56 protein-coding genes, 1 pseudogene and 1 riboswitch (2 of these 58 cut by a window edge) are annotated in these 54,726 nt (G+C 68.9%); of the genes and pseudogenes, 27 read left to right on the top strand and 30 right to left on the bottom strand.

The window, feature by feature from the left end; genetic code table 11:
• Window positions 1-732: the 5' portion of a hypothetical protein gene (locus tag EZ313_RS12000; RefSeq protein WP_135263367.1), read on the bottom strand. Its footprint begins 162 nt before the window's first position; only the first 732 of its 894 coding nucleotides appear in the window; its start codon is at window positions 730-732; the stop codon falls past the left edge of the window.
• A 231-nt stretch (window positions 733-963) separates the two neighbouring features.
• Between EZ313_RS12000 and EZ313_RS23760 the strand changes: the two genes are divergently transcribed.
• The 4 genes from EZ313_RS23760 to EZ313_RS11980 are packed head-to-tail and all read left to right on the top strand — an operon-like array spanning window position 964 to window position 6,711.
• Window positions 964-2,346 (top strand): ferritin-like domain-containing protein, encoded by a 1,383-nt coding sequence (locus EZ313_RS23760; RefSeq protein ID WP_420849293.1) that lies wholly within the window; start codon window positions 964-966, stop codon window positions 2,344-2,346.
• Window positions 2,347-2,393: 47 nt separating this feature from the next.
• On the top strand, window positions 2,394-5,009 hold the full coding sequence (gene ligD / locus EZ313_RS11990; protein WP_135263366.1) for a DNA ligase D: 2,616 nt from the start codon (window positions 2,394-2,396) through the stop codon (window positions 5,007-5,009).
• 15 nt (window positions 5,010-5,024) lie between these two features.
• Window positions 5,025-5,783 carry a histidine phosphatase family protein gene (locus EZ313_RS11985; RefSeq protein WP_135263365.1) on the top strand — a complete coding sequence of 253 codons (759 nt, stop codon included), beginning with the start codon at window positions 5,025-5,027 and terminating at the stop codon, window positions 5,781-5,783.
• Window position 5,784: 1 nt separating this feature from the next.
• Window positions 5,785-6,711 (top strand): NAD(P)H-hydrate dehydratase, encoded by a 927-nt coding sequence (locus EZ313_RS11980; RefSeq protein ID WP_135263364.1) that lies wholly within the window; start codon window positions 5,785-5,787, stop codon window positions 6,709-6,711.
• Here the strand turns inward: EZ313_RS11980 and EZ313_RS11975 are convergent.
• From EZ313_RS11975 to glmS, 4 genes are all read right to left on the bottom strand, one after another.
• Window positions 6,677-7,360 carry a hypothetical protein gene (locus tag EZ313_RS11975; RefSeq protein ID WP_135263363.1) on the bottom strand — a complete coding sequence of 228 codons (684 nt, stop codon included), beginning with the start codon at window positions 7,358-7,360 and terminating at the stop codon, window positions 6,677-6,679. The genes EZ313_RS11980 and EZ313_RS11975 overlap by 35 nt on opposite strands.
• Window positions 7,361-7,447: 87 nt before the next feature.
• Complete coding sequence (locus EZ313_RS11970; RefSeq protein ID WP_205960363.1) at window positions 7,448-8,761, bottom strand: TRAP transporter large permease; 1,314 nt, start codon at window positions 8,759-8,761, stop codon at window positions 7,448-7,450.
• Window positions 8,762-8,803: 42 nt separating this feature from the next.
• Window positions 8,804-9,337, bottom strand: coding sequence for a TRAP transporter small permease (locus EZ313_RS11965; protein ID WP_135263362.1), 534 nt, complete (start codon window positions 9,335-9,337; stop codon window positions 8,804-8,806).
• Window positions 9,338-9,484: 147 nt separating this feature from the next.
• A complete protein-coding gene (gene glmS, locus EZ313_RS11960) occupies window positions 9,485-11,335 on the bottom strand; it encodes a glutamine--fructose-6-phosphate transaminase (isomerizing) (protein ID WP_135263361.1) in 1,851 nt (616 codons plus the stop codon).
• A 132-nt stretch (window positions 11,336-11,467) separates the two neighbouring features.
• Between glmS and EZ313_RS11955 the strand changes: the two genes are divergently transcribed.
• The gene (locus tag EZ313_RS11955; RefSeq protein ID WP_135263360.1) at window positions 11,468-12,004 is read left to right on the top strand and encodes an Lrp/AsnC family transcriptional regulator; all 537 of its coding nucleotides are present in this window, start codon (window positions 11,468-11,470) and stop codon (window positions 12,002-12,004) included.
• Here the strand turns inward: EZ313_RS11955 and glmU are convergent.
• Window positions 11,967-13,352 carry a bifunctional UDP-N-acetylglucosamine diphosphorylase/glucosamine-1-phosphate N-acetyltransferase GlmU gene (glmU, locus tag EZ313_RS11950; RefSeq protein WP_135263359.1) on the bottom strand — a complete coding sequence of 462 codons (1,386 nt, stop codon included), beginning with the start codon at window positions 13,350-13,352 and terminating at the stop codon, window positions 11,967-11,969. The genes EZ313_RS11955 and glmU overlap by 38 nt on opposite strands.
• 55 nt (window positions 13,353-13,407) lie before the next feature.
• Here glmU and EZ313_RS11945 point away from each other — a divergent pair, with 55 nt between their 5' ends.
• Window positions 13,408-14,244 (top strand): DUF6279 family lipoprotein, encoded by an 837-nt coding sequence (locus EZ313_RS11945; RefSeq protein WP_240788595.1) that lies wholly within the window; start codon window positions 13,408-13,410, stop codon window positions 14,242-14,244.
• Window positions 14,241-15,383, top strand: coding sequence for an MFS transporter (locus EZ313_RS11940; protein ID WP_135263357.1), 1,143 nt, complete (start codon window positions 14,241-14,243; stop codon window positions 15,381-15,383). The genes EZ313_RS11945 and EZ313_RS11940 overlap by 4 nt, the downstream gene beginning before the upstream one ends.
• An 89-nt stretch (window positions 15,384-15,472) precedes the next feature.
• Here EZ313_RS11940 and EZ313_RS11935 read toward each other — a convergent pair whose 3' ends face one another.
• The 5 genes from EZ313_RS11935 to EZ313_RS11915 all read right to left on the bottom strand — a co-directional run bounded on the left by EZ313_RS11935 (window position 15,473) and on the right by EZ313_RS11915 (window position 20,246).
• The gene (locus tag EZ313_RS11935) at window positions 15,473-17,215 is read right to left on the bottom strand and encodes an NHL repeat-containing protein (protein ID WP_135263356.1); all 1,743 of its coding nucleotides are present in this window, start codon (window positions 17,213-17,215) and stop codon (window positions 15,473-15,475) included.
• A 504-nt stretch (window positions 17,216-17,719) separates the two neighbouring features.
• Window positions 17,720-18,043 (bottom strand): hypothetical protein, encoded by a 324-nt coding sequence (locus tag EZ313_RS11930; protein WP_135263355.1) that lies wholly within the window; start codon window positions 18,041-18,043, stop codon window positions 17,720-17,722.
• Between the two features lie 137 nt (window positions 18,044-18,180).
• Entirely contained in the window at window positions 18,181-19,170 is a 990-nt protein-coding gene (locus EZ313_RS11925) for an MBL fold metallo-hydrolase (protein WP_135263354.1), read from the bottom strand.
• 78 nt (window positions 19,171-19,248) lie between these two features.
• Entirely contained in the window at window positions 19,249-19,743 is a 495-nt protein-coding gene (locus EZ313_RS11920) for a gluconokinase (RefSeq protein WP_205960362.1), read from the bottom strand.
• 32 nt (window positions 19,744-19,775) lie between these two features.
• The gene (locus EZ313_RS11915; protein ID WP_135263353.1) at window positions 19,776-20,246 is read right to left on the bottom strand and encodes a DUF2917 domain-containing protein; all 471 of its coding nucleotides are present in this window, start codon (window positions 20,244-20,246) and stop codon (window positions 19,776-19,778) included.
• A gap of 129 nt (window positions 20,247-20,375) precedes the next feature.
• On the opposite strand from EZ313_RS11915, the gene EZ313_RS11910 reads away from it, so the two are divergent.
• Window positions 20,376-21,359 (top strand): LysR substrate-binding domain-containing protein, encoded by a 984-nt coding sequence (locus tag EZ313_RS11910; RefSeq protein ID WP_135263352.1) that lies wholly within the window; start codon window positions 20,376-20,378, stop codon window positions 21,357-21,359.
• Window positions 21,360-21,460: 101 nt separating this feature from the next.
• Here the strand turns inward: EZ313_RS11910 and EZ313_RS11905 are convergent, their stop codons facing one another.
• Window positions 21,461-22,051 (bottom strand): 5-formyltetrahydrofolate cyclo-ligase, encoded by a 591-nt coding sequence (locus tag EZ313_RS11905; protein WP_135263351.1) that lies wholly within the window; start codon window positions 22,049-22,051, stop codon window positions 21,461-21,463.
• Window positions 22,052-22,060: 9 nt separating this feature from the next.
• Here EZ313_RS11905 and EZ313_RS11900 point away from each other — a divergent pair, with 9 nt between their 5' ends.
• From EZ313_RS11900 to EZ313_RS11885, 4 genes are all read left to right on the top strand, one after another.
• On the top strand, window positions 22,061-24,052 hold the full coding sequence (locus EZ313_RS11900; RefSeq protein ID WP_135263350.1) for a lytic transglycosylase domain-containing protein: 1,992 nt from the start codon (window positions 22,061-22,063) through the stop codon (window positions 24,050-24,052).
• Between the two features lie 7 nt (window positions 24,053-24,059).
• Complete coding sequence (locus EZ313_RS11895; protein WP_135263349.1) at window positions 24,060-24,590, top strand: MgtC/SapB family protein; 531 nt, start codon at window positions 24,060-24,062, stop codon at window positions 24,588-24,590.
• A gap of 83 nt (window positions 24,591-24,673) precedes the next feature.
• Window positions 24,674-25,357: a glutathione S-transferase family protein gene (locus tag EZ313_RS11890; RefSeq protein ID WP_135263348.1), complete on the top strand. Its 684-nt coding sequence runs from the start codon at window positions 24,674-24,676 to the stop codon at window positions 25,355-25,357.
• Window positions 25,358-25,434: 77 nt separating this feature from the next.
• Window positions 25,435-26,685, top strand: a complete 1,251-nt coding sequence (locus EZ313_RS11885; RefSeq protein ID WP_135263347.1) for a multifunctional CCA addition/repair protein — start codon at window positions 25,435-25,437, stop codon at window positions 26,683-26,685.
• Window positions 26,686-26,783: 98 nt separating this feature from the next.
• Here EZ313_RS11885 and EZ313_RS11880 read toward each other — a convergent pair whose 3' ends face one another.
• The 3 genes from EZ313_RS11880 to EZ313_RS11870 are packed head-to-tail and all read right to left on the bottom strand — an operon-like array spanning window position 26,784 to window position 29,047.
• A complete protein-coding gene (locus tag EZ313_RS11880; protein WP_135263346.1) occupies window positions 26,784-27,707 on the bottom strand; it encodes an ROK family protein in 924 nt (307 codons plus the stop codon).
• Between the two features lie 10 nt (window positions 27,708-27,717).
• Entirely contained in the window at window positions 27,718-27,912 is a 195-nt protein-coding gene (locus EZ313_RS11875) for a DUF2905 domain-containing protein (RefSeq protein ID WP_135263345.1), read from the bottom strand.
• A gap of 40 nt (window positions 27,913-27,952) precedes the next feature.
• The gene (locus EZ313_RS11870) at window positions 27,953-29,047 is read right to left on the bottom strand and encodes a class I SAM-dependent methyltransferase (RefSeq protein WP_420849291.1); all 1,095 of its coding nucleotides are present in this window, start codon (window positions 29,045-29,047) and stop codon (window positions 27,953-27,955) included.
• A gap of 17 nt (window positions 29,048-29,064) precedes the next feature.
• On the opposite strand from EZ313_RS11870, the gene EZ313_RS11865 reads away from it, so the two are divergent.
• From EZ313_RS11865 to EZ313_RS11855, 3 genes are read left to right on the top strand one after another with little or no spacing between them, the layout of a single operon-like run.
• Complete coding sequence (locus tag EZ313_RS11865) at window positions 29,065-29,841, top strand: SDR family oxidoreductase (protein ID WP_135263344.1); 777 nt, start codon at window positions 29,065-29,067, stop codon at window positions 29,839-29,841.
• Window positions 29,842-29,861: 20 nt separating this feature from the next.
• On the top strand, window positions 29,862-30,233 hold the full coding sequence (locus EZ313_RS11860; RefSeq protein WP_135263343.1) for a dihydroneopterin aldolase: 372 nt from the start codon (window positions 29,862-29,864) through the stop codon (window positions 30,231-30,233).
• Window positions 30,227-30,637, top strand: a complete 411-nt coding sequence (locus EZ313_RS11855) for a GFA family protein (protein ID WP_135263342.1) — start codon at window positions 30,227-30,229, stop codon at window positions 30,635-30,637. Before EZ313_RS11860 ends, EZ313_RS11855 begins: the two co-directional genes overlap by 7 nt.
• Here EZ313_RS11855 and EZ313_RS11850 read toward each other — a convergent pair.
• Window positions 30,618-32,042, bottom strand: a complete 1,425-nt coding sequence (locus EZ313_RS11850; protein WP_240788594.1) for an MFS transporter — start codon at window positions 32,040-32,042, stop codon at window positions 30,618-30,620. The two genes, EZ313_RS11855 and EZ313_RS11850, sit on opposite strands and share 20 nt — an antisense overlap.
• A 65-nt stretch (window positions 32,043-32,107) precedes the next feature.
• Here EZ313_RS11850 and ttcA point away from each other — a divergent pair, with 65 nt between their 5' ends.
• From ttcA to EZ313_RS11825, 5 genes and pseudogenes are all read left to right on the top strand, one after another.
• A complete protein-coding gene (gene ttcA, locus EZ313_RS11845; protein WP_135263341.1) occupies window positions 32,108-33,025 on the top strand; it encodes a tRNA 2-thiocytidine(32) synthetase TtcA in 918 nt (305 codons plus the stop codon).
• A gap of 25 nt (window positions 33,026-33,050) precedes the next feature.
• Window positions 33,051-33,758, top strand: a complete 708-nt coding sequence (locus tag EZ313_RS11840) for a DUF4136 domain-containing protein (RefSeq protein ID WP_135263340.1) — start codon at window positions 33,051-33,053, stop codon at window positions 33,756-33,758.
• A gap of 56 nt (window positions 33,759-33,814) precedes the next feature.
• Window positions 33,815-34,462 (top strand): histidine phosphatase family protein, encoded by a 648-nt coding sequence (locus EZ313_RS11835; protein ID WP_135263339.1) that lies wholly within the window; start codon window positions 33,815-33,817, stop codon window positions 34,460-34,462.
• On the top strand, window positions 34,434-35,627 hold the full coding sequence (locus EZ313_RS11830) for a DSD1 family PLP-dependent enzyme (RefSeq protein ID WP_135263338.1): 1,194 nt from the start codon (window positions 34,434-34,436) through the stop codon (window positions 35,625-35,627). The genes EZ313_RS11835 and EZ313_RS11830 overlap by 29 nt, the downstream gene beginning before the upstream one ends.
• A 67-nt stretch (window positions 35,628-35,694) precedes the next feature.
• Window positions 35,695-36,825 (top strand): annotated as a pseudogene (locus EZ313_RS11825) (sterol desaturase family protein); the annotation flags it as partial.
• Between the two features lie 78 nt (window positions 36,826-36,903).
• Here the strand turns inward: EZ313_RS11825 and ruvB are convergent.
• Together ruvB and ruvA are read right to left on the bottom strand one after the other, a co-directional pair.
• Window positions 36,904-37,962 carry a Holliday junction branch migration DNA helicase RuvB gene (gene ruvB, locus EZ313_RS11820; RefSeq protein WP_135263336.1) on the bottom strand — a complete coding sequence of 353 codons (1,059 nt, stop codon included), beginning with the start codon at window positions 37,960-37,962 and terminating at the stop codon, window positions 36,904-36,906.
• Window positions 37,963-37,969: 7 nt separating this feature from the next.
• Window positions 37,970-38,551 carry a Holliday junction branch migration protein RuvA gene (gene ruvA / locus EZ313_RS11815; protein ID WP_135263335.1) on the bottom strand — a complete coding sequence of 194 codons (582 nt, stop codon included), beginning with the start codon at window positions 38,549-38,551 and terminating at the stop codon, window positions 37,970-37,972.
• Window positions 38,552-38,601: 50 nt separating this feature from the next.
• Between ruvA and EZ313_RS11810 the strand changes: the two genes are divergently transcribed.
• Window positions 38,602-39,549 carry a PhoH family protein gene (locus EZ313_RS11810; protein WP_135263334.1) on the top strand — a complete coding sequence of 316 codons (948 nt, stop codon included), beginning with the start codon at window positions 38,602-38,604 and terminating at the stop codon, window positions 39,547-39,549.
• On the top strand, window positions 39,536-39,988 hold the full coding sequence (ybeY, locus tag EZ313_RS11805; protein ID WP_135263333.1) for an rRNA maturation RNase YbeY: 453 nt from the start codon (window positions 39,536-39,538) through the stop codon (window positions 39,986-39,988). Before EZ313_RS11810 ends, ybeY begins: the two co-directional genes overlap by 14 nt.
• A gap of 11 nt (window positions 39,989-39,999) precedes the next feature.
• Here ybeY and dtd read toward each other — a convergent pair whose 3' ends face one another.
• The 3 genes from dtd to tyrS are packed head-to-tail and all read right to left on the bottom strand — an operon-like array spanning window position 40,000 to window position 42,575.
• Window positions 40,000-40,440, bottom strand: a complete 441-nt coding sequence (dtd, locus tag EZ313_RS11800; protein ID WP_135263332.1) for a D-aminoacyl-tRNA deacylase — start codon at window positions 40,438-40,440, stop codon at window positions 40,000-40,002.
• Window positions 40,437-41,354 carry a cation diffusion facilitator family transporter gene (locus EZ313_RS11795; RefSeq protein ID WP_135263331.1) on the bottom strand — a complete coding sequence of 306 codons (918 nt, stop codon included), beginning with the start codon at window positions 41,352-41,354 and terminating at the stop codon, window positions 40,437-40,439. The genes dtd and EZ313_RS11795 overlap by 4 nt, the downstream gene beginning before the upstream one ends.
• A 42-nt stretch (window positions 41,355-41,396) precedes the next feature.
• A complete protein-coding gene (gene tyrS / locus EZ313_RS11790; RefSeq protein ID WP_135263653.1) occupies window positions 41,397-42,575 on the bottom strand; it encodes a tyrosine--tRNA ligase in 1,179 nt (392 codons plus the stop codon).
• A gap of 215 nt (window positions 42,576-42,790) precedes the next feature.
• On the opposite strand from tyrS, the gene EZ313_RS11785 reads away from it, so the two are divergent.
• Window positions 42,791-44,149, top strand: coding sequence for a M23 family metallopeptidase (locus EZ313_RS11785; protein ID WP_240788593.1), 1,359 nt, complete (start codon window positions 42,791-42,793; stop codon window positions 44,147-44,149).
• Window positions 44,150-44,174: 25 nt separating this feature from the next.
• On the top strand, window positions 44,175-45,281 hold the full coding sequence (locus EZ313_RS11780) for an anhydro-N-acetylmuramic acid kinase (RefSeq protein ID WP_135263330.1): 1,107 nt from the start codon (window positions 44,175-44,177) through the stop codon (window positions 45,279-45,281).
• A 3-nt stretch (window positions 45,282-45,284) separates the two neighbouring features.
• Here EZ313_RS11780 and erpA read toward each other — a convergent pair whose 3' ends face one another.
• From erpA to rplM, 5 genes are all read right to left on the bottom strand, one after another.
• Window positions 45,285-45,650: an iron-sulfur cluster insertion protein ErpA gene (erpA, locus tag EZ313_RS11775; protein ID WP_135263329.1), complete on the bottom strand. Its 366-nt coding sequence runs from the start codon at window positions 45,648-45,650 to the stop codon at window positions 45,285-45,287.
• 58 nt (window positions 45,651-45,708) lie between these two features.
• Entirely contained in the window at window positions 45,709-46,101 is a 393-nt protein-coding gene (locus tag EZ313_RS11770; RefSeq protein ID WP_135263328.1) for a bactofilin family protein, read from the bottom strand.
• Window positions 46,102-46,129: 28 nt separating this feature from the next.
• Window positions 46,130-46,843: a DUF6776 family protein gene (locus EZ313_RS11765; RefSeq protein ID WP_135263327.1), complete on the bottom strand. Its 714-nt coding sequence runs from the start codon at window positions 46,841-46,843 to the stop codon at window positions 46,130-46,132.
• An 80-nt stretch (window positions 46,844-46,923) separates the two neighbouring features.
• Window positions 46,924-47,316, bottom strand: coding sequence for a 30S ribosomal protein S9 (gene rpsI / locus EZ313_RS11760; RefSeq protein ID WP_135263326.1), 393 nt, complete (start codon window positions 47,314-47,316; stop codon window positions 46,924-46,926).
• Between the two features lie 11 nt (window positions 47,317-47,327).
• On the bottom strand, window positions 47,328-47,756 hold the full coding sequence (rplM, locus tag EZ313_RS11755) for a 50S ribosomal protein L13 (RefSeq protein WP_135263325.1): 429 nt from the start codon (window positions 47,754-47,756) through the stop codon (window positions 47,328-47,330).
• A gap of 240 nt (window positions 47,757-47,996) precedes the next feature.
• On the opposite strand from rplM, the gene EZ313_RS11750 reads away from it, so the two are divergent.
• Window positions 47,997-48,908, top strand: a complete 912-nt coding sequence (locus EZ313_RS11750) for a 23S rRNA (adenine(2030)-N(6))-methyltransferase RlmJ (protein WP_135263324.1) — start codon at window positions 47,997-47,999, stop codon at window positions 48,906-48,908.
• 13 nt (window positions 48,909-48,921) lie between these two features.
• Here EZ313_RS11750 and EZ313_RS11745 read toward each other — a convergent pair whose 3' ends face one another.
• The 4 genes from EZ313_RS11745 to ahcY all read right to left on the bottom strand — a co-directional run bounded on the left by EZ313_RS11745 (window position 48,922) and on the right by ahcY (window position 52,539).
• Window positions 48,922-49,383, bottom strand: coding sequence for a septal ring lytic transglycosylase RlpA family protein (locus EZ313_RS11745; protein WP_135263323.1), 462 nt, complete (start codon window positions 49,381-49,383; stop codon window positions 48,922-48,924).
• Window positions 49,380-50,213 carry a methylenetetrahydrofolate reductase [NAD(P)H] gene (gene metF, locus EZ313_RS11740; protein WP_135263322.1) on the bottom strand — a complete coding sequence of 278 codons (834 nt, stop codon included), beginning with the start codon at window positions 50,211-50,213 and terminating at the stop codon, window positions 49,380-49,382. Before metF ends, EZ313_RS11745 begins: the two co-directional genes overlap by 4 nt.
• Entirely contained in the window at window positions 50,210-50,965 is a 756-nt protein-coding gene (locus EZ313_RS11735; protein ID WP_135263321.1) for a TlyA family RNA methyltransferase, read from the bottom strand. Before EZ313_RS11735 ends, metF begins: the two co-directional genes overlap by 4 nt.
• Window positions 50,966-51,102: 137 nt before the next feature.
• Window positions 51,103-52,539, bottom strand: a complete 1,437-nt coding sequence (gene ahcY, locus EZ313_RS11730; RefSeq protein ID WP_135263320.1) for an adenosylhomocysteinase — start codon at window positions 52,537-52,539, stop codon at window positions 51,103-51,105.
• 61 nt (window positions 52,540-52,600) lie between these two features.
• A riboswitch (S-adenosyl-L-homocysteine riboswitch) is annotated at window positions 52,601-52,671 on the bottom strand.
• A 53-nt stretch (window positions 52,672-52,724) separates the two neighbouring features.
• Between ahcY and EZ313_RS11725 the strand changes: the two genes are divergently transcribed.
• The gene (locus EZ313_RS11725; RefSeq protein ID WP_135263319.1) at window positions 52,725-53,804 is read left to right on the top strand and encodes an ATP-dependent DNA ligase; all 1,080 of its coding nucleotides are present in this window, start codon (window positions 52,725-52,727) and stop codon (window positions 53,802-53,804) included.
• A gap of 20 nt (window positions 53,805-53,824) precedes the next feature.
• A protein-coding gene (locus tag EZ313_RS11720) for a phosphomannomutase/phosphoglucomutase (RefSeq protein WP_135263318.1) crosses the window boundary here: on the top strand, window positions 53,825-54,726 show its 5' portion. Its footprint extends 490 nt past the window's final position; only the first 902 of its 1,392 coding nucleotides appear in the window; it begins with the start codon at window positions 53,825-53,827; the stop codon falls past the right edge of the window.

Below are 54,726 nucleotides of genomic sequence, written 5' to 3'. Positions count from 1 at the left end.
GAGATAAGCGTCGATCGCCAGGTAGTAGCGCATCGCGTTGCGCTCGATCGCGCCGCGCACGCCGTTGATGAACTGCGGCTGCCCGTTGCCGTCGCGCCCGACGATGGTGAAGCCGACCTTGTCGGCGCCCGCGGTGTTGAGGTAGGCCTGCATCGCCATGCGGCCGAGCGAGCCGAAGCCGTACGAGTAGCTCAGCTGGAGGAAGCTGCGCTTGCCGCCGTCCAGCGGCACGGCGGACACGACGATGCGGTAGTCGCGCGTTCCCATGGGGCCGCTCTGCGCGCTGAGACGGCTCTCCAGGTAGTCCGGCTGCGCAGCGACGTTGCGGTGCGCGAACTCGATTCGGAAGGCCTGCTCGACCGGCTGGTTGTACTTGCGCCCGATGCGCACCTGCAGCGCGGGGCCGTTCGCGGCCTGCACCGCGTGGCAGTACTTGGTGTTGAAAGGCAGGATCAGGATGTCGCACCAGCGCGCCGGGTCCTTCAGCGCCTGGCTCACGGTGGCGAAGGAGTGGTCCAGCACGGCGTACACGTCGCCCTGCAGCCGGTCGGGCTGCTCGGCCGAGTCGATGTGCAGCGCGCCTCCGAAGGGGCTGTTGCGAAGCTGCTCGCGCAACTGCAAATGGCGTGCGTGCAACTCGCCGGCATCGGCCGCCGCCGTGTCCGGCAGCACGCAGGCCACGAGGGCGAAAGCGGCCAGCCAGGTCGCAACAAAGGCGCGGTGGATCGTCATGGCAGGGCTCCTGGTGCTGCTGCGAGGTTGCGCGTGCGAGTGCGCCGTGGATGTAGGAAGCAGGCGGGACGCGGTGCGCGGCGCGCCTCGCGCGGCCGTGACGCCGTTCTCCTACAGCCAGTCCTAGGATTGGCTGACGGCCCAGTTTCCGGCCCGTCCGAAGATGCTTTTTTGCAGCGGTGCGCCACGACACCGCAAGGTCGTTCATTCACTGAACCAAAGGAGCATCACATGGCTGCAGAAGACAGGGACCTGAACCGCGACCCGATCACCGACGAACCCGGCGCGCATCCCGTGGGCACCGGCGTGGGCGCCGCGGGTGGCGCGGTGGCGGGCGCTGCCGCGGGCACGATCGCAGGCCCGGTGGGCACGATGGTGGGCGGCGTCATCGGGGCCGTGGTCGGGGGATTGGCCGGCAAGGCGGCCGCCGAGGCGATCAACCCCACGGCCGAGGAAGCGCACTGGCGCGACAACTACACGCGCGAGCCGTATTACGAGCAGGGCCGCAGCTTCGACGATTACGGCCCGGCGTACATGCATGGCGTGCGCGGGCGCATGCAGCACGAGAGCGACTGGGACACGGCCGAGCCTCGCCTCGCCTCGGAGTGGGACAACGCGCGCGCCAGCTCCGGCCTGAACTGGGAGCAGGCCCGCCCGGCCAGCCGAGCCGCGTGGGACCGCGTGGACATGCAGCGCAGCGGTGCTTCCGGCATGGGACTCTCGGGTCCGATGGCCGGCGAGCCCGCGGCGGTGCGCGCAGACGACCTGGCCCGCGCCGGTGACGGCATGAACACGCCGATGGCGGGCGGCACCGACATGGCGGGCTCGCGCAGCGGCGGCATGGGCAGCAGCATGGGCTCGGGCAGCAGCATGGGCTCCGGCAGCAACATGGGCTCCGGCAGCAGCATGGGCTCGAGCACCATGGGCTCCAGCGACATGGGCAGCAGCTACACGGACCCCGGCAGCATGGGCTCGAGCAGCACCATGGCGGGTGGCGTGGGCGGCACGACCGGGACCGACATGCGCAGTGGCACGTACACCAGCGGCGGCCTGGCCGGCAGCAGCAACATGGGCGCCACAACCGGCGTGGGCACCGGCACCAGCAGCATGGGCGACCAGAACACCGGCGCGGCCGGATGGGTCGGCTCGGCGCAGAGCGCGGGCAACACCAGCGGCGACCGCGGCGACGTGGTCGATGCGCTGCAGGACCTGGTCGAGTGCTGCAAGGACGGGGAGTACGGCTTCCGCGAGTGCGCCGAGCAGGTCAAGCGGCAGGACCTCAAGTCGGTCTTCCTGCAGCGCGCGGACGACTGCCGCCGTGGCGCCGAGGAGCTGAACCAGCAGATCCGCGCGTGCGGCGGGAGCCCGAAGGAAAGCGGCAGCGCCGCCGGTGCGCTGCACCGCGGCTGGGTGGCGGTGCGCTCGGCGCTCACCACCTACGACGACAAGGCGGTGCTGGAGGAATGCGAGCGCGGCGAGGACAACGCGCTGGCGCGCTACCGCAAGGCGCTCAAGCAGCAGCTGCCGGACGACGTGAGGCAGGTGGTGGAGCGCCAGATGCAGCAGGTGCAGCGCAACCACGACGAGGTCAAACGCCTGCGCGACAGCTGCTGACGCAGCCGCATGAAGCCGGGGCGCTCGCGCCCCGGTTCCACGAACAGATGGCCGACGAGCGACCCTCCCCTTCCGATGCGCTGAAAACCTACCGGGCCAAGCGCAGGTTCGACGCCACGCCGGAACCGGCGGAAGGCGGCGCGGCCAACGAGCAGGAGCGCGCGTTCGTCGTGCAGAAGCACTGGGCCACGCGCCTGCACTACGACTTCCGGCTGGAGCTGGAAGGCACGATGAAAAGCTGGGCCGTTCCCAAGGGCCCCAGCTACGACCCGGCCGACAAGCGCATGGCGATGCCGACCGAGGACCACCCCATCGCCTACAACCGCTTCGAAGGCACGATCCCGCCGGGCAACTACGGCGCGGGCAAGGTGATCATCTGGGACAAGGGCACCTGGATCCCGCTGGAAGACCCGCACAAGGGCTGGCGCGACGGCAAGCTCAAATTCGAATTGCGGGGCCACAAGCTGCACGGCCAGTGGACGCTGGTGCGAATGAAGGGCCGCGGCAATGGGCGCGAAGACCCCTGGCTCCTGATCAAGGAACGCGACGCCTTCGCGCGACCCGCCGGCGAGTTCAGCGTGGTCGATGAGCGTCCCGACAGCGTGCGCGAACTGGACGATCGGCCCGCGGCCCAGGCCGCACCTGCGGCGGACACGCAGCAGGACGCACCAGCGGCCAGCGCCGCGCCCGCCTCCGGCCCCCCCGAAGGCGCCGTGCGGGCCAAGCTGCCCGAGATGCTCCAGCCGGAACTCGCGGTGCTGGTCGACGAGCCGCCTTCCGATCCGCAGAACTGGGTCTTCGAGATCAAGTTCGACGGCTACCGCATGCTGGCGCGCGCCGAAGCCGGCGAGGTGCGCCTCGTCACGCGCAACGGCAACGACTGGACGTCGCGCCTCTCGGCGCTGGTGCGCGCGCTGCAATCGATGGAGCTGCCCGACGGCTGGTACGACGGCGAGATCATCATGCCCGGCCAGGACACGCCGGCCGACTTCCAGGCGCTGCAGGGCGCCTTCGACTCGCAGCGCACCGAGCAGATCGCCTATTACCTGTTCGACCTGCCCTACTGCGCGGGCTACGACCTCCGCAACGTTCCGCTGGGGCAGCGGCGCGAAGTCCTGCAGCGCATCGTGCAGCGCAAGCCGCACGCGAACGTACGCTTCAGCGAAGTGTTCGAGGCGCCGCCGTCGGACATCCTGGCGTCGGCCTGCCGGCTGGGGCTCGAAGGCGTGATCGCCAAGCGGCGCGATTCGGGCTACGTGTGCCGGCGCTCGAGCGACTGGATCAAGCTCAAGTGCGCACACCGGCAGGAGTTCGTGATCGGCGGCTGGACCGACCCCAAGGGCTCGCGCACCGGCGTCGGCTCGCTGCTGCTGGGCGTGCACGGCGACGACGGCAAGCTGCTCTACGCGGGGAACGTGGGCACCGGATTCAACGAGCGCACGCTGCGCGAGGTCCGCGAGCGCGTCAATGAACTCGCAGCCCCCAAGAGCCCGTTCGAGGGTGGCGTCGGCATCCCGCGCGGCGCGCACTGGGTGCGTCCGGAGTTGGTGTGCGAGGTCTCGTTCGGCGAATGGACGCGCGAGGGCAAGGTGCGCCACTCGGTGTTCCACGGCCTGCGCAGCGACAAGCCGGCGGCCGAGATCACCGTGGAGACGGCGCGGCATGTGCCGAGCGCCGATGCGCCGGCCAAGCCGAAGGAGCTTCGCCGCAGCAAGTCGGCTCCCACGAAGCCGGCGACAACAGCGCCTTCGAAAGCACCCGCCGCTGCCGTCACGCTGCCCGCGAACCTGCGCGTGAGCAATCCCGAGCGCGTGGTCGATCCGCAAAGCGGCATCACCAAGATCCAGCTCGTGCGCTACTACGCGCTCGTGGCGCCGCTGATGATGGAGCACCTGAAGCGCCGCCCCATCGCGATGGTGCGCGCGCCCGACGGCATCGAAGGCCAGCTGTTCTTCCAGAAGCACCTGGAGCGCTACAAGATGGCGGGCGTCGAGCAGCTCGACCCGAAGATCTTCCCGGGCCATCCGCCGATGCTGGAGATCGCCACGCCCGAGGGCCTGCTGTCCGCCGCGCAGATGAACGTGATCGAGTTCCACACCTGGAACGCGGTGGCGAACAAGGCCGACCAGCCCGACCGGATGACATTCGACCTCGATCCCGGCGAGGGCATCGGCTGGCCGCAGGTGCAGGAAGCGGCGGTGCTGGTGCGCGCCTTCCTCACCGAGCTGGGGCTGCCCGCCTGGCTCAAGACCAGCGGCGGCAAGGGCCTGCACGTCGTGGTGCCGCTCAAGCACAAGCACGGCTGGGACACGATCAAGGATTTCTCCCAGGCGATCGTCGAGCACCTCGCACGCACGATCCCGCAGCGCTTTGTGTCCAAGAGCGGGCCCAAGAACCGCGTCGGCCGCATCTTCATCGACTACCTGCGCAACGGCTTCGGCGCCACGACCGTCTCCGCGTGGTCTGCCCGCGCGCGGCCGGGGCTCGGCATCTCGGTGCCGGTGCGATGGGAAGAGCTCCAGGGCCTCAAGAGCGGCGCCCACTGGACCGTCGCCAGCGTGCACGAGCGCCTGGCCGAGGGCAACGAGCCCTGGGCGGGTTATCGCGAAAGCAGCGCCAGCCTGCAGGCCGCCATGAAGGCGCTGGGCTTCCAGGCGGATTGAGGGAACGGCAGGCAGATGTCGCAGCCCTGGCCGCGAACGTTGTGGATCGTCCGGCACGGACAGAGCGCCGGCAATGTCGCGCGCGACGCGGCCGAGGCGTCGGGCCTTGCGATGATCGACATCGCCGAGCGCGACATCGACGTGCCTCTGTCGCCGCTCGGGCGCGAGCAGTCGGTCGCGCTGGGCCACTGGTTCGGCGAACTGCCCCCCGACCGCAGGCCGGAAGTGGTGCTCACATCGCCGTACGTCCGCGCGCGCGAGACCACGCGCCTGCTGATGGAATCGGCCGGGCTCGACCCGCGGAAGGTGCGGGTGCGCATCGACGAGCGCCTGCGCGAGAAGGAGTTCGGCATCCTGGACCGCCTCACGGTGCTGGGCATCCGGGAGAAGTACCCCGAGCTGTCCGCGCAGCGCCGGCACGTCGGCAAGTTCTACTTCCGCCCGCCCGGGGGCGAGAGCTGGTGCGACGTGATCCTGCGCCTGCGCAGCGTGCTGGAGATGATGACGCGCGAGCACTGCGGCCAGCGCGTGCTCGTGGTGGCCCACCAGGTGATCGTCAACTGCATGCGCTACCTGATCGAATGCCTGGAAGAGCACGAGGTGCTCGACCTGGACCGCCAGGCCGACGTGCCCAACTGCGGCGTGACCTCCTATGAACACGACCCCTCTACCGATTCGCTCGTGCTGGACCTCGCCAACTTCGTGGCGCCGCTGCGCGAGGCCGGCGCGCCGGTGACCGTGGAGCCCGATGCGCTCGCCGCGCCCAAGCCCTGACATGGACGCCGACAACCGCCCGCAACGCATCGACCCGCAGGCGCTGCGCCGCTGGCCGCTGCCGCCGCTGTCCGAAGAGGCGGACAAGGAAGAACGCGGCCGCATCGTGGTGGTCGCGGGAAGCCGCGAGATCCCGGGCGCGGCGGTGCTCGCGGCCACCGCGGCCCTGCGCGTGGGCGCAGGGAAGCTCGTGATCGCCACCGGCCGCTCGGTCGCGGCGCAGATGGCTTTCGCCGTGCCCGAGGCACGCGTGATCGCGTTGCCCGAGACGCCGGGCGGCGGATTCGAAGCGGGCGGCGCCCAGCTGCTGGAGCAATGCATCGTGGCGGCTCATGCGGTGGTGATCGGGCCCGGCCTGATGGATGCCGACGCGACCTGCGCCTTCATGCAGCGGCTGATGCCGATGCTGCGCGACCGGGCCGTGGTGCTCGACGCGCTGGCGATGGATTGCGTCAGCGCGATCGGCCGCTTTCCGCAGCCCGTGCTGCTGACGCCGCACGCAGGCGAGATGGCGCATCTGACGAAAGCGGACAAGGACGAGGTGCTGGCCGACCCAGTCGCGGCCGCCGTGCGTGCCGCGCGCAGCTGGAACGCGGTGGTGGCGGTGAAGGGCCCGACGACGGCGATCGCCGCCCCGGATGGCCGCACCTGGCTGCACGAAGGCGGCAACTGCGGCCTGGCCACCTCCGGTTCGGGCGACACGCTGGCCGGCGCGATCGGCGGATTGGCCGCACGCGGCGCGCCGCTGGAGCAGGCCTGCGCCTGGGGCGTGGTGGTGCATGCGCAGGCCGGCGAGCGGCTGGCCGACCGCCTCGGACCTGTCGGTTACCTGGCGCGCGAGATCGCGCAGGAGATGGTGGCCGTGCTGCGCACGCTGGACGAGGGCGCAGGCGTTACGCCGCCGCCGCACGCGCCCACGGGAAGGTGATCACGATCTCGCCGGCAGCAGGGCGCGACACCTGCGTGTCTTCGGCCGCAGCCAGCGCCTCCACGTCGGCCCAGACAAGCGACCGGTAGCACCGCACTGCGTCGGTGCCGGCCTCGCCTTCCGCGCTGCGCAGCTGCAGGCGGACCTGCAGCCCGCCATCGCTGCGCGCCGTGGTCACTTCGAGTTCGGCCGGCGGCGGCCGTTCGTCCGTGGCCTGCAGGAGCGCGGCCGTGAGCACGTTGCGCATCGCGGAGAGCCGGACGTCGCCGGGAACGTGCGTCGCGTTGTTGCGCAGGCTGTAGCCGCGGAAACTGAGCGTCGTCGCCACCAGCGAGGTGCACTCGCGCGTGCCGTCCACCGCATTGGTCAACACCCCTTCTTCCGGCGAAAGCCAGGTGACCACATTCAGGCAGCACTCGAGCGCCGCGCGGGCGAAGTTGTTGATCTTGCGGGCGCTTTCATGCACCTGTGCGATGTCCGGTCCGGGCGACCGCAGGCGTCGATCGAGCACCTCGTAGATCATGCCGATCGGCTGCAGGTTGATAACGAGGTTGTGCCGGATCGAGGGCGCGAGCCGCCGCAGTAGTGCATAGCGCGCCGCTTCGGCGCGGTCGGCCCCGGACATCGCGGCGGCGGTGACATCACCCATGGTCAACCCATTCTTCACCGCGCCCCAGCCTTGTCAATGTGGGTTGCGCCGGGGAGGCGGCGAGCCGCGCGTCTGCTGAGCTCGCGCTTACGCGCGCGGTTTGCCCATCAGCGCATCGGGCAGCCAGGTGACGATCTGCGGGAACAGCGTGATCAGCGCGATGCAGACCAGCAGGCAGCCGAAGAAAGGCAGCGCGGCGCGGGCGATCAGGTTGCTGTCGCGGCCGGTCATGTTCTGCAGCACAAAAAGATTGAACCCGACCGGCGGCGTGACCTCCGCGATCTCGACCAGCAGCACGATGAAGATGCCGAACCAGATCAGGTCGAAGCCGGCCTTCTGGATCATGGGCAGCACGACGGCCGACGTGAGCACGATCATGCTGATGCCATCGAGCGCCGTGCCGAGCACCAGGTAGACCAGCGAGAGGATGGCGATCAACGCGACGGGCGAAAGGTCCATGCCGGCGACCCACTCCGCAAGTTCCCGCGGGATGCCCGTGAACGCCATCGTCTTGGTGAGGAACGCCGCGCCTGCCAGGATGAACATGATCATGCAGCTGGTGCGCGTGGTGCCCATCAGGCCGTCCCAGAAGTTGCGCCAGGTCAGCGAGCCGCTGATCCAGGCGATGGCCAGCGAACCCAGGACGCCGTAGGCCGCGCACTCGGTGGCGGTGGCCCAGCCCGCGACCAGCACCCACACGATGAACACGATGAGCAGCGCGCACGGGATCAGGCTGCCGGAGCGCCGCAACTTTTCCTTCAGCGGCAGGCCCGATTCGCCGGCCGGCACCCGCTCGGGATGGCGCAGGCTCCACCACATGATGTAGCCGGAGAAGAGCGCCATCAGCAGGAAACCGGGGATGAAGCCGGCCAGGAAGATGCGGATGATGGAAGCGTCGGCCGCGACGGCGTAGACGACCATCGTGATCGAGGGCGGGATCAGGATACCCAGCGTGCCGGCGGTGGCCAGCGCACCGAGCGCCAGCTTCTCGTCGTAGCCGCGCCGCACCAGCTCGGGCAGCGCGACCTTGGAAATCGTGGCGCAGGTGGCGGACGAAGACCCGGACACCGAGCCGAAGATGCCGCAGCCCAGGATCGTCGTGTGCATCAGCCGGCCGGGCACGCGATTGAGCCAAGGCGAAAGGCCCGTGAACATCTGCTCCGACAACCGCGTGCGAAAGAGGATCTCGCCCATCCAGATGAACAGCGGCAGCGCAGCGAGTTCCCAGCTGGCATTGCTCTCCCAGAAGGCGGAGAACAGGTTCTTGCCCGGCTGCGTGGTGGTGAAGAAGGCCTGGCCGATCCAGCCGCAGATGGCCAGCGTCATGGCGATCCACACGCCGCCGGCCAGCAGCAGCAGCATCACGAAGAGCAGCAGCCCTCCGACCGCGAGCAGGCTCAAGGCTTCCTCCGTCCGGTCGTTCCTGTCATGGTCGTGAAAGCCTCAGACGTCTTCCGAATAGTCGCCGCGCGCATGGCGCTCCTCGACCAGCCGCACGTACGTGGGTTTGCCTCCGCGCAGCACGATCAGCAGTTCGTCCAGCACCGCCAGCACGAACAGCAGCGAGCCGATGACGAAGCTCAGCTGCGGGATCCAGATCGGGATGACCACCAGGCCGCCCGACATCTCCTTGAACTGCCAGCTCTCGTAGGTGAAGCGCATCGCCCACCAGGCCAGGTACGCCACGGCCGCGCCCGCGATCGCCAGCGAGACGGTCTCCAGCAGCCTGCGTGCGCGCGCGTCCAGCCGGTCGAGCAAAAGCGTGACGCGCACGAAATCACCGTGCTTGAACGCGTGGGCCATGGCGAAGAACGAAGCGGCCGCCGTGCACCACGCGACGACATCGTTGACGCCGCCCACGTGCAGGCCGGCCATCCGGCCGGCCGACCCGTAGAGCATCAGAAGGAAGATCGAGAGGATCAGCAGCGCCCCGATGGCGCCGGCGGCGTCGAACAGGAGGTCCAGCGCGCGGCGCATCCCCTGCGCCTTAGCCCCGGAAGCCGTCGGCGGGAGCAGCGGCGATCGCCAACGGGGGTGTCATGGGGAGCATCGGGGAGCGGAGTGGAGGGCGGGCGCAGGATAAGAGCAATTCCCGCGCCAATGGATGGGGTCTAACCCCAAGCGTCATTCCACGGTCACGCTCTTGGCGAGGTTCCTGGGCTTGTCAACGTCGGTCCCCCGCGCACACGCCGTGTGATACGCCAGCAGCTGCAACGGCACGACGTGCAGCAGCGGACTGAGCGGGCCGTAGTGCTCGGGCATCCGGATCACGTGGATGCCGTCCTCGCTCTCGATGCGGGTGTCGGCATCGGCCAGCACGTAGAGCACGCCGCCGCGGGCGCGCACTTCCTGCATGTTGCTCTTGAGTTTTTCCAGCAGCGTGTCGTTGGGCGCGACGGTCACCACCGGCATCTGGCTGGTGACCAGCGCGAGCGGCCCGTGCTTGAGCTCGCCGGCGGCGTAGGCCTCGGCGTGGATGTAGGTGATCTCCTTGAGCTTGAGCGCGCCTTCCAGCGCGATCGGATAGTGCAGGCCGCGGCCGAGGAAGAGCGCGTTCTCCTTGCCGGCGAACTGCTCGGCCCAGCCGATGATCTGCGGCTCCAGCGCGAGCACGGCGGTGAGCGCGGCGGGCAGGTGGCGCATCGCCTTCAGGTGCGCGGCCTCCTGCGACTCGGTGATGCGGCCCTTCACCTGCGCCAGCGCCAGCGTCAGCAGGAACAGGCCGGCCAGCTGCGTCGTGAACGCCTTGGTCGACGCGACGCCGATCTCGGCGCCGGCGCGCGTGATGTAGGCCAGCTTGCATTCACGCACCATGGCCGACGTGCCGACGTTGCACACCGTCAGCGTGTGCTCCATGCCCAGCTCGCGCGCGTGGCGCAGGGCCGCCAGCGTGTCGGCCGTCTCGCCCGACTGGCTGATGGTGACCACCAGCGTCCGGGGATTCGGCACCGATTCGCGGTAGCGGTATTCGCTGGCGATCTCCACCTGCGTCGGGATCTTCGCGATGCCTTCCAGCCAGTACTTGGCCGTGCAGCCGCTGTAGTAGCTGGTGCCGCAGGCGAGGATCAGCACCGAGTCGATCTCCTTGAAGACCGAGTACGCGCCGTCGCCGAACAGCTCGGGCACGATGGACTGCACGCCCTCCAGCGTGTCGGCGATCGCGCGCGGCTGCTCGAAGATCTCCTTCTGCATGTAGTGGCGGTACGGGCCGAGCTCGGCCGCGCCGCTGTGCGCCTGCACCGTCTTGACCGCCCGCGTCACCGGCTTGTGCGAACGGTCCTCCACCCAGTACTTGCCCAGCTGCATGTCGACCACGTCGCCCTCTTCCAGGTAGACGATCTGGTCGGTGACGCCCGCCAGCGCCATCGCATCGCTGGCCAGGAAGTTCTCGCCGCCTTCCTTGCCCACGCCCAGGATCAGCGGCGACCCGGCGCGCGCGCCCACCACCCGAAGAGGTTCGTCCTTGCAGAATACGGCGATGGCGTAGGCGCCGTGCAGGCGCTTGACGGCGGACTTCACGGCCTCGAACAGGTCGCCTTCGTAGAGGCTGTCGACGAGGTGGCAGATCACCTCGGTGTCGGTCTGGCTCGCGAAGTGGTAGCCCTTGGCCTTCAGCGACGCGCGCAGCTCATCGTGGTTCTCGATGATGCCGTTGTGTACCAGGGCCACTCGGCCCGCCCGATCCGCGGCTGCGGTGCCGGGGCCGTGACTGAAATGCGGATGGGCGTTGTGCACGGCCGGAGCGCCGTGCGTGGCCCAGCGGGTGTGGGCGATGCCGGTCGTGCCTTCGATGGCTTCGCGGTGCACCTGTGTCAGCAGTTCAGCGACGCGCGACGTGCTGCGTGCTCGCCGCAAGCCCTGGTCATACACGGCGACCCCGCAGGAGTCATAGCCGCGGTATTCCAGCCGCTGCAGACCCTGGACGAGGACCGGGACGATGTTGCGGGTCGAGACCGCGCCGACGATTCCACACATGACGATTGGCTCCTTGCTGGGCAGGGACTGTAGGCGGCCACTTCAGAAATATGGCGTCTCAATTCCAGCGATCTTGAAATTTTCTTTCCTCACGCCCTATAATCGCAATCAGATTCCAAAATCTGATTAGAAGTGGAAGAAGAAGCGCTCGATGCCCTCGACATAGCTCTCCTGAGCCATTTGCAGGAGGACGCCTCGCTGACCAACCAGGACCTCGCCGCCCGGGTTCACATCTCGCCGCCGACTTGCCTGCGGCGGGTGAAGCGGCTGGTGGAGGCCGGCTTCATCGAGCGGCAGGTCGCCATCCTCAGCCGCGACCGCCTCGCCCGGCTGTCGGGCGCGGGGCTGGAGGCGGTCGTGGAGATCACGCTCGACCGCCAGGACAACGAGTCCATGGAAGCGTTCGAGGCGAAGGTGGTGGCCGATGCGGCCGTGCAGCAGTGCTACCGCGTCTCGCCGGGGCCCGACTTCATCCTGGTGGTGCAGGCGCCCGACATGCCGGGCTACCTCGCGCTGGCGCAACGCCTGTTCACGGCCGACGCCAACGTGCGCAACGTGAAGGCCTTCTTCGCCGTCAAGCGCGCCAAGTTCGGCTCGCGCATCGCGCTGCCCAAGCCGGCGCGCGGCGCGGCTACTTCGGCGCCTTCTTCGGCCGCTGCCAGCCGCTGATGCTGGCCTGCTTGCCGCGGGCCACCGACAGCACGCCCGGCTCCGTGTCCTTGGTGATCGTGGAGCCGGCGCCCACCGTGCCGCCCTTGCCGATGCGCACCGGCGCCACCAGGACGCAGTTGCTGCCGACGTGCACGTCGTCCTCGATCACCGTTCGGTGCTTGTTGGCGCCGTCGTAGTTGGCCGTGATGGACCCGGCACCGTAGTTGACGCGTTCGCCCACTTGCGCGTCGCCCAGGTAGGCGAGGTGGTTGGCCTTGGCGCCGCGCGCCAGCGTGGAGTTCTTGACCTCGACGAAGTTGCCGATGTGCACCTCGGTCCCGAGCCGCGCGCCGGGACGCAGCCGCGCGAACGGCCCGATCTCGGCGCGCTCGCCCACTTCCGCGCCGGCCTTCTCGCCCTGGATGTGGGTGAAGGCCTGCAGCAGGGCGCCGGCGCCGATGGTTGCGTTGGCGATCACGCAGTTGGGGCCGATGCGGGCGCCGTCGCCGATGACCACCTTGCCTTCGAACACGCAGTTGACGTCGATCTCCACGTCCTGCCCGCACTGCAGCGTGCCGCGCACGTCGATGCGCGCCGGGTCCGCGAGGCGCACGCCGCCCTCCATCAGCGCGCGCGCATTGCGCTGCTGCCACGCGCGCTCCAGTTCGGCCAGCTGCAGCGGGCTGTTGACGCCCTCGACCTGCAGCGCGTCGTCGCAGGAGATGGCGACGACCTCCACGTTGTCGGCGACCGCGTGCTTGACCACATCGGTCAGGTAGTACTCGCCCTGGGCGTTGTCGTTCGTCAGGCGCGCGAGCCAGCGCTTGAGCAGCGCATTGGGCACCGCCATGAAGCCGGTGTAGACCTCGCGCAGCGCGCGCTGCCGCTCGTTCGCATCCTTGTGTTCCACGATGGCCAGCACGCGTCGGCCCTGGCGAACGATGCGGCCATAGCCGCTCGGGTCCGGCAGCTCCACGCTCAACAGCGCAAGACGCTCGCCGCCGCAGGCCTGCACCAGCGTCTGCAACGTTTCGGGGCGGATGAGCGGCACGTCTCCATTGAGCACCAGCGCGATGCCGTCGTCCGGCAGCTGCGGCACGGCCTGCTGCACGGCGTGACCGGTGCCCAGTTGCGGCTCCTGCCGCACGAAGACCGCCTCCGGGAACGAGCCTTGGACGGCCGCCTCGACCTCATCCGCACCATGGCCCGTGACCAGGATCGTGCGCCGCGCGCGAAGCTGCCTCGCGCAATCGATCACGTGGTCCACCAGCCCACGGCCGGCCAAACGATGCAACACTTTAGGCCGCTGGCTTTTCATGCGCGTGCCCTTGCCGGCTGCCATGATGACCACGTCCACTGCTGTCATGTCATTCCCTCATTTCATCGCGCGCCACGCGCAGCGCCTGTCCCGGATTATCGGCTTGCTGAGCATCGCTGTGGCTCTCGCGGGCTGCAGCGCGCTCAAGCTGGGTTATTCCACGCTGCCCGATGTGGCGTACTGGTGGTTCGACGGCTATCTCGACCTCGACGATGCCCAAGGCCAGCGCCTGCGCGAGGACCTGCAGCGCCTGCATGCGTGGCACCGCGGGACGGAATTGCCCCGCGTCGTGTCGCTTCTGCAGCGAATGGAAGCGCTGGCGATGCAGGACATGTCGCCGGCCCAGGCCTGCTCGTTCGAGAACGACATCCGCGAGCGCTACGCCGCGCTGCGCGACCGCGCGGAGCCGGCCATCGTCACCAACGCGATCACCCTCACGGCGGCGCAGCTGAAGCACCTGGAACGCAAGTACGCGCGCAACAACCGCGAATTCGAGAAGGACTGGATCCGGTCGACGCCCAGTGAACAGCTCGAGAAGCGGATGAAGCTCTTCATCGATCGCTTCGAGCTGATCTACGGCAGCGTCTCCGACGCGCAGCGCGCCGCCATCCGGCAGCAGTTCGAGGCGTCTCCGTTTCCAGCCGCCCAAGTGCTGGCCGAGCGCCGGCGCCGCCAGCAGGAGACGCTGGCCGTGCTGCAGCGCCTGACCGGCCAGACGGTTTCACTCGGCGAGGCCCGCACCACGGTTCGCGGCTTGATCGAAAGGTTCGAGCAGTCGCCGGACCCGGCCTACCGTGCCTATCAATCCTCCGTGGTGCAGGACGCCTGCCGCCTCATCGCGACCGTGCACAACGCCGCCACCGCCGCCCAGCGCGAACACGCCGCGCGCCGGCTGCGCGGCTGGCAGCGCGATCTCGCCGAGCTGTCGACGGCTCCATGACGGCCGTCGCGCCCGGCAGCCGCATGGGCGTGGTGTGGCGGTTCGCGGCCGCCACCACGCTGATCGTGCTGGCCTACGCCATGACCGCGCCGGTGCTCGCGGTGAGCCTGCAGCAGGCCGGTGCCAGCACGACCGCGGTGGGCCTGTTCGCGATGATCCCCTTCGGGATGATCGGCCTGCTGATCCCTTTCGTGCCCACCGTGCTGGCGCGCTGGGGCGTGGTCCGCACCTACCGCGCGGGCTGCCTGCTCAACCTGGTCGGCGCTGCGATCTACGCGCTCACCGACCACTGGCTGCCCTGGTCGATCGCCTCCGTCTTCGGCGGCATCGGCGCGGCGGCGCTGTGGAACGCCACCGAGGCGCTGCTCGCGCGCGAAGCGCCGCCCGAGCAGCGCGGCCGCGTGATGGGCCTGTACCAGGCTTCGCTCGGGGCCTCGCTGGCGATCGGCCCTTTCGTGCCGGGCGTGCTCGGCTGGGGGGCAAGGCCGGTGCTGTGGGCGTCTTTCGTGCTGATCGGCTTGTGCTGCGCGGTGGCGGCGGCGATCCCGAGCCACTCGACCTCGGAGCCCTCGCATGCGCAGGCCAGCACCTGGGAGGCGATCCGCACCGTGCCGCTGCTGGTGCTGATCGCGTTCAGCGGTGGCGTGTTCGAGGCCGGGCTCAGCTCGGTCAGCGCGGCGAATGCGTCATCGACGGGCCTCAGCCTGAGCGGCGCCGCCAGTGTTGCCGGCGCGATCGGCGTCGGCAGCTTCCTGTGCCAGATCCCGGCGGGCCTTGCCGCCGACCGCTTCGCGCTGCGCAACGTCTTCGCCGCCGCGGCCTTGCTGCTGCTTGCGTCGAGCGTCGCGTTCGCGTTCGCAGGACGTGCCCCGTGGCTGCTGTGGGCCGTGGGCGTGGTGTGGGGCGGCGTCGGCGGCGCGCTCTACACGCTGACGATGGTGGAAGTGGCGCACGCCTTCGCCGGGCGCGCCACCGCCGGCGGCGCGGCCGCGATGATCACCGGCTACACCGTGGGTGCGACGGTCGGTCCGGTGGCCAGCGGCGCCGCGCTGCAATGGGGCGGCATCCTGGGGATGGCGGCGGTGCTCGGCGCGCTGGCGATTGCGACGCTCATGGCGGCGCGCAGCGTGCCGGATTGACGCCGTCATTTCCGCGCAGGCGGAAATCCAGTGCTTCCAGAAAGAAAAAAGGCGTCCTACAGGACGCCTCAAGGACTGTTCGTGCGGACTTACTGTTGCTCGAAGATGAGGATGCGGTGGTTATTCCTATCCGTTACGTACAGCTTGCCTTCGTGGAAGTGCACGCCCTCCGGCTCGGCAAGCGTCCTGTCGGTCGGAGCGCCTCCGCCGTTTTGATCGTTTGCGACGAAATCCTCCTGCCCCAGAACGATGTCGGCCCCCGCGCCACTTGAACGCGAGGCGAAATTCAGCCAGATCAGAACACGGTTGTTGCCGGTGTCGGCCACTGCGAGTCGCGTCCCGTCCGATGCCACGGACTTGGGTCCGTGAAGCGCGAACCTCGTGGGCGCATCCAACCCTCGATTGGGTTGCACTGACTCGAAGTCGTGCTGGCCCAGCACCCGGTCGGCACCTCTCGCCGCATCAGAGGCTCCGGGCTGCGGGATCGTGTCCCAGATCAGAACACGGTTGTTCTGCGTATCCGCAACCACGAGCCTCGCCCCGTCCGTCCAAACTCCTGTGGGCCTGTTCAATGTGAACTCACTCGGTCCTGTGTTTCGGTTCGGATCGCATTGAGATGGCGATGCTTGGCCGAGAACCGTCTGTAAAGGGGGCTCGAATGCGCCCGACTGCGGGAAGTTGTAGATGTTGACCCGGTTGTTGTGCGTGTCCGCCACGACGACCATGCTGCCGTTCGAAGAAAGGGCGACACCCAAGGGCTGATTTAGACCTGACGCGCCGCACCTCAGGCGAGAGTCATCCCATTCGGCTTGGCCCAGCACAGCCGTTGCGTAATGCGTGCTCAGGGTCGGGATGGAATGCCAGAGGCTCACGCGGCTTGGGAAGTGCTGCACCACCGCCATGCGACCGCCTGCGATGGCAACACTGCTGGGATAGGGATTGGTTTGGTGGGAGGCGGTTAAGTCATCGTGCCTCAAATCGATCTGCCCTATCACGATGCTCGCGGCGAACCCCGTCGCGGCACCGCTGTAAAAGCCCAAGACGCGATGCTGGAACGTGTCCGGGACATAGGCTAGCTGACCAGCGATCGCCAATGGACCTTGAGGAGATCTCAGGTTGTATTCATCGGGATCGCCAGTGTCCCTTGTCGTGAAGTTTGGCTGTCCCCAGGCGATCGACGCCGCCTGATTCGTCTGGAATTCGCCGGTCCTGACCGTGATAGTGAAGCTGTCGCGGTCGCTCAAACCGCCGCCGTCGATGCTCTCGATCTGGAGCACCACAGTCTGGGCGGTCGTGGGCGCGTTGTAGACCATCCCGTCCAGGGCGGCGTTGACTTGCGCAAGGGTGCCATTGACCAGGACGAAGCCTGAGTTGTTGCCCGTGATCGTGGCACCGCTGCCGCTGGCCATCAGCACCTTGCCGGAGTTCACGTGCACGAAGGTGGCGACTGTAGTGCTGTCGGGATCGCTGACGGTAATCCCGGTGCCGTCCCTGAAGGTGAGCGAGCCGCCCGTGACGATGGTCGCGCCGCCGCTGGCCAGCGTATGGACCGGCGGGGAAGACACCGGGGCCGGCGGGGCGGCGGGCACTACGGCAATCGTGAACTCGTCGCTGTCCAACAGCGGCTCCGGCGTGCTGGCGTCCTGCGTCCGGATCTGCAGCGTGACGCCCTGCGGGCTGCTGGGCGCGGCATAGACCATCCCGTTCAGCGCAGCGTTGATCTGCTCGACGGTCCCCTCGATTCTCACGCTGGCCGAGTTGTCACCGCTGACCCCAGTGCTGCTGCCCATCCGCAGCGTGCCGGCCGTCACCGACAAATCGGTGGTCAGCATAGGACTGTCCGTGTCCGCGACCGTGATCAGGTTGCCGTTGCTGCTGCTGAACGTCAGCGTGCCGCTTGTGACGACGCCGCTCCCGCTGCTACTCAGCGTGTGAACCGGCGGTGATTGCGCGGGCGCGGGACTAGGTACGGGTGTCGGGGATGGTGCAGGCGTCGGCGATGGTGCGGGCGGCGGAGGCGGCCCGGCGATCGGATCACCGCCCCCACCCCCACCGCCACATGCACTCAAAGTCGCCGCCATCAGCGCGGCGACCGCTTTCATTCTCAGAGTCCTCATCTCTTTCCTCCAGGGTTGATGACCCCGGCATTGGAAAGAGGCTCAGAGAAGCGTCACAGGATGAGAGTCACTGCGGCGGCACGAATCGGCGCGCAGTTTGCCAAAGACGTGACGGCTTCCGCCGGCGGCGGCTCGCGGGTGGCAAGCATCAGCGGCGAAAACAAGCAGGGATCCCCGCCTCCGCGGGGATGACGCGTAACGGGGACGCGGGAACGGACTTCAGGCCTCGCCCTTCGAGTGCGACTTGCCCTCTTCCTCCGCCTGCTTCATCTCGCGCTCTTCCTGCTCCGAGCGCGGCTTGGCCTTCTCGGCCTCGGCCTCCACGTCGGCGTTCTTCACGAAGCGCTCGGTGCGCTCCTTGTACTCGCGCGCGCCTTCGTAGCTGCCTTCGCCCACCTGCTGCGGCTTGTCGCCGCCCTGCTGCTGCCCGGGCTGGCCTTGCTGTCCCTGCTTCTGGAACTCGTTGGAGCCGGCCATCTGCTGCTGCTGCGCGAGGCGGTCGCCGGCTGGTTGCTGCTGCTGGGTGGTATTGCGCGAGGTCATCGTCGACTCCTGTAAGGACTGGCCCGAAGGAGCCAGCTTAGGAAGCACGACAGCGCCGGAGCGTCAGCCCACGGCGCGTGATCTCCGTCGGCCGCCGCCGACAGTCGCCGCCTGCCTCAGCTTGAAGCGCGCTGCGATCAGTCCTGCAGCGCCGCCCACATCTCCTTGTCCCGCTCTGCAGTCCAGATGCGCGGGTTCTTGATGCCGCGCGCCTCGTCGTACGCGCGGCTCACGTCGAAGGGGAGGCAGTGCTCGTAGATGAACACGTGGCCGAACACCGGGTCCATGCTCTTGCGCGTGTGTTCCATCGCCGCCTTGAGGTCCATGTTGGCGGCCGCCGCTTCCTTGGCCGCGGCGAACAGCGTCTGCACCCAGCGCTTGGTGTAGTCGAGCGCCTTGTTCACCTGGGCGTTGCCCTTCATGGCCTCGCCACGACCGGGCACCAGGGCTTCGGCGTTCAGCGCGCGCAGGGCTTCGAGCGTGGCCGGCCATTCCTCCAGGTGCGCGTCGCCGGTGTAGACGCCGGCCTCGTACTCGACCAGGTCGCCGGAGAACAGCACCTTCTCCTGCTCGACCCAGGCGATGGTGTCGCCGCGCGTGTGGCCCGGGCCGGGATGCCAGATCTGCACCTTGACGCCGCCCAGGTCGACCATGAGCTTGCCCGGCACCTCGCCCTTCGTCGGATCGCCGCCGCCGATGACCATCGTGGGCCAGGTCAGGCCCGGCACCGACTCTGCATTGCGGAACAGGCGCGGGAAGCGGTCCATCTCCGACTGCATGTCTTCCTTGCCGCGCTCGACGATCAGGTCCAGCGTGCCCTGGCTGGCGATGATCTCGGTCGCGCCCTCGGCGAAGTACGCGCTGGCGCCCAGCACGCGCACGGCGTGGTAATGCGTCAGCAGCACGTACTTGATCGGCTTGTCGCTCACGGTGCGGATGCGGGCGATCAGGTCGCGCGCCATTGCAGGCGTCGCGGTCGCGTCGCTGACCATGATGAACTTCTCGCCGATGATCACGCCCGAGTTCGGGTCGCCCTCGGCGGTGTACGCCCAGCAGTGCGGGGACAGCTGTTCGAAGGTGATCTTCTTGTCGGCCAGGTCGGCCTGGCTCGCGAAGGCTTTGCTCACGGAAACTCTCCTGGCGCCGTTGCGGCGCGAACCGGGATTCTACTTACCGTAATGCATTACGGATTGTGAAACGCTGGGCTAAGCCGCGAGGTCGCGGAGCGCGGCGGCGACCACTTCGTCCAGCGGCAGAGACGCATCCACGACGACGACACCCGGCTCGCCCGCCGGGTCCTGCAGCGCGGCGAACTGGCTGTCGACCAGGCTGGGCGGATAGAAGTGGTCTTTGCGGGAAGCGACACGCTCCAGCGCCTGCTGCGGCGTGAGCGCCAGGTGCACGAAGCGCAGGCCCGGTGCGGCGGCTCGCAAGCGTTCGCGGTAAGCGCGCTTGAGCGCCGAGCAGGTGAGCACCGCGCCGTGCGGCCGGCTCGCCAGCTCCCGCCCGAGCGTGTCGAGCCATCCGGCGCGGTCGCTGTCGTCCAGCGGCAGGCCCCGGCTCATCTTCTCGATGTTGGCGGCGGGATGGAAGCTGTCGCCCTCGACCAGCGGGAGGCCAAGCGCCTGCGCCAGTCGCGCGCCCACCGCGCTCTTGCCGCAGCCGGCCACGCCCATCACGACGACGTGGGTGGAGATCATGGGTCGCCGCGATTACCGAGGCGACCCCCGGATCACACGGCGGGGCACTGGTTGCGTTGCGGACGGGCCAGCAGCGCGCCGGCGGCGAGCGCCACGATGGCGGCGCCCAGTTGCCAGACCGCTCGAACGCCCAGCACGGCAGCGATCTGCACTTCCGACCAGGACTGCGACACGGCCTGCAGGCGCGAAGCGCGCACCGGTTGGACTTGCGGCGAAAAGTCCCAGCTGAACCACGCGGGCGCACCGCGGTCGCTGGACTCCAGCACAATGCGCCGGCCCGCCCGCACCGGCATCTTCTCGCCCGCGCCCAGGAAGAAGTCGCCCTGGTCGTCGGGCGGTCCTCCGTGCGGGCCGTCGAACGTGATCCACACGCACCCGTGGGCGACGCGCAGGACCCCGTCCTCCCGCGGGCGCAGCGTGACGGCGCGTGCCGGCTCGAGCCGCCAGGTGCCGGGCAGGCGGAGGGCGGATTGTTGCGATTGCATCAGCGCGAGAGAGGTCATGGCGTTCTCCTGGGGGCGTCTTGGGTGAATGGATCATCGAGCGCGCGGGGTTGGCGGTCCAATGAAATCCGGCTAGGCTATTCATTCGCATCCCGCATCAATCCCGGTTCGTGCCCGGCCGTCCGAAACATGCTCCATTCCCAGACCCACCTGCGCACCCGCCCGATCTCCGCCGGGCACCTGCGCGCCTTCGAGGCCGTCGCGCGCCACCTCAATTTCCGCGCCGCCTCGGAGGAGATGGCGCTGACGCAGTCGGCCGTCAGCCGGCAGATCCAGGCGCTGGAGGAAGAAGTCGGAGCCGCGCTGTTCCTGCGGCACACGCGCGCGGTGGAGCTCACCAGCGCGGGCACGCAACTGCTGCTGGCCGTGTCGCAGGCGCTGCCGCGAATCGATTCGGCCGTGCGGCAGATCCGGCAGACCGCCGGGCGCAAGAGCGTCTCGGTCACCACCTTCGCCTCGTTCGCGTCGATGTGGCTGATCCCGCGGCTGGAGCAGTTCCAGCGCGACAACCCGGAGATGGACATCCGCATCGATGCGACCGACTCATCGCTCGACCTGGAGCTGGCGGACGTCGACCTCGCGCTGCGTTATGGGCCCGTGGCAAACATGCCACCCAAGGCGATCCGCCTGTTCGGCGAGCAGCTCACGCCGGTCGCCAGCCCGTGGCTGCTCAAGAGCGGTACGCCGGTGAAGAAGCCCGCGGACCTGGCGCAGTTCGCGCTGATCGAAGCCGGCGATGCGCAGCGCACGCACCTGGAGTGGCTGACGTGGCGCCGCTGGTTCGACGAGCAGCAGCTCTCCCGGCTGCAGCCCAAGCGGTGGCTGTACTTCAACTACGCCTACCAGATGGTGCAGGCCGCGCTCACCGGCCAGGGCGTGGTGCTGGCGCGCCTGCCGATGGTGGCCGAAGCCTTGGCCAACGGCGAACTGATCGAGCCGCTGCCAAAGCTGCGCATGGATTCGCCGATGGCCTACTGGCTGATCCTGGGGCCGCGCAGCGGTGGCCGGCCGGAGATCAATGCGTTCTGTGACTGGGTGATGGCACAGAGCCGCGTCACCCGGCAGGCCACGGGCGAAGTGCCCGATCCGGACACGGTCGACAACATCGATTGACAGGCACCGCGTGCCGCGAGGGCCGAGGCCACGCAAGCAGCGATTCAAATCCCGCGGTGCGTGCCCTCACCCCAGCCCTCTCCCAGAGAGGGGGCAAGACCTCAACCCCTGACGGGCCAGACCACCCCGTTGTCATTCAGGATGGCATCGAGCGGCACGTCGTGCGGCTCCGGCTCCAGGTCGTCCACGTAAGCGTTCGTGTAACCCAATCCCACGGTGTACGGCCTGGGCTGCAGCTTGGCGAGCGTGCGGTCGTAGAAACCGCCGCCGTAACCGAGCCGGTATCCGCCCGGCCCGTAGCCCACGCAGGGCACGAACAGCAGCGTGGGCACGATCACCTCGGTGTCCTTGGGCTTGGGGATGCCGTAGGCGTCCTCCTCCATCGGGCAGCCGGGGAACCACGCGTGAAATTTGAGCGTCTTGTGCAGCTTGTCGACGACGGGCAAGCCGATTCTTCGCAGCTGCGGCTCGTCGAGGAGTTCGCCGTCCTCCTTCCAGCGGTGCAGCGCGGGCAAGGGATCGAACTCGCCCTTGATCGGCCAGTAGGCGCCGATCACGGTGTCGGACCGGCCCACCAGCCAGATCCGCATCACGCGCTGCAACTGGTCGGCGCGCTGAAGGCGGTCCGGGAGATTCAGCCGATCCTCGACGAGGCGCCGGCGCAGGGCTTTTTTGTCGTCCGGCGTGCTCATAATCCCTTGATGAAGTTACGGGCGATTCTGACATCGATCATCGTCGCGCTCGCCGGGGCGGCGAACGCGCAAGGCGCAGGCGACCAGGCCATCCTCGAGATGGCCCAGGCATATGCGAAGAACAACAAGGCCCGCCTCGCCCAGCTGTTGCCGCAGGTGCGCGGCCACCTGCTGGAAGCCTGGGGCGCGTACTGGGAGCTGAGCTCGCGGCTGGACACGGCCACGCCGCAGGAGGTGGAGGAGTTCTTCACGCGGTACGCCGGCACGTACCAGGAAGACCGCATGCGCAACGACTGGCTCCTGCTGCTGGGCCAGCGCCGCGACTGGGGGACGTTCGCCGAGGAGCATCCGCGCTTTCGCATGAACGACGACCCGCAGGTGCGCTGCTACGCGCTGCTGATCCAGCACCTGCGCGAAGGTCCCGCGGCCCCCGCCTGGCTGGAAGACGAGGTGCGCAGGCTCTGGTTCTCGCCGCGCGAAAGCGGCGAGGCCTGCACGCAGGCCGCGAGCCGCCTGCTGGCCGAGGGCGCGGGGCGCAATCGCCTCAGCGAGGCGGACGCCTGGCGCAAGGCGCGCCTGGCCATGGAAGCGAACCGGCCGCGCGCGGTGGAGGCCGCAGTCGAACTGGTTGCGCCGGATGCGCTGCCCCTGCTCAAGCAAATCAACGCGAGCCCGACGAAATTCCTCACCAGCCGCGTCACCGTGGCCTCGCGCTCGCGCAAGGAGCTGATCGCCCTGGCGCTTATCAAGCTGGCCACCAGCGACATCGACAACGCGGCCCAGCTGCTGGACCGCAAGTGGGGCCCGCAGCTCTCGCCGGAGGAGCGCAACTGGGTCTGGGGCGTGCTGGGCAAGCAGGCCGCGCAGCGGCTCTCGCCCGACGCGATGGGCTACTACGCCCGGGTGGCCCGCGACAGCGACCTCTCCGACGACATGCTGGCCTGGAAGGCGCGCGCCGCGCTTCGCGCGGGCAGCACGCCGCGGTGGGACGAGCTGCTGTCCGCCATCGACGCGATGGGCGAGGACCTGCGCAAGGAGACCACGTGGCAGTACTGGAAGGCGCGCGCCCTGCTCGCGTCGGGCAAGGAGTCGCAGCGAGCCGAGGCGCGCAAGCTGCTCGAAGGCATTGCGTCGCCGCGCGGCTTCTATGAGCAGCTCGCGCTCGAAGAGCTGGGCCGGCCGATCACGATCCCGCAGCGGCCCGCGCCGCTGACGGCAGAAGAGAAGGAAGCGGTGCGCGCCAACCCCAGCCTCGCGCGCGGCCTGTACGCCATCGGCATCGGACTGCGCAACGAAGGCGTGCGCGAGTGGAACTACGGCACCAGCCTCGCGCGGCCCGGCGGCCTGAGCGATCGGGAACTGCTGGCCGCCGCGGCGCTGGCCTGCGAGCGCGAGGTCTGGGACCGCTGCATCAACACCAGCGACCGCACCCGCGGCGAGTTCGACATCGAGCAGCGTTTTCCCATGCCCTTTCGCGAGACGGTGGTGCGGCGCAGCCAGGAGATCGGCCTGGACCCGGCCTACGTCTACGGCCTGATCCGGCAGGAAAGCCGCTTCGTCATGGACGCGCGCTCGCACGTGGGCGCCTCCGGCCTGATGCAGGTGATGCCGGCCACGGCGCGCTGGACCGCGCGGCGCATCGGCCTGAACGGCTTCACGACCGACCAGCTCAACGACCGCGACACCAACATCGCCATCGGCACCGGCTACCTCAAGCTGGTGCTGGACGACTTCAACGGCTCGATGCCGCTGGCCGCCGCCGCCTACAACGCCGGCCCCAACCGCCCGCGCGCCTGGCGCAACGGGCCGGTGATCGAAGCGGCGGCCTGGGCCGAGAACGTGCCGTTCGGCGAGACGCGCGACTACGTCAAGAGGGTGCTGGCCAACACCACGATCTACGCCGCGGTGCTCAGCGGGCAGCCGCAATCGCTCAAGTCCCGGCTGGGCATGGTGGGCCCGCGCGACGCCGCGCTGCCCGAGCCGAACCGCGAGTTGCCCTGACGACACGATGAACGCCTGGGACACGATCGCCGCGACCATCGCCGCCGAGTTTTCCGACATCCCCGACCTGGAGCAGCTCACGCGCGTGATCGTGCGGCTGCTGCTCGCCGCCCTCCTCGGCGCGCTGGTGGGGCTGGAGCGTGAACTGGCCGGCAAGGCGGCGGGCCTGCGCACCCACATGCTGGTGGCGCTGGGCTCGGCCCTCTTCGTGCTGATCCCGATGCAGGCCGGGATCGAGCTGGAAGACCTCAGCCGCGTGATCCAGGGCTTGCTGGCCGGCGTCGGCTTCCTGTGCGCCGGCGCCATCCTGAAGGCGGCCCACGAGGAGCAGGTGCAGGGCCTCACCACCTCGGCCAGCCTCTGGATGATCGCCGCCATCGGCATGGCCGCGGGGCTGGGCCGCGACGCCACCGCGGTGCTCAGCACCCTGCTCGCGCTGGGCATCCTGATGATGGAAGCGCCGCTGCGTCGCTTCTTCGACAACCGCCACCGGCAGCAGCGCATCGTCACGCCGGACGAACGCGACGGCGGCCGCTGACGCATCAATGCCCGGGCCATTGCGCATCAATCGCGCGCAGGCCCGCGGCTAGCATCGCTGCCACTTCCACTGCGGGGACCGCCATGCTCAAGCTCTACATCGGCAACAAGAACTACTCCTCCTGGTCGATGCGCCCGTGGGTGCTGATGCGTCAGTCGGGCATCCCGTTCGAGGAGGTGAAGGTCCGCTTCGACTCGTTCGACACCGGGTCGCAGTTCAAGCAGTCCATCGCGCAGATCAATCCGGCCGGGAAGGTGCCGGTGCTGGTCGACGAGGGCCTGGCCGTGTGGGACTCGCTGGCCATCGCGGAGTACCTCGCGGAGCGCTTTGCGGACAAGCAACTCTGGCCGAAGGAGACCCGGGCCCGCGCCCGGGCCCGCAGCGCCTGCGCCGAGATGCACTCGGGCTTCTCCGCGCTGCGCAACCACTGCCCGATGAACATCGAGGCCTGCCTGCCGCAGATCGGCGCGCTGGTGTGGCGCGACCAGCCGGGCGTGCGCGGCGACGTGCAGCGCATCGTGGCCATGTGGAGCGAGTTGCTGCAGCAGCACGGCGGGCCGATGCTGTTCGGCGAGTTCAGCATCGCCGATGCGTTCTACGCGCCGGTGTGCATGCGGCTGCGCAACTACGCGCTGCCCGTGCCCGGCCCCATCACCGACTACATCCGCCGCATCTGCGCCCTGCCGGGCGTGAAGGCCTGGATCGACGACGCGCTGGCGGAGAAGGACTTCGTGCCGTTCGACGAGCCCTACCGCACGGCGCGATAACGGCGCCCGCTTCCGCGCAAGCCTGACCGAGCGGTTGCCCGGGTCCGCGCCGCAGAGGTGCGGCTTACACTGCCGCCATGCAGACGTACATGGTGGGTGGAGCGGTCCGCGATGCGCTGCTGGGGCTGCCGGTGAACGACCGCGACTGGGTCGTCGTCGGCGCCACGCCGGAGGAGATGGTCATGGCGGGCTACCTGCCCGTCGGCCGCGACTTCCCGGTGTTCCTGCATCCCGAGACGCGCGAGGAATACGCGCTCGCGCGCACCGAGCGCAAGACCGGGCGCGGCTACCACGGGTTCGCCTTTCACGCCGAGCCGGGCGTCACGCTCGAAGAGGACCTGGCGCGGCGCGACCTCACGATCAACGCCATGGCGCAGGACGGCCACGGCCGGCTGATCGATCCCTTCGGCGGCCAGATGGACCTGCGCGCGCGCGTGCTGCGCCACGTCACCGATGCCTTTCGCGAGGACCCGGTGCGCATCCTGCGGCTGGCGCGGTTCGCTGCGCGCTTCGCCGACTTCAGCGTGGCGCCCGAGACGCTGGAGCTGATGCGCGCGATGGTGGAAGCCGGCGAAGCCGATGCGCTGGTGCCCGAGCGGGTGTGGCAGGAGCTTTCGCGCGGGCTGATGGAGCACCGGCCCTCGCGCATGTTCGAAGTGCTGCGCGAATGCGGCGCGCTCGAGCGGCTGCTGCCCGAGGTCGATCGCCTCTGGGGCGTGCCGCAGCGCGTCGAGTACCACCCGGAGGTCGACACCGGCGTGCACCTGATGATGGTGCTGGACATGAGCGCGCGTCTGCAGGCCGGCCTGCCGGTGCGCTTCGCCTGCCTCACGCACGACCTGGGCAAGGGCACGACGCCGGAGTCGGTGCTGCCCAAGCACATCGGCCATGAGGAGCGCAGCGCGCGCTTGCTGAAGAAAGTGTCGCAGCGGCTGCGCGTGCCGGTCGAATGCAACGAGCTCGCGGACGTGGTCGCGCGCGAGCACGGGAACATCCACCGCAGCAGTGAGTTCGGCGCGGCTGCCGTGGTGCGGCTGCTGGAGCGCTGCGACGCGTTCCGCAAGCCGCAGCGGTTCGCGGACGTGCTGCTGGCGTGCGAATGCGATGCGCGCGGGCGGCTCGGGCTGGAGGAGCGCGAGTACGCGCAGAAGGCGCGGTTGCTGGGTGCGCTGCGCGCGGCGCAGCAGGTGAGCACGAGTGACATTGCCGCGGCGGCGCATGCGCAGGGAGTGGCGGGACCGCGGGTGGGGGAGTTGATTCACCAGGCGCGGGTGGAGGCGGTGGCGGGATACCTGATGACTTTTCCCTCCCCCTCTGGGGGAGGGTAGGGTGGGGGCGCTCCGGGGCTCGAATAGCAGCGATGCTGTTTTGGCGCCGTGCGTGCCCTCACCCCAACCCTCTCCCAGAGGGAGAGGGAGCAAACCCGCTACGCGATCAGCGCCAGCGCGGCGTAATCGCCCACGCGGTTCTCCAGACCCGCCGGAACCAGTTCGCATCCCGCCGTCAGCGGCTCCATGTGCTCCGCCACATGCGGCCGCAGGCGCGGCAGCAGGTACTCGCGGTTGTGCCAGAACACGCTGCCGCCCAGGCTGATGCGGCGCAGGTCCAGCGTGACCACCAGGTTGTAGAGGCCCCGCCCCAGCACCCGGCAAAGGTCGTCGACGATCGCGATCGCAGCGGCATCGCCGCCCTTCGCCCGCTGCAGCAGCGTCGCGGAGTCGGCGCCGAAGCGCTGCTCCACCGAGGATCCCGCCACCAGCGCTTCGAGGTCGCCGAGGTTCCCGCAGCCGCACAGCGCCTGGTCGTTGTCGCTCACGAACATGTGACCCGCATGCCCCGCGTTGCCGTTCTTGCCGCGCAGCACGCGCCCGTCGACGCACAGGCCGGTGCCGATGCCGGTGCTCCACGTGACGTAGGCGCAGTCGTCCACGCCCTGCAGCGCGCCCCAGCGCCTCTCGGCTTCGAGCGCGGCCACGCAGTCGTTCTCGATGCGCAGCTGGCGAAAGCGCTGCGCCAGCGGTGCTTCGAGCAGCGCCGTCATCCAGTCGTTCGGCAGCCCGCGCCCGCCGCCGGCGATGCCGCCGCAGATGTTGGGCGCGGCCAGTTCGATGCGCCCGCCCACCACCACGAACGGCCCGCAGGAGGACACGCCCGCGCATTGCACGTGCTCAGCCGGCACGCCGGCCTCGGCACAGGCCTCGTCGACCATCCGCAGCAACTGGACGGCCAGCGCGTCGTTGTTTCCTGTCTTCGCGGTGGGCTCGCTCCGCCGCGCGATCAGCTCCAGGCCGGCGCCGTCGTTCAGGCTGACGGCCACCTTGGTGCCGCCGATGTCGATGCAGGCTTTCATGCGGTGCGGTTCAGATCAGCCGGGCGATGCCGGCGGCAAGCATGCTGAGCAGCAGGGTGGAGGCGAGCGGCACGAACCACTCGCGGCCGAACAACCTGAAGCGCAGGTCGCCCGGCAGCTTGCCGAAGCCCAGGCGCTGCAGCAGCGGAGTCAGCCAGCTGATCAGCATCAGGGCGAGGAAGACGACGAGGAACCAGCGGATCATGCGGGCAGTGTAGGTCGAAGCAACGGGCGCCGTGAGCGGCTCAGAGCCGGTCCGTGCGGTCGCCGCGGGCGAAGCCGATCGCGTCCCAGTAACCGCCCTTCGCAAAGCCGATGACCTTGAACAGCTCGCCCATCTCATGTTCGTTCACCAGCTTCTGCATCGCCGCGTTCTCGCGCGGCGATGCGCCGCCCGCCAGCTCCAGCAATCCGCAGTTGAAGAGGAAATGCGCCTGGCTGGTGTAGCCCAGCAGGTTCAAGCCGGACTCCTGCGCGGCCACCGCGATGCCGGTGAAATCGACGTGGGCCGTGATGTCCTTCTCGCCCACGTCGGCCAGCGGATCGGGATCTGCCAGGTGGCCGCGGTGGCACATCAGCGTGCCCATGTGGCGCTGCGCATGCCAGTACTCGCGCTCCGGAAACCCGTAGTCGAGGAAGAAGGCGGCCCCGGCCTCGAGCCGGTCCGCCAGCGTGCGGATGAAGGCCCGGGCCTGCGGGTGGATCTCGGTGAGGTAATCGTGCGTGCCCTCGATCTCGACCGGTGGCCGCAGATCCGTCGCGCGGTCCTCGAACCGGAAGCCACCGTTGGTCGCGACAACGCCGCGCTCGTGCCACGCGCCCGAGCGGCGCTGCAGCAGCTTCACCGGCATCGCGTCGAGCACCTCGTTGCCGACGATCACCCCGCGAATCTGTTCCGGGAGTTCGTCGACCCAGCGCACCTTGTCGCCGAAGCCGGCCAGCCGATTGCGCTGGCGCTCCCGAAGGCTGCCGGAGAGATCGACGATGGTGTAGGCGCGCACGCGATCACCAAGTGCGCCGAGCAGTTGCTCCCCCAGCGCACCGGAGCCGGCGCCGAACTCCCAGACGTCATCGGTGCCCGAAGCCTCGAGCGCCTGCTGCAGCTGCCGCGCAAGAGCCCGGCCGAACAGCGGCGTCAGCTCCGGCGCGGTGACGAAATCGCTGCCCGACGACGGCATCGCGCCGAACTTGCGCGAGGCGTTCGAGTAGTAGCCCAGGCCGGGCGCGTACAGCGCCAGCGCCATGAAGCGGTCGAACGGAAGCCATCCGCCCCCGCGGGAGATGGCCTGGGCGATCAGCGCGCCGAGGGCGCTCGTTACACTGCCTGCTTGGGGATTCACCCCACGATTGTCCTCCCGTGAACACGACCGCTCGCCCCCGCACCGCCCTGGTCACCGGCGCCGGCCGCCGGCTGGGCCGCGAGATCGCGCTCGCGCTGGCCTCTGCGGGCTGGCAGGTGGCGGTGCACTACCGGCGCTCGGCGGTGGAGGCGCAGCAGACGGTGGCGGACTGTGAAGCGCGAGGAGCCGTGGGATCGCGCTTCGCGGCGTTCGCCGCGGACCTGTCGCGCGAGGATGAAGTGCGCGCACTGCTGCCCGCGGTGGTCTCGCAGCTCGGTCCCGTCGACGCCGTGGTCAACAACGCATCGCTCTTCGAGCACGACAGCGCAGACAGCTTCGATTACGCCCGGCTGCAATCGCACCTGCTCGCCAACACGGCGGCGCCCGTGGTGCTGGCGCAGGCGCTGCACCGCCATGTGCAGGAGCGTTCGGGCGAAGGCGTGGTCGTGAACCTGCTGGACCAGAAACTGTGGAACCCGAATCCGGATTTCTTCAGCTACACACTGTCGAAGGCTGCGCTCGAAGCGGCCACGACGCTGCTCGCGCAGGCGCTCGCGCCGGAGCTTCGCGTCGTGGGCGTGGCGCCCGGGCTCACGCTCACCAGCCACATGCTGTCGCAGGAGAAGTTCGAGCGGCTGCACCGGCTGTCGCCGCTCGGGCGCTCGTCCACCGCGGAAGACGTCGCCGGGGCGGTGCGCTTCGCGCTGGAGAACCGCTCCATCACCGGCACCACGCTGCTGGTGGACGGCGGCCAGCACCTGATGAAGTTCGACCGCGACTTCTCGCTGATGTGAAAGCGCCCGGGGACGACCACATGGCCAAGGCCGCCGGCACGCAGATCCTCACCCTCACCGGGCTGCGCTTTGACGCCAACCTGGGCATCCTGGAGCACGAGAAGGGCGCGCCGCAACCGATCCAGGTCGATGCCGAACTCAACCTCGGCACCCAGCCCCTGCTGCCGCGCGACGACGACATCCTGCACGTGCTGGACTACCGCAAGGTGCGCCGCATCATCATCGACGAGTGCACCGCGGAGCACGTGAACCTGCTGGAGAGCCTGATCGGCAAGCTGGCGCACCGGCTGATGCAACTGCCCGGCGTGCTGGGCGTGCGGGTGATGATCGTGAAGCTGGAAATCTTCGACGACTGCGAAGTCGCCATACGGGTGGAGACCGGCCAATGGTGAAGTCCACACTCGCCCTGAGCGGCGGCTGCCACTGCGGCCAGGTGCGCTACGAAGCAAACGGCCAGCCGTACCACGCAACTGTCTGCCATTGCACCGACTGCCGCCGCGTGAGCGGCGCGCCGATGCTCGCGTGGTTCACCGTTCGCGCGGGCGAGTTCCGGTTCGTGCAGGGCACGCCGCAGCGCTATCGCTCCAGCGGCAAGGCGTCGCGCACGTTCTGCGGCGCATGTGGCACGCCGTTGACGTACCAGCTCGATGGCGCCGACGAGATCGACGTGACGATCTGCAGCCTGGACGAACCCGAGGCGGTGCCGCCAACGGACCACACCTTCGGCCGAAGCCGGCTGCACTGGGCCGAGGACCTGGAGAGCCTGCCGGTGCACGTCACCCTGCGTCCCGGCTGAGCCCCAGCGGCGGCGCCACTTCCTCCAGCGGCTTTCGCTCCGCATCGACCGCATGCCGCCACGCGATCGCCGCGGCGACCAGCACCAGCACTGCGCCGAAGAGATATCCCGCGAACACGTTCACCCGGCTGCCGCTCGCGACCAGCATTCCGAAGAGCGCCGGCGCCGCGAAGCCGCCGATGCCGGTGCCCACGGCATAGAAGAGCGAGATCGCCAGCGCCCGCATCTCCAGCGGGAACACTTCGCTCACCGTGAGGTAGGCGGAACTGGCCGCGGCGGAAGCGAGGAAGAACACGGCCGACCAGGCGAGCGTCTGCGTCGTCGCATCGAGCGCGCCGACCAGGAACCCGACGCCGGTGGCCGCGAGCGCAACGCCGGACAGGGCATAGGTCGCCGTGATCATGCGGCGGCGCCCCAGCCGGTCGAACAGCGGTCCGAGCACCAGCGGGCCGAGCACGTTGCCCACCGCGAACGGGACGATGAACAGCCCGACGCGCGCTTCGTCGACTCCGTAGAAGCGCGTGAGCACCAGCGAGTAGGTGAAGAAGATGGCGTTGTAGAAGAAGGCCTGCGACACCATCAGCGCCAGGACGACGGCGCTGCGGTGCGGATAGCGGCGCACGAGCACCTGCGCGACCTGGCGCAGCGTCGGAAGTGCGGAAGGCGGCCGGTCGACGGATGCTTCACGCGCCGGTTCCGGTGACCGCACCCCGGCGGCCGCTTCGATGTCCGCGACGATGCGTTCGGCTTCCTGCACGCGCCCCTGCGTCAGCAGCCAGCGCGGGCTTTCGGGCACGTGGCGCCGCACCAGCAGGATGGCGAGCGCCAGCACCGCCCCGAGCAGGAAGCCAACGCGCCAGCCCAATTGCGGACCGAGGATGCGCGCATCCAGCAGCCCCAGGCTCAGCAGCGCACCGAGCGCCGCGCCGATCCAGAAGCTGCCGTTGATCGCGAGGCTGACGCGGCCGCGAACGCGGGCCGGGATCAGCTCGTCGATGGCGGAGTTGATGGCCGCGTATTCCCCGCCGATCCCGAAACCGGTGACGAAGCGCCAGAAGCCGAATGAAGCGAAGCCGCCGCTGAAAGCCGTGGCCACCGTGGCGGCCATGTAGATCGCCAGCGTCCAGAGGAACAGCCGCTTGCGGCCAAGCCGGTCCGCCAGCCGGCCGAACACCAGTGCGCCCAGCACCGCGCCACCGACGTAGAGCGATCCGGCCCAGCCGACTTCCACCGTGCTCAGCCCCAGCGTGTCGGACCGCTGCAGCACGCTGCCCACCGAGCCGACGATCGTGACTTCGAGGCCATCGAGCATCCACGCGACGCCGAGCGCCATCACCACGCGCCAGTGCCAGCGCGACCACGGCAGGCGGTCGAGCCGCTCGGGAAGGGTGGGAGCGGTGGGCACGGGCGCCACTATCGCCCAAGCCGGGCCCGCCGTGCTGTGGCCTCGTCTGAGACAATCGAAGCACCATGTCCGCTGTCTGGATCGAAGCCGAACCCGCCCCCGCCCGCGCGTTGAAGATCGAGCGCGAGGCGCACAAGCTCGAAAAGCGCCTGTGCCGCCTGGTCGGCCAGGCCATCGGCGACTACTCGATGATCCGGGAGGGCGACAAGGTGATGGTGTGCCTGTCCGGCGGCAAGGACAGCTACTCGCTTCTGGACATCCTGCTCAAGCTGCGCCAGCGCGCGCCGGTGTCGTTCGACATCGTGGCGGTCAACCTCGACCAGAAGCAGCCCGGCTTCCCGGAGCATGTGCTGCCCGACTACCTCAAGGCCCTGGGCATCCCGTTCCACATCGAGGAGCAGGACACCTATTCGATCGTCAAGGACAAGATCCCCGAGGGCAAGACCATGTGCAGCCTGTGCTCGCGGCTGCGGCGCGGCATCCTGTACCGCGTGGCCGATGAGCTGGGCGCCACAAAGATTGCGCTGGGGCATCACCGCGACGACATGCTGCAGACGTTCTTCCTGAACATGTTCTTCGGCGGCAAGTTGAAGGGCATGCCGCCCAAGCTGGTGAGCGACGACGGCAAGCACGTCGTCATCCGCCCCCTCGCCTACGTGCCGGAAAAGGACCTGGTGCGTTGGGCCGAACACCGGCAGTTCCCGATCATCCCGTGCACCCTGTGCGGCAGCCAGGAGAACCTGCAGCGCAAGCAGGTCGGCGCGATGCTGCGCGAATGGGCGAAGAAGCACCCGGGCCGCCTGGAGAACATGGCCAACGCGTTACAGAACGTTGTGCCTTCCCACCTGGCGGACGGAACGCTCTACGATTTCAGGGGTCTGACCGCCACGGGCGTGGCGAGCGAAGACGGCGACAAGGCTTTCGATGCGGAGGACTTCGGTACGCCGCCGGTCTTGCCGGGCCTGTCGGTCGTCAAGCTCTGATCCACCTGTCGACTCCGGTCCCCACATGAAGCGCTCCTTCCTGCGCTCCGTCGCCCTCGCCGCGTTGGCGGCGATCGCGCTCGTGCTGTCGGGCTGTTCCGGCCGTTACCTGCTGGAGAACAACGTGCAGTCGTTCTCCGGCATCCCGCAGCTGCCGACCAATCCCACCTACACCTTCGAGCGCCTGCCTTCGCAGGCCAACCAGCCCGCGCAAACCCAGCTCGAGGCGCTGGCGGATCCAGCACTGTTCCGGGCCGGCTTGCGCCGCGACGACGGCGCCCCGCGCTATGCCGTTCAGGTGTCGGCCCGCGTGCTGCGCGTGCTGTCCCCCTGGGCCGATCCGTACGATCCGTGGGGCTGGGGCTGGGGTGGCTGGGGGCCCGGCTTCCACCGTGGGCGGCATATCGGCCTGGGCATGGGTTGGGGCGGGCCGTTCTGGCCGCGCTCGGAGCAGCCGTGGTACCAGCGCGAGGTGGGCGTGATCGTGCGGGACAAGTCGACCAACCAGATCGTGTACGAAAGCCGCGCCGCGAGCGACGGTCCCTGGCTCGACAACAGCGTCGTCCTGCCCGCGATGTTCGATGCGGCCCTGCAGGGCTTTCCCAATCCGCCGCAGGGCGTGCGCCGCGTGAACATCCAGATCGGCGGCGAAACCAAGCAGGCCGCCGCGCCCGCGGCCGCGCAACCCGCGCCAACACCCGCAGCGGCGCCCGCTGCCGCGCCCACCCGTTAACTTTTGGCTACTGCGGCGGCGTGGCAGGCTGAGGTCGCCTGCCTAGAATGCGCCGCATGGAAGCCACTCGCATCATCGCCGTCAGGCACGGCGAAACGTCCTGGAACGTCGATGCGAGGATCCAGGGGCAGACCGACATCGCGCTGAACGACACCGGCCGCTGGCAGGCGCGGCGTGTCGGCGAAGCGCTCGCGACGGAGCCCATCAGCGCCGTCTACACCAGCGACCTGGAACGAGCCCACGAAACCGCCCGCTCGATCGGGGAAGTCAGCGGCAAGGAAGTCATCCCGCACGAGGGCCTGCGCGAGCGCTCCTTCGGCATGTTCGAAGGCAAGACCTTCGACGAGATCCACCAGACCTGGCCCGAGCACGCGCAGAACTGGCGAAAGCGCATCCCGGACTGGCAGCCACCCGAAGGCGGCGAGTCTCTGCTGGAACTGCGCGAGCGGGTGCTGCGCACGTTGCATGAGCTCGCGGCCAGGCACCCGGGCGAGCAGATCGTGGTGGTGGCGCATGGCGGCGTGCTGGACGCGCTCTACCGCATCGCCACGCGGCAGGAGGTGAACGCGCCGCGCACGTGGGAGCTGCCCAACGGCGCCATCAACCGCCTGCTGTGGACGCCGGAAGGCTTCACCCTCGTCGGCTGGTCCGACACCCAGCACCTCGACGAAGCGAATGCCCCGGCCGACGAAACCTCCGCTTGACGAACACCTGACGCAGCTGGCCGGCCAGCCCGTCGCCGCGATCGACACGCCCGCGCTGGTCGTCGACCTCGACGCCATGCAGCGCAACCTCGGCCGCATGGCCGAGTTCGCCCGGAAGCACGGCATCCGCTGGCGGCCGCACGCCAAGATGCACAAGTGCTCCGAGATCGCCCGGCTGCAGCTCGAGGCCGGCGCGGTGGGCGTCTGCGTGCAGAAGACGGCCGAGGCCGAGGCCATGGCCGCCGGCGGCGTGAACGACATCTACATCAGCAATGAGGTGATCGCGCCGCAGAAGCTCGCGCGGGTGGCGCAGCTGGCCTGCAGACTCGTCGACGCGGGCGGCCGGCTCACCATCGCAGTGGACAGCCGCGAAGGCGTGGCCCGGCTGGCGCAGGCGATGGACGATGCGCGCCGCGCCACGGGCGGGTCCGCCGTCATCGACGTATTCGTCGAGATCGACGTCGGCCAGGGCCGCTGCGGCGTGCCACCCGGCCGGGCTGCGTTGGAGCTGGTGCACGAGATCCGCAAGCACCCTGCCCTGCGCTTTGCCGGGCTGCAGGCCTATCACGGGCGCGCGCAGCACCTGCGGTCGCCCCAGGAGCGGCGCGACGCCATCGAGCAGGCGGCGCGCGACGCGGCGCTTACCCGCAAGCTGATCGAGGACGAGGGCATCCAGGTCGCCCTGATCACCGGCGCAGGCACCGGCACGATGGTGTGCGAGGCCGCCAGCGGCGTGTACGGCGAGCTGCAGGCCGGCTCCTTTCTTTTCATGGACGCGGACTATGCGCGCAACGAGCGCGACCCGGCGCAGCCGCAGTTCGAGCACGCGCTGTTCGTCAAGACGCAGGTGATCAGCGCGGGCGCCCGGCATGCCGTGTGCGACGCGGGACACAAGAGCCATGCGATCGACTCCGGCCTGCCCACCGTTCACAGCGTCGACGGGGACGACCCGCTGGAGTTCGGCAACGGCGGCGACGAGCACGGCATCCTGCGCCCCGCCGCGGGGGGTCGAGTGCCGGAGATCGGCCGCATCCTCTGGCTCATCCCGGGCCACTGCGACCCCACGGTCAACCTGCACGACCACCTGGTCGGCGTGAAGGGCGGGCTGCGCACCGGCACGGTCGACCGCATCCTGCGCGTGGATGCTCGCGGCGCGCTGACCTGAGTCAGGCCGCGCCATCCGGGTTGCACCGAAGCGCCCGCCTGCCGTCCGAACCGGACAATGCAGGGCCATGTCGCCCACCCAGGTCATCGTCCTCGCCACACCGGTCTTCCTGGCGCTCATCGCCGCGGAATTCGCCTGGGGCTGGGCGAAGGGCCGCAACACCTACCGCCTGAACGACGCGATCAGCAGCATCGGTCTGGGCATGCTCAGCCAGCTGACGGCGGTCTTCACGAACCTGTTCCGCTTCGGCGTCTACACCGCGGTCTACGGCTGGGTCGCGCTCTGGCACAACGAAGCGTTCTGGATGTCGTGGTACGGCTGGCTGCTCGCGCTGCTGTTCTACGACTTCTGCTACTACTGGCTGCACCGCGCGGGGCACGAATGCGCCGTCTTCTGGGCGGCGCACGTGGTCCATCACCAGAGCCAGGACTACAACCTGTCCACCGCGCTGCGGCAGACGTCCACCGACGCCCTGTTCGGCTGGATCTTCTACCTGCCGATGGCCATCGCCGGCGTACCGCCGCTGGTGTTCGGCGTCGTGGCGCTGGTCGACCTGCTGTACCAGTTCTGGGTCCACACCGAGCACGTGCCCAGGCTGGGCTGGTTCGACCGCTGGTTCTGCTCGCCTTCCAACCACCGCGTGCACCACGCCGTGAACGACCGCTACCTCGATCGCAACTACGGCGGCGTGCTCGTGGTCTGGGACCGGCTGTTCGGGAGCTTCCAGGAAGAGGAGAAGAAGTGCGTCTACGGCACGCGAAGCCCGCTCAACAGCTGGGACCCGCTCTGGTCGAACGCCGAGGTGTACTGGGCGCTCGCGCGCGACAGCTGGCACGCGCAGCGCTGGTCCGACAAGCTGCGCGTGTGGTTCAAGCCGCCGGGATGGCGGCCGCCCGACGTGGCGGCGCGGTTCCCGAAGCCGCCGTTCGACATCGCGCGCGTCGAACGATTCCATCCGCCGATGACGAAGGCGGTCGCCCTTTTCGGTGCGCTGCAGTTCATCGCGCTGCTCGCCGGCGTGGCGGCGTTCCTCTGGCATGCGGACGGCATGCCGCTGTCGGTCAGTTCCGTCTGGCTGGCGGTGCTCGCCGCCGCGCTGTGGGCGGTGGGCGCGGTGATGCAAGGCCGCATCGGCATCCTGCACGTGTTGCTGATCGAACTGCTGGCACTCGCCGCCGCGGCCACCGTGCTCGGCCTTTAGCGGTATTGCTCCCTCTCCCCCTGGGAGAGGGCTGGGGTGAGGGCACGCGCGGACGCCGAGCCCTCGCGGTGTTGATCACCCCCCGAACAGCTCCCCATCACTCCGAGGCGGCGCGACCCCCAAATGCCGGAAAGCCGCCAGCGTCGCCACCCGTCCCCGCGGCGTGCGCTGCAGATAACCCTGCTGGATCAGATACGGCTCGATCACATCCTCGATGGTGTCGCGCTCCTCGCCGATCGAGGCCGCGATGTTGTCCAGGCCCACCGGGCCCCCGTCGAAGCGGTGGATCACCGCCTCCAGCAGCTTGCGGTCCATCACGTCGAACCCTTGCGGGTCCACGTCGAGCATGGCCAGCGCCTTGTGCGCGATGTCCTGCGTGATGCGGCCGGAGCCTTTCACGTCGGCGTAGTCGCGCACGCGGCGCAGCAGGCGGTTGGCGATTCGGGGCGTGCCGCGCGAGCGGCGGGCGATCTCGGCCGAGCCCTCGTCGTCGATCGGCGCTTGCAGCAGCGCGGCGCTGCGCCGGACGATGCGCGTGAGTTCTTCCGCCGTGTAGAACTCCAGCCGCGCGACGATTCCGAAGCGGTCGCGCAGCGGGTTCGTGAGCATGCCGGCGCGCGTGGTGGCGCCGACGAGCGTGAAGGGCTGCAGGTCCAGCTTGATCGAGCGCGCGGCGGGGCCCTCGCCGATCATGATGTCGATCTGGTAGTCCTCCAGCGCGGGGTAGAGGATCTCCTCGACCACCGGCGACAGGCGGTGGATCTCGTCGATGAAGAGCACGTCGTTCTTCTCGAGATTGGTGAGCAGCGCCGCCAGGTCCTTGGGCTTTTCCAGCACCGGGCCGGAGGTCTGGCGCAGGTTCACGCCGAGTTCGTGCGCGATGATGTGCGACAGGGTCGTCTTGCCGAGGCCCGGCGGGCCGAACAGGAGGACGTGGTCCAGCGCCTCGCCGCGTTTCTTCGCCGCGCCGATGAAGATCTCCAGCTGCTCGCGCGTGCGGGCCTGGCCGACGTACTCGGTCAGCAGCTTGGGCCGAAGGGCCCGCTCGATGGCTTCCTCGTTGGGCGACGCGGGCGCCGCCGACACCACGCGCTGCGGCGGCGGCAGGCCGAAGTCGTCGGTCTTGATCGTCATCGGGTGCTCACCGCGCCAGCGCCTTGAGCGCCAGCTTGATGCCTTCGCTCACGCCCACGTCCGGCGGCAGCGCCTTGACGGCGGCCTGCGCTTCCTTGTCGCTGTAGCCCAGGGCCACCAGGGCCTGCAGGATGTCGGTCTGGGAATCGCTCGCGGGCGACGCGGCGCCGGCGGGCGCGCCGAGGTCGGCGCCGATCTTGCCCTTGAGTTCCAGCAGCAGCCTCTCGGCGGTCTTCTTGCCGATGCCGGGCACCTTGACCAGGCGGCTAGCGTCCTGCGCGGTGACCGCCTGCCCGATCTCGGCGACGCTCATGCCACTGAGCACCGACAACGCGGTGCGCGGCCCCACGCCGGAGATGCGGATCAGCTGGCGGAACGCCTCGCGTTCGCCGGCGCTGCCGAAACCGAACAGCACCTGCGCGTCCTCGCGCACGACGAAGTGCGTGAGCAGCGACACGCGCTCGCCCACGCCCGGAAGGTTGTAGAAGGTGCTCATGGGAACGTCCACCTCGTAGCCGACGCCCTGGCAATCCACCAGCACCTGCGGCGGGTTCTTGTCGGCCAGCGTTCCGTTCAATCTGCCTATCATTCCCGGTCCCGGCCCTCGCGGGCCCTCCTTGAGCTCCACGGATTATCAGCTTGATCCTGCGCCACGCCTTCACGCCGCCCAACAACACCCGCCTGGCGCACCTGTGCGGCCCCACCGACGAACACCTGCGAACCCTGGAAACCGCGCTGCAGGTGAAGATCACCCGGCGACAGGAGCAGTTCAAGGTGGAAGGCGCGAAGGCCAGGGCGCAGCGCGCGATGGACGTCTTGCAGGCCCTGTACGAGATCGCACAGCGACCCATCTCGCCCGACAAGGTGCAGCTGATGGTGGCCGGCGAGCAGGCGATGGACGAGGACGAGGAAGGCGCGCTGGTGCTGCACACGCGCCGCACCGACCTGAAGGCGCGCACGCCCAACCAGAGCGTGTACCTTGACAACATCGCCAGCCACGACATCACGTTCGGCATCGGCCCGGCCGGCACCGGCAAGACCTACCTGGCCGTGGCCTGCGCGGTCGACGCGCTGGAGCGCAGCAGCGTGCAGCGCATCGTGCTCACGCGGCCCGCGGTCGAAGCGGGCGAGAAGCTGGGGTTCCTGCCCGGCGACCTCACGCAGAAGGTCGACCCATACCTGCGGCCGCTTTACGACGCGCTCTACGACCTGATGGGATTCGACCGGGTCACCAAGGCTTTCGAGCGCAACGCGCTGGAGATCGCGCCGCTCGCCTTCATGCGCGGCCGCACGCTGAACAACGCCTTCGTCATCCTCGATGAGGCCCAGAACACCACGCCGGAGCAGATGAAGATGTTCCTGACCCGCATCGGCTTCGGCAGCAAGTGCGTGGTGACGGGCGATATCAGCCAGGTCGACCTGCCCAAGGGCGTGCTGTCCGGCCTGATCGACGCCGAGCGCGTGCTCAAGCGCGTCAAGGGCATCGCCCATACCCGCTTCACCAGCGCCGACGTGGTGCGGCATCCGCTGGTGGCGCGCATCGTGGATGCGTACGACGCGGCCCGCAAGACCGATGCCGCCCGCTGAGCTGCAGCTGGACCTGCAGTTCGGCGAGTTCGCCGGGAGCGCCGCGCACCGCTCGTTGCTGCCGCCGGCAAAGGTGAAGCGCTGGATGGCCATGGCGCTGCGTAGTCCCGCGGAGATCGCCGTGCGCATCGTCGGCGAAGCCGAAGGGCGTGCGCTCAATCGCCAGTACCGGGGGAAGGACTACGCCACCAACGTGCTGACGTTCGACTACACGCGCGAGCCGGTGGTCAGCGCCGACCTGGTGCTGTGCGCGCCGGTGGTCGAGCGCGAGGCACGTGAGCAGGACAAGCCGCTGGTGGCGCATTACGCGCATCTGCTGGTGCATGGGACGTTGCATGCGCAGGGGTATGACCATGAGACGAGTGAGCGCGATGCGATGGAGATGGAGGCGCTGGAAGTCCTCCTGATGGGCGCGCTCGGTTTCCCGAATCCGTACTGAGACTCCCTCCATCAGCGCACGTAAACCGGGATCGTCACCGGCCCGTCGTTGACCAGGTGCACCTTCATATCCGCCGCGAACTCCCCCGTCTGCACGATCGGATGCGCCTCGCGCGCCTTCGCGACGAAGTAGTCGTACAGCCGCCGCCCTACTTCCGGCGGCGCGGCATTCCCGAAGCTGGGACGATTGCCGCCCGAAGTGTCCGCCGCCAGCGTGAACTGGCTGACCACCAGCAGACCGCCGCCCGTGTCCTGCACGCTGCGGTTCATCTTGCCCTGCTCGTCGGGGAAGATCCGCAGCTTCAGCAACTTGGCCAGCAGCTTGTCGGCCTTCGCTTCAGCGTCACCGCGCTCGGCGCAGACCAGCAGCAGCAACCCGGGCCCGATCTCGCCGACGGTGCGGCCGTCGATCACCACCTTCGCCTGGCTCACTCGCTGCACCAGCCCGATCAAATCAGGTCCTCCTCATCCTCGAAATGCGCTTCCACGTCGCTGGGCAGGAGCTGGATGGTCGCCCGCAGGCCCGGGACGGCGCTCATCAGCGCCTGCTCGACCGAAGCCCGCACGGCGGCCGCCCGCCGCAGCGTCCAGTGCGCGGGCATGTGCATGTGCAGGTCGACGAAGCGGCGGCTGCCCGAGCGGCGCGTGGTGATGTGGTCGAAGCGGATGGCCGGATGCTCGAAGCCCTTGAGCACTCTCGCGATCTCGGCCTGCACGCTGCGCTCGACCCGCTTGTCCATCAGGCCCTGGGACGATCGCCACACCAGGTTGGCGCCCTCGCGCAGGATGTTCAGCGCGACCGCCACCGCCACGGCCGGGTCCAGCCACAGCCAGCCCGTCAACGCGACCAGTCCGACCCCCACGACCACCCCGGCCGAAGTCCACACGTCGGTCAGCAGGTGGCGGGCGTCGCCCTCCACCGCCATCGAACGGTGCCGCGCGGCCGACTTCAGCATCGCCCAGGCCAGCGCCGCGATCACGACCGAGCTCAGCACCGACAGCGCCAGGCCCAGCCCGAGCTGCTCCAGCGGCTGCGGCTCGAAAAAGCGCGGGATCGCCGTCCAGAGAATGGCCACGGCCGCGACCATGATCGCAAGCCCCTCGAACGCGGAGGAGAAGTACTCGGCCTTGTGGTGGCCATAGGGATGGTCCGCGTCGGCGGGCCGCCGCGCCACCCGCACCATCAACAGGGCGAAGGCGGCGCTTGCCAGGTTGACCAGCGATTCCATCGCGTCCGACAGCAGGCCGACCGAGCCCGTGAACCACCAGGCCAGCGTCTTGAGCGCGATGGTCAGCGCCGCGACGGCGACCGAGACCTTCAGCCAGGTCTGCGGCGGGATCGCGCTGGCGCGCTCGGCGAGGCTCATGCGCGCGATTGTGTGACAGCGGCGGTCCGGCGCGCCGACGCGTCAGGCCAGCGTCACACGGGCGAACTTGCGCTTGCCGACCTGCAGCACGTAGGTGCCGGCAGCGAGCTTCAGCCCCTTGTCGCTGATGGTCGAAGCGTCCACCCGCACACCCCCGCCGTCGATCAGGCGGTTGGCCTCGCTGGTGGAGGGCGCCAGGCCGGCCTGCTTGAGCAGCGCGCCGATGACCAGCGGCGCGCCCGACAAGGAGAGCTCCGGGATGTCGTCGGGGATGCCGCCCTTGCTGCGGTTGACGAAATCCTGCTCGGCGGCGTCGGCCGCGGCCGCGTCGTGGAAGCGGGCGGTGATCTCCTTGGCCAGCATCACCTTGGCGTCACGCGGGTTGCGGCCCTGCTGCACCTCGCGCTGGAGGGCGGCGATCCGGGCTTCGGAGCGGAAGCTCAGCAGCGTGTACCAGCGCCACATCAGCGTGTCGGAGATCGACATCACCTTGGCGAACATGGTGTTGGCGTCCTCGGTGATGCCGATGTAGTTGTTCTTGCTCTTGCTCATCTTCTCGACGCCGTCGAGGCCCTCGAGCAGGGGCATGGTCAGGATGCACTGCGGCTCCTGCCCGTATTCCTGCTGCAGGTGCCGCCCCATCAGCAGGTTGAATTTCTGGTCGGTGCCGCCGAGCTCCAGGTCGCTCTTCAATGCCACCGAGTCGTAGCCCTGCATGAGGGGGTAGAGGAACTCGTGGATGGAGATCGAGTTGCCGGCCTTGTAGCGCTCGTGGAAGTCGTTGCGCTCCATCATCCGCGCCACCGTGTACCTGGCCGCGAGCTGGATCATGCCGCGCGCGCCCAGCGGGTCGCTCCACTCGCTGTTGTAGCGAAGCTCGGTGCGGCCCGGGTCGAGGATCTTGTAGGCCTGGGCGCGGTAGGTTTCGGCGTTGGCCTGGATCTGCTCGCGCGTGAGCGGCGGGCGGGTGGTGTTGCGGCCGGACGGGTCGCCGATCATCGAGGTGAAGTCACCGATGAGGAAGATCACCGTGTGCCCGAGGTCCTGCAGCTGGCGCATCTTGTTGAGCACGACCGTGTGGCCGACGTGGATGTCCGGCGCGGTAGGGTCAAGCCCGAGTTTGATACGGAGTGGAACGCCCGTCGCCTCCGAGCGGGCCAGCTTGCGCTGCCATTCCTCACGCGGGATGAGCTCATCGCATCCCCGCAGCGACACCGCCATGGCTTCCTGCACGGCATCGCTCACTGGATGAGCATCAGTTACAAGCTGTTGATTCGTCACGGTAATTTACTGATTCGACCGGTTGTCACCGTTCTATACTGCGCCCACTTTCGTGGCCGGGTTGATTCTAAAGACGCCCATCAGAGGCATCCCCGCCACCGCCCGAGGGGGGCAACCTGCCGGCGCTGCCGCGGGCCCAGCAACGAGGACCTGAGGTGAAGAAAAACACGTTGACGATCGCGGCAGAACGGGCTCTGTCCATTGCCGCCGGAGTGCTGGAGCAGCATCCGCGCAAGCTCACGGCGTTGCTCGCCGCGATCCTTCTGGGCGGCGGCGGAGGCGCGTTCGCCGTTGCTTCCTTCGGCCCGGATGCTTCCGCCCTGCCGGTGCGTGAAGTGCTGGAGACGGTGCAACCCGCCTCGCTGTCCGAGCAGGCCGAAGCGCTGGACGCCCATGTCTTCAATCTCTATCGCTCCGACGTCGTCCGTCCGACGGACACGGTCGAGTCGCTGCTCGCGCGCCTGGGCGTCAACGACGCGGAAGCCGCCGCCTACCTGCGGCAGGACGCCACCGTTCGCACCCAGTTGCTCGGTCGCCCCGGCCGCACGGTGCGCGCCGAAGCCACCGAGCAGCATGGCCTGGCGGGGTTGACGGCCCGCTGGGTGAACGACGATTCCGGCCAGTTCCGACGCCTCGTCGTCCAGCGTCAGGCCGACGGCCGCTTCGCCACGCGCATGGAATCCGCGCCGCTGGCGCCCTCGGTGCGACTGGGCAGCGGCACCATCCGCAGCTCGCTCTTCGCGGCGGTCGACGAATCGCACATCCCCGACGAGATCGCGGTGCAGGTGGCCGACATCTTCTCCGCCGACATCGACTTCCACCGCGGCCTGCGCAAGGGCGATCGCTTCAGCGTCGTCTACGAAGCGCTGGAGGCGGACGGCGAGCCGCTGCGCACCGGTCGCGTGCTGTCGGTCGAGTTCGTCAACAACGGCAAGACGCTGCACGCCGTCTGGTTCCAGGAGGCGGGCAGCAAGGGCGGCTACTACACCTTCGACGGCAAGAGCCTGACGAGCTCCTATCTGGCGTCGCCGATGGAGTTCTCGCGCGTGACGAGCGGCTTCGCGATGCGCTTCCATCCGGTCCTGCAGCGCTGGCGTGCCCACCTGGGCGTGGACTATGGCGCGCCCAGCGGCACCCCGGTGCGCACCGTGGGTGACGGCATCGTCGAATTCGCCGGCGTGCAGAACGGCTTCGGCAACGTCGTGATCGTGAAGCACAACAACAGCGACCAGACCCTGTACGCGCACCTCAGCCGCATCGACGTGCGGCTCGGGCAGGCGGTTTCGCAGGGCCAGCGTGTCGGGGCCGTCGGCGCCACGGGCTGGGCGACGGGTCCGCACCTGCACTTCGAGTTCCGCGTCAACGGCGCGCACCAGGACCCGGTGCAGGTGGCTAGGCGCCACCAGAACGTGCAACTCACCGCCGCCTCGCGTCCGTCCTTCGAGCGCCTGGCGCGCTCGATGCGGGCGCAGCTCTCCGCCGCCGCGCTGGCCACCGTCGCCAGCGCCGAGTGATCGGCCGCTGGGCAGGCCCCACCGGATGTCCGAACGCTACATCGGCCTCATGTCGGGCACTTCGCTCGACGGGGTCGACGGCGTGCTGGCGGACTTCTCTGATGGACTGCGGGTGCTCGGGCATGCGAGCGCCCCGTTTGATCCACGCCTGAAGTCGGAGCTGTTGGCGCTCAACCAGTCCGGACCTGACGAAATCCATCGCGCCCAGCTCGCGGGCAATGCGCTGATGAAAGTCTATGCCGGCGTCGTCCACCAGCTGCTCGCAACGTCCGGCGTTGCCCTCGCTGACGTGCGCGCGATCGGCGCCCATGGACAGACCGTGCGGCACCGGCCGCAGGAGTTCGACGGCCCCGGCTACACCGTGCAGCTTTGCCAGCCCGCCCTGCTCGCGGAGCTGACCGGCATCGACGTGGTGGCCGATTTCCGCAGCCGCGATGTCGCTGCGGGCGGGCAAGGCGCGCCGCTGGCGCCCTTCTTCCACCGAGCGCTGTTCGGCCGCGCGGGCGAAACGATCGGCGTGCTCAACATCGGCGGGATCTCCAATCTCTCGCTGCTGCGGGCCGACGGTTCGATGCTGGGTTTCGACTGCGGGCCCGGCAATGGCCTGATGGACGCCTGGTGCCAGCGGCACCTGGGCCGGCCCTACGACGCGGAGGGCGCCTGGGCGGCCGGCGCGGTGCCGGACCAGAAGCTGCTGCAGACGCTGCTGGCCGAGCCCTTCTTCGCCAAGGCCCCGCCCAAGAGCACCGGCCGCGATCTCTTCAACGAGCCCTGGCTGCAGCAACGCCTGGCGAAGTTCGCGAGCCTGCCGCCGCAGCAGGTCCAGGCCACGCTGGCCGAACTCACCGCCCGCGCCTGCAGCGACAACGTGATGCGCCACGAACCGAAACTGGCGCGCCTGATCGTCTGCGGCGGCGGCGCGCTCAACACGCACCTGATGCGCCGCCTGCAGGCCCTGTTGCCGGGGACGCAGGTGGTGTCCAGCGCCGATGCCGGCCTGCCGCCGCTGCAGGTGGAAGCCGCCGCCTTCGCGTGGCTGGCCCGCAAGGCGGTGCGGCGCGAACCGCTGGATCTCAAAAGCACCACGGGCGCCCGAGGCGCCCGTGTGCTGGGGGGAATCTGGCCGGCCTGAGCGTCAGACGCTGAAGCTGGAACCGCAGCCGCAGGTGGTGCTGGCGTTCGGGTTCTTGATCACGAACTGCGCGCCCTGCAGGTCTTCCTTGTAGTCGATCTCGGCGCCGACCAGGTACTGGTAGCTCATCGCATCGATCAGCAGCGAGACGCCGTTCTTCGTCATCACGGTGTCGTCGTCGTTGGCGATCTCGTCGAACGTGAAGCCGTACTGGAACCCGGAGCAGCCGCCACCCTGCACGAAAACGCGCAGCTTCAGGTCCGGGTTGCCTTCCTCGGCGATGAGGTCGGCCACCTTCGCCGCGGCGCTGTCGGTGAAGACCAGCGGGGCGGGCATTTCGGTCTGGATGGTTTGGGCTGCGGCGCTCATGGGCTATTCCTCTACAAGAGGGGAAATGGTAGGGCAAAAGCCTCGGGAATTCAGGCTCTCAGTTGTTTGCCGCCAGCTTCAGTAAGGGCTTTTCCTCGCTCACGGGCAGCGGCTTCAACTGTCCGGAGATGACGGCGCCCTGGTGCATCTCAAGGGACCGGTAGGACACGTCGCCTTCGATGCAGGCCTTCGGCTGCAGCTCGAGCAGCTCGGTGGCGAAGATCGGGCCGCGTACGGTGCCGTTGACGATGACGTGGTCGGCGTGGATCTCGCCCTGCACCACGGCAGCTTCGGAGATCACGAGCATGCTCGGCTCTTCCGTCAACGCGCGGACGTCGCCCACCACCTCGCCGTCGACCCGCAGGCCTTCGGTGAACTTCAGGTTGCCTTCGACCCGGGTGCCGTGGGCGATGAGGCTCTTGATGGGCGGCTGGGCCTTCTTGCCGAACATTGCGTGAACTCCTCCGTGGTGTCTTGTCTCAAGCGCCGAGCTTGATGCTCTGCACTGCTCGGGTGGCGGACCCTTCCACCACCTTCGCCGACACGTTTTGTACCACGGCCTGTTCAGGCAGATCGACCATTCCCTCCAGGCGGCGGAATTGGCGGAATCGAAGGTCGTGCGGGCTGTCCGGGAGGTCCATCGTCCAGGGCTTGCCGGCGAGGGTGCCGGCGACGGTGACGTGCAGCTTGCCCTTGAATTCGCTCGCGTGCTTGGCGGGCTGCATGACCAGCACCTGCCAGCGCAACTGCCCGCCGAGCACCTCGGCCTGCAGGCCGCGGATGGCCAGCGACTCGGCGCCGCCAGCGGGCATGAGCTTCTCGAAAAAGCCGAGCTGGTCGCGCAACGCGCGGTTCTCGGCCTCGAGCGTGCGGATCTGAACGGCCAGCCGCTCCTGCGCGGCGCGCTCGGCGGTGATCAGGCTGCCGGATGTGTTGACCGCGGATTGCGCCTTGTCGCGCTCCTGCTTGAGGCGGCCGACCTCGTCACGCAGCGCGACCAGCTCTTCATGGATGCCGCCGTTGTCGAGTCCGGCAAGGTCCTTGCCCTTCTCGAAGGCCCAGAGGGAGATGGCGGCGCAGAATCCCAGGCCGAGGGCGGCACCGGCCCATCGCAGGGGCCAGGGCGTGGCGCTTCGGACCGCGACCTCGGGGGCGCTGATCGTCAACCGGCGGCGTAGCAACTTCCAACGCATGAGCTAGGGGCCGAGCATGCCCTGAAAAGCGACAAAGCCGCAACAAGGAACCTTGTGCGGCTTTGTAACGGGAGGAAAGCTTAGCGCTTGCTGAACTGCTTGCGGCGGCGCGCGGAGTGCAGGCCGACCTTCTTGCGCTCGACCTCGCGCGCGTCGCGAGTGACGAAGCCGGCGGCCGACAGCTGCGGCTTGAGGGCCGCGTCATAGTCGATCAGCGCGCGCGTGATGCCGTGGCGCACCGCCCCGGCCTGGCCGGACTCACCGCCGCCGTGCACGTTGACCATGATGTCGAACGTCTCGGCGTGGTTGGTCAGCAACAGGGGCTGGCGCGCGATCATGATCGACGTCTGGCGGCCGAAGAACTGTTCGATGTCCTTGCCGTTGACCGTGATCTTGCCGCTGCCCTTTTTCAGGAAGACACGGGCCACGCTGCTCTTGCGGCGGCCGGTGCCGTTGTTCCATTCACCAATCATTCCTGGCCTCCTCAGATTTCCAGCGGCTGCGGTTGCTGGGCGGTGTGCGGATGCTCCGCCCCGCCGTACACCTTCAGCTTCTTGATCATGGCGTAGCCCAGGGGCCCCTTGGGCAGCATGCCCTTGACGGCCTTCTCGAGCGCGCGGCCGGGATGCCTGGCCTGCATGTCGCGGAAGTTGGTGGCGTAGATGCCGCCCGGGAAGCCCGAGTGGCGGTAGTACATCTTGTCCAGTTCCTTGGAACCGGTGACGCGCAGCTTGCTGGCGTTGATGACGACGATGTAGTCGCCCGTGTCGACGTGAGGCGTGTAGATGGCCTTGTGCTTGCCGCGCAAACGGAGGGCTGCTTCGCTGGCAACCCGACCGAGCACCTTGTCGGTGGCGTCAATCACAAACCACTCGTGCTTCACGTCAGCGGGTTTGGCGCTGAACGTTTTCATTTGAAGGCTTTCGAGAAAGTGGCTTGAAGGGCCCTTTTCCACGGTCGGTGTTCCTCTGCCGGGAACCTCTTAGGTGGGAGTACCGGAAGGGCGATTTCGGCGCCCGTCGCACGCGGTCAGGCCGTGTGCGACTTCCGATTTCCGCCGCGGGGCCGCTTGGCGCTGCGGAAAGCCTGTGATTCTACGATAAATCAAGGACTTACCACAAGGCCGGGCAGGGGCGGCGGGTACGATAACGGGATGTTCAGTTACCGCCACGGCTTCCACGCCGGCAACCACGCCGACGTCTTCAAGCATGTGGCGCTCGTGTCCATCCTGCGGCACCTCACGGTGAAGGAGACGGCGCTCTGGGTGATCGACACCCACGCAGGCGCCGGTCTGTACCGCCTGGACAGCGACTACGCGGGCACCTCGGGCGAGGCCGCCCACGGCGTGCTGCGCCTGGCCGAAGTGGCCGGCACGCAGAACACGATCGACGGCCAGCCGCTGGCCCCGGCGATCGCCGACTACCTAGAGCTCGTGCGCGGCTTCAACCGCGAAGGCCAGCTGCGCATCTACCCCGGCTCACCCTTCCTCGCACAGCGCCTGCTGCGCGAGCAAACGCGCGACAAGCTCAAGCTTTTCGAGCTGCATCCGAGCGACAGCAAGGCCTTGGCCGGCCACGTGGCGCAACTGGGCGCGGGCCGGCAGGTCACGATGGACCGCGCCGACGGCTTCGAGGCGCTCAAGGCGCTGCTGCCGCCGCCGTCGCGCCGCGCGCTGGTCCTCATGGACCCGAGCTACGAGATCAAGAGCGACTACGGCAAGGTCGTCGCCTCGCTGAAGGACAGCCTGCAGCGATTCGCCACCGGCACCTACGCGATCTGGTACCCCGTGATCCCGCGGCCCGAAGCCCACGAGCTGCCGCGGCGCCTCAAGACCGTGGCCCAGCAGGCGCGCAAGCCCTGGCTGCACGCGAGCCTGGCGATCGGCCAGGAAGACGAGCCGCATGTAGCCGGCGAGCCGCACCGGCCGGGCCTGCTGGCCAGCGGCCTGTTCGTGCTGAACCCGCCCCACACGCTCAAGCCGGCCCTGCAGGCGGCGCTGCCGCAATTGCTGCAAGCGCTCGGCCGCGGACGCGGCAAGGGGCAGGTGCTGGAATCCGGCGCCTGAAGCGGCGGTCCCGTCAGCGGATAGCGTCGCGCGGCTCGACCACCGACAGCGACACCGCCTTGGTCCCGCGGCTGAGCAGGCCGATCGCCCTCGCGGCCGCATGGCTCAAGTCGATGATGCGGCCTTTCGTGAACGGTCCCCGATCGTTGATGCGCACCGTGACCTCGCGCCCGTTCTCCAGGCTGCGCACCTTCACGTGCGTTCCGAACGGCAGCGTGGGATGGGCGGCGGTCATCGCGGTCATGTCGAAGCGCTCGCCGCTCGCCGTGCGCCGCCCGTGAAAGGGGAGGCCATACCAGGACGCGATGCCGCGCTGCAGCTCGGCGCCGACGGACGGAGAGACTGATTCCGGAACAGCCTCCTGCACCGCCTCCTGCGTCTCTTCGTCCACCGTGTGCGGCAGCGGAATCGCGCAGCCCGACAAAGCTGCCGCCAGCACGAGCGCCGCCGGCAACCGCAGCAAACCGCTCCTCATCGACCCAATCGCCGGCAGATCTCCAGCGTGGCCGCGGCCTGGTTCATCGTGTAGAAGTGGATGCCCGGCGCACCCTCGGCCTGCAGCCGTTCGCACAAGGCGGTGACCACGTCCAGCCCGAACGCCTTGATCGACTCGCTGTCGTCGCCGAAGCCTTGCAGGCGCAGCCGGATCCAGCGCGGGATCTCCGCCCCGCACGCGTCCGAGAACCGCAGCAGCTGGCTGCTGCTGGTGATCGGCATGATCCCCGGCACCACCGGCACCGACACGCCCCGCTTGCGCAGCTCTTCGACATAGCGCAGGTACGCATCCGCATTGAAGAAGTACTGCGTGATGCCCGCATCCGCGCCCGCTTCCACCTTGGCGATGAAGGCGGCGATGTCGGCATCAGGCGACTTCGACTGAGGATGCACCTCGGGATAAGCCGCGACTTCGAGCTGGAACTGCCGCCCCGTCTCGCTGCGGATGAAGGCCACCAGCTCGCTGGCGTAGCGGAACTCGCCGCCGAGGCCATAGCCGCTGGGCAGGTCGCCCCGCAGCGCGACGATGCGCTGGACGCCCGCCGCGGCATACGCGACCAGCCGCTCGCGGATGCTCTCGCGCGTCTGGCCGATGCACGACAGGTGCGGCGCGGCCGGGCAGCCCTCGGCCATGATCTCCTTGACCGCCTGCAGCGTGCCTTCCTGCGTCGAGCCGCCCGCGCCGAACGTGACCGAGCAGAACTCGGGCTGCAGCGCATACAGCTTCTGCCGCGCCGCGCGCAGCTTCACCGCGCCCTCCTCGGTCTTGGGCGGAAAGAACTCCAGGCTGATCGGTAGCTTGTTTTTCATGCACCCCTCCTTGCATGGACGAAGAATTCGCGGTTGCCGTCGCCGCCCGCGATCGGGCTGTCGACCCAGCCCAGCACCTCCAGGCCGCAGGCGGCGCACGCATCGCGGATGCGCCGCTCCACCTGCGGATAGAGCGAAGCATCGCGCACGATGCCGCCCTTGCCCAGCTGGCCGGGCTGCAGCTCGAACTGCGGCTTGACCAGCATCAGCAGCCGCCCGCCGGCCGCGAGCAGCGGCGCGAGCACGGGCAGCACCAGCGTCAACGAGATGAACGACAGGTCGCCGACGACGAGGTCGAAGCCCGCCTCGACACCGGCCTGCCGCAGCATCGCCGCATCGAGCTCTCGCGCGTTCACCTTCTCCAGGCAGACGACGCGCGGATCGGTCCGCAGCCTTTCGTGCAACTGACCGTGGCCGACGTCGACCCCGACCACCTTCGCCGCGCCGCGCTGCAACAGGCAGTCGGTGAAACCGCCGGTGGACTGGCCCACATCGAGGCAGCGCAGTCCGCCGGAATCGATGCCCGCCGATAGCAACGCGCCTTCGAGCTTGAGCCCGCCGCGAGAGACATAGCGCGCCTCCGCGTCGTCGAGCAACTCGAGCTCGGCTGTGGCCGGCACCTCGTCACCGTTCTTGGCCACCGCATGCCAGCCCCGCGCGTCGCGCCAGCGCAGGCCGGACGAGATCAGGCGCTGCGCCTGCGAGCGCGTGGCGGCGAGGCCGCGTTCGACGAGGAGCTGGTCGGCTCGCATTGAATGTATTCCTCCCTCCCCTCCCGGGGGAGGGCCGGGGTGGGGGCACGCACGGCGGCTGTACAAACTCGGTGCATGAGCGAGCACCGGAGCGCCCCCACCCCAACCCTCCCCCCGAGGGGGAGGGAGAAGATGCATCAATACCGGTACGTGTCCGCCTTGTACGGACCGGCCTTGTTCACCCCGATATACGCCGCCTGCGCCTCCGTCAGCTCGGTCAGCTGGGCGCCGAGCTTCGACAGCTGCAGCCGCGCGACCTTCTCGTCGAGGTGCTTGGGCAGCACGTACACCTTGCCCACTTCATAGGCCTGCGGTTTGGTGAACAGCTCGATCTGCGCCAGCGTCTGGTTGGCAAAGGAGGAGGACATCACGTAGCTCGGGTGGCCGGTCGCGCAGCCCAGGTTCACCAGGCGGCCCTTGGCCAGCAGGATGATGCGCTTGCCGTCCTCGAAGATCACGTGGTCGACCTGCGGCTTGATCTCTTCCCACTTGCACTTCTTCTCGATCGTCGCGACGTCGATCTCGTTGTCGAAGTGGCCGATGTTGCAGACGATGGCCTGGTCCTTCATCTTCGCCATGTGGGCGTAGGTGATGACGTCGCGGTTGCCCGTCGCGGTGACGAAGATGTCGGCCTTGTCGGCGGCGTAGTCCATCGTCACCACGCGGTAGCCTTCCATCGCGGCCTGCAGCGCGTTGATCGGGTCGATCTCGGTCACCCACACCTGGGCCGACAGCGCACGCAGCGCCTGGGCGCTGCCCTTGCCCACGTCGCCGTAGCCGCACACGAGGGCGACCTTGCCGGCCACCATCACGTCGGTGGCGCGCTTGATGCCGTCCACCAGCGATTCGCGGCAGCCGTACAGGTTGTCGAACTTGCTCTTGGTGACCGAGTCGTTGACGTTGATCGCGCGGAACTTCAGCAGGCCCTTGTTGGCCATGTCCTGCAGGCGGTGCACGCCGGTCGTGGTTTCTTCCGTCACGCCGATGATCTCCTTCGCCTTGCGCGAATACCAGGTCGGGTCTTCCTTGAGCTTCTTGCGGATGGCGGCGTAGAGGATGCGCTCCTCCTCGCTGGAATGGGTGTCGATCAGCGACAGGTCCTGCTCGCAGCGCTGGCCCAGGTGCATCAGCAGCGTGGCGTCGCCGCCGTCGTCCAGGATCATGTTCGGCCCTTCGTGCTCGCCGCCCTTGGCGCCGAATTCGAAGATGCGATGCGTGTAGTCCCAGTAGTCCTCCAGCGACTCGCCCTTGACGGCGAACACCGGCGTGCCGGCGGCGGCGATGGCCGCGGCGGCATGGTCCTGGGTGGAGAAGATGTTGCACGAGGCCCAGCGCACCTGCGCGCCAAGCGCCTGCAGCGTCTCGATCAGCACCGCGGTCTGGATCGTCATGTGCAGCGAGCCGGTGATGCGCGCACCCTTGAGCGGCTGGCTCTTCGCGAATTCCTGGCGGATGGCCATCAGGCCCGGCATCTCGGTCTCGGCGATGCGGATTTCCTTGCGGCCCCAGTCGGCCAGCGAGAGGTCGGCGATGGCGCAGTCTTGTGCGCGGTTGGGCTTGAGAACGGCGTTCATGGATGCTCCAAAAGCTGTGTTTCGGGTCAACCACTGCCTGGGGGAACTCACCTCACAGGACAGTGGGTGAGCGTCGTTGCTGTAGGTTCCGAGCCTCACACCGCGACGGGTGCTGCAACGCTCCTCGGATGGGCGTGATTATACGAGCCGCCCCACGGCCGGGCCTCCCTGCGGTACAAAGCCCCATGCCCGCCGCGCAGCCGTTCTCCGCCCCGATCGAACCCATGCTGGCGAAGATCGCCGATGAGCTGCCCACCGGCGACGGTTTCCTCTTCGAACCCAAGTGGGACGGTTTCCGCGCCCTGGTGTTCCGCGACGCGGACGGCGTGGTGATCCAGAGCCGCGACCTCAAGCCCCTCAACCGCTACTTCCCCGAGCTGGAGAAAGTGCTCGCCGAGCAGCTGCCCAAGGGCTGCATCCTCGACGGCGAGATCGTGGTCGTCGGTCCGCGCGGCCTCGACTTCGACGCGCTGCAGCAGCGGATCCACCCGGCCGCCTCGCGCATCTCCAGGCTCGCGAAGGAGACGCCGGCCGGCTTCGTCGCCTTCGACCTGCTGGCCGCCGGCGGCAAGCCGATCACGGAGCTGCCGCAGCAGGAGCGTCGCGTGCGGCTGGAGCGCCTGCTCGGCCAGGCCAGGCCGCCGCTATACCTCACGCCGGTCACCACCGACCGCGCGCAGGCGCAGGACTGGCTGCAGCGCTTCGAAGGCGCGGGCCTGGACGGTGTGGTCGCCAAGCCCGCGAATGCGACTTACCAGCCCGGCAAGCGCGCGATGTTCAAGATCAAGCATGCGCGAACGGCCGATTGCGTGGTGGCGGGCTTTCGCTGGTACAAGGACACGCAGGATGCGGTCGGCTCGCTGCTGCTGGGCCTCTACAACGAATCCGGCGTGCTGCAGCACGTGGGCGTGACGTCGTCGTTCACGATGGCGATGCGGCGCCAGCTGCTCGAAGAACTCGCGCCGCTGCGCGAGAACGCAATGGCCGACCATCCGTGGCGCGACTGGGCACAGGCCAGCGTGGGGGACGTCGACCGGATGCCCGGCGCCAAGTCTCGCTGGAGCGGTGGCAAGGACCTGAGCTGGGAGCCGCTGCGCCCCGAGCGGGTCTGTGAGGTCAAGTACGACCATCTTCAGGGTGAGCGCTTCCGGCACGCGACCACCTTCCTGCGCTGGCGGCCCGACAAGCCGCCGCAGGACTGCCGCTACGACCAGCTCGAGGTGACATCGCCGTTCGAGCTGGCGCAGGTGTTCCGGGCCGCATAGCCCCCCAGCTCAAACCGCGCATGAAAGTCACCGCCAGCGTCTTCAAGGCTTATGACATCCGCGGCACGGTGCCGGCCACGTTGAACGAACCGCTGGCGTACGCCATCGGCCGCGCGTTTGCGGGCGAGGCACTTGCGCAGGGAGAGCGCACGGTCGTGGTCGGGCGCGATGGGCGGGTGAGCAGCCCGGCGCTCGCGAGCGCCCTGATGCGCGGGCTCGCAGAGGGCGGACTCGACGTGGTCGATATCGGCCTGGCCACCACGCCGATGCTGTATTTCGCCGCCACCACGCTGGCGCGCAGCGGCATCCAGGTCACGGCCAGCCACAACCCGCGCGACGACAACGGCTTCAAGCTGCTGCTGGCGGGCCGCACGCTGCATGGCCCGGCGCTGCAGCAGCTGAGGCAGGTGATCGAGCGCGAGGACTGGAAGCCGGCATCGGCGGCCGGCCAGCCGCGGCAGGCCGACATCGCGGGCGCATACATCGACCGCATCGCGGGCGATGTGCGGCTGGCCCGCCCGCTGAAGGTCGTGATCGATTGCGGCAACGGCGTGGCCGGCGCATTCACGCCGCAGGTGCTGCGCGCGATCGGCTGCGATGTCGTGGAGCTGTTCACCGAAGTGGACGGCACGTTTCCGAACCACCACCCCGACCCGGCGAAGCCCGAGAACCTGCGCGACCTGATCGCGACGGTGCAGCAGACCGGCGCCGACCTCGGCCTGGCGCTCGACGGCGACGGCGATCGCCTCGGGGTCGTGACGCGAAGCGGCCAGATCATCTGGCCCGACCGTCAGCTGATGTTGTTGGCGCAAGACGTGCTGTCGAGGCACCCGGGCGCGCCCATCGTGTTCGACGTCAAGTCGACGCAGCGGCTGCCCGAGGCCATCGCCGCCGCGGGCGGCCGGCCGGTGATGGACCGCAG

This window comes from Ramlibacter henchirensis (genome assembly GCF_004682015.1).
Classification (GTDB): Bacteria; Pseudomonadota; Gammaproteobacteria; order Burkholderiales; family Burkholderiaceae_C; genus Ramlibacter; species Ramlibacter henchirensis.
The sequence above is the reverse complement of the archived record's forward strand: the minus strand, read 5'-3'. Positions and strand labels throughout refer to the sequence as shown.

Excerpts from the sequence above, each read along its gene's own strand:
- EZ313_RS11920 (WP_205960362.1), bottom strand. The coding sequence starts at position 19,743 with ATGATCTCCACCCACGTCGTCGTGATGGGCGTGGCCGGCTGCGGCAAG.
- ruvB (WP_135263336.1), bottom strand. The coding sequence starts at position 37,962 with ATGACGATCAAGACCGACGACTTCGGCCTGCCGCCGCCGCAGCGCGTG.
- EZ313_RS11840 (WP_135263340.1), top strand. The coding sequence starts at position 33,051 with ATGAAGCGCTCCTTCCTGCGCTCCGTCGCCCTCGCCGCGTTGGCGGCG.
- EZ313_RS11875 (WP_135263345.1), bottom strand. The coding sequence starts at position 27,912 with ATGATCCGCTGGTTCCTCGTCGTCTTCCTCGCCCTGATGCTGATCAGC.
- EZ313_RS11935 (WP_135263356.1), bottom strand. The coding sequence starts at position 17,215 with ATGCTGACCACCGATTTGTCGGTGACGGCCGGCACGCTGCGGATGGGC.
- ttcA (WP_135263341.1), top strand. The coding sequence starts at position 32,108 with ATGTCCGCTGTCTGGATCGAAGCCGAACCCGCCCCCGCCCGCGCGTTG.
- glmS (WP_135263361.1), bottom strand. The coding sequence starts at position 11,335 with ATGTGTGGAATCGTCGGCGCGGTCTCGACCCGCAACATCGTCCCGGTC.
- ligD (WP_135263366.1), top strand. The coding sequence starts at position 2,394 with ATGGCCGACGAGCGACCCTCCCCTTCCGATGCGCTGAAAACCTACCGG.
- EZ313_RS11780 (WP_135263330.1), top strand. The coding sequence starts at position 44,175 with ATGTCCGAACGCTACATCGGCCTCATGTCGGGCACTTCGCTCGACGGG.
- EZ313_RS11890 (WP_135263348.1), top strand. The coding sequence starts at position 24,674 with ATGCTCAAGCTCTACATCGGCAACAAGAACTACTCCTCCTGGTCGATG.
- EZ313_RS11980 (WP_135263364.1), top strand. The coding sequence starts at position 5,785 with ATGGACGCCGACAACCGCCCGCAACGCATCGACCCGCAGGCGCTGCGC.
- EZ313_RS11885 (WP_135263347.1), top strand. The coding sequence starts at position 25,435 with ATGCAGACGTACATGGTGGGTGGAGCGGTCCGCGATGCGCTGCTGGGG.
- EZ313_RS11725 (WP_135263319.1), top strand. The coding sequence starts at position 52,725 with ATGCCCGCCGCGCAGCCGTTCTCCGCCCCGATCGAACCCATGCTGGCG.
- EZ313_RS11930 (WP_135263355.1), bottom strand. The coding sequence starts at position 18,043 with ATGACCTCGCGCAATACCACCCAGCAGCAGCAACCAGCCGGCGACCGC.
- EZ313_RS11910 (WP_135263352.1), top strand. The coding sequence starts at position 20,376 with ATGCTCCATTCCCAGACCCACCTGCGCACCCGCCCGATCTCCGCCGGG.
- EZ313_RS11860 (WP_135263343.1), top strand. The coding sequence starts at position 29,862 with ATGGCCAAGGCCGCCGGCACGCAGATCCTCACCCTCACCGGGCTGCGC.
- EZ313_RS11965 (WP_135263362.1), bottom strand. The coding sequence starts at position 9,337 with ATGCGCCGCGCGCTGGACCTCCTGTTCGACGCCGCCGGCGCCATCGGG.
- EZ313_RS11830 (WP_135263338.1), top strand. The coding sequence starts at position 34,434 with ATGCCCCGGCCGACGAAACCTCCGCTTGACGAACACCTGACGCAGCTG.
- tyrS (WP_135263653.1), bottom strand. The coding sequence starts at position 42,575 with ATGGCGGTGTCGCTGCGGGGATGCGATGAGCTCATCCCGCGTGAGGAA.
- EZ313_RS11900 (WP_135263350.1), top strand. The coding sequence starts at position 22,061 with ATGAAGTTACGGGCGATTCTGACATCGATCATCGTCGCGCTCGCCGGG.
- EZ313_RS11745 (WP_135263323.1), bottom strand. The coding sequence starts at position 49,383 with ATGAGGAGCGGTTTGCTGCGGTTGCCGGCGGCGCTCGTGCTGGCGGCA.
- EZ313_RS23760 (WP_420849293.1), top strand. The coding sequence starts at position 964 with ATGGCTGCAGAAGACAGGGACCTGAACCGCGACCCGATCACCGACGAA.
- EZ313_RS11855 (WP_135263342.1), top strand. The coding sequence starts at position 30,227 with ATGGTGAAGTCCACACTCGCCCTGAGCGGCGGCTGCCACTGCGGCCAG.
- ruvA (WP_135263335.1), bottom strand. The coding sequence starts at position 38,551 with ATGATAGGCAGATTGAACGGAACGCTGGCCGACAAGAACCCGCCGCAG.
- EZ313_RS11770 (WP_135263328.1), bottom strand. The coding sequence starts at position 46,101 with ATGTTCGGCAAGAAGGCCCAGCCGCCCATCAAGAGCCTCATCGCCCAC.
- EZ313_RS11985 (WP_135263365.1), top strand. The coding sequence starts at position 5,025 with ATGTCGCAGCCCTGGCCGCGAACGTTGTGGATCGTCCGGCACGGACAG.
- EZ313_RS11765 (WP_135263327.1), bottom strand. The coding sequence starts at position 46,843 with ATGCGTTGGAAGTTGCTACGCCGCCGGTTGACGATCAGCGCCCCCGAG.
- EZ313_RS11975 (WP_135263363.1), bottom strand. The coding sequence starts at position 7,360 with ATGGGTGATGTCACCGCCGCCGCGATGTCCGGGGCCGACCGCGCCGAA.
- ahcY (WP_135263320.1), bottom strand. The coding sequence starts at position 52,539 with ATGAACGCCGTTCTCAAGCCCAACCGCGCACAAGACTGCGCCATCGCC.
- EZ313_RS11915 (WP_135263353.1), bottom strand. The coding sequence starts at position 20,246 with ATGACCTCTCTCGCGCTGATGCAATCGCAACAATCCGCCCTCCGCCTG.
- ybeY (WP_135263333.1), top strand. The coding sequence starts at position 39,536 with ATGCCGCCCGCTGAGCTGCAGCTGGACCTGCAGTTCGGCGAGTTCGCC.
- EZ313_RS11750 (WP_135263324.1), top strand. The coding sequence starts at position 47,997 with ATGTTCAGTTACCGCCACGGCTTCCACGCCGGCAACCACGCCGACGTC.
- EZ313_RS11835 (WP_135263339.1), top strand. The coding sequence starts at position 33,815 with ATGGAAGCCACTCGCATCATCGCCGTCAGGCACGGCGAAACGTCCTGG.
- EZ313_RS11880 (WP_135263346.1), bottom strand. The coding sequence starts at position 27,707 with ATGAAAGCCTGCATCGACATCGGCGGCACCAAGGTGGCCGTCAGCCTG.
- EZ313_RS11905 (WP_135263351.1), bottom strand. The coding sequence starts at position 22,051 with ATGAGCACGCCGGACGACAAAAAAGCCCTGCGCCGGCGCCTCGTCGAG.
- metF (WP_135263322.1), bottom strand. The coding sequence starts at position 50,213 with ATGAAAAACAAGCTACCGATCAGCCTGGAGTTCTTTCCGCCCAAGACC.
- EZ313_RS11735 (WP_135263321.1), bottom strand. The coding sequence starts at position 50,965 with ATGCGAGCCGACCAGCTCCTCGTCGAACGCGGCCTCGCCGCCACGCGC.
- rpsI (WP_135263326.1), bottom strand. The coding sequence starts at position 47,316 with ATGATTGGTGAATGGAACAACGGCACCGGCCGCCGCAAGAGCAGCGTG.
- rplM (WP_135263325.1), bottom strand. The coding sequence starts at position 47,756 with ATGAAAACGTTCAGCGCCAAACCCGCTGACGTGAAGCACGAGTGGTTT.
- glmU (WP_135263359.1), bottom strand. The coding sequence starts at position 13,352 with ATGACAGCAGTGGACGTGGTCATCATGGCAGCCGGCAAGGGCACGCGC.
- EZ313_RS11895 (WP_135263349.1), top strand. The coding sequence starts at position 24,060 with ATGAACGCCTGGGACACGATCGCCGCGACCATCGCCGCCGAGTTTTCC.
- EZ313_RS11940 (WP_135263357.1), top strand. The coding sequence starts at position 14,241 with ATGACGGCCGTCGCGCCCGGCAGCCGCATGGGCGTGGTGTGGCGGTTC.
- erpA (WP_135263329.1), bottom strand. The coding sequence starts at position 45,650 with ATGAGCGCCGCAGCCCAAACCATCCAGACCGAAATGCCCGCCCCGCTG.
- EZ313_RS11795 (WP_135263331.1), bottom strand. The coding sequence starts at position 41,354 with ATGAGCCTCGCCGAGCGCGCCAGCGCGATCCCGCCGCAGACCTGGCTG.